Consider the following 57,435-nt stretch of genomic DNA (forward strand, 5'->3'; position numbering starts at 1 on the left):
CTATACCAAGGTGATCAATGTTTTTACTCGAATATTCCATGCCGGTTGATTCTTATTTTGATTATATAAAATCAACGGGCACCATGTGCGGAATGTGGGTGAAAAGGTTGTACTTAAAAAAGCTCCCCTGAACCCTGTGGCCAATCTCGTTGGTCTCGGAAAAGGCATTTTTGGTCCGGGTTTAAGATACCAGCGTAAAATTCGAAGTGAGTGGGAAGAAAAATGAGGATATTTAAGAAGTGATTATTGCTCTGAAAGAATCGACCCTGTAACCTTATCCAAATTTGCTATCGAATAATCTTCCTGGGGCTTCCCATTGATAAAAACGCTGGGAGTACCTGCAATATTATAATCATTCGCCAACCTGAGATTGTAATTAGCTGCATTTTTCATAGCGCCACTTTCAAGTTTCTGGTTAAAATCCGCTCCAAGCCCGATGCTTGCCGCAACAGTTTCAATTGCAATGGTGCTTTCCAATATATCCATTCCCTTATCGAACCTGGCATCAAATAATGCATTTAGCATTTCATCTCCTTTACCCATCTGTTCTGCAATAAGATAGGCTTCAACACTCTTTGTTGACTGCCTGGGAAAATTGATGGGAATGTATGTTATTTCCACTTTATCTCCGTATTTTTGTAGAAGCCGGGGCATATCTTTACGAAGATCATTACAGTGTGTACAGCCGAAATTCAAAAATTCTATGATCTTTACTTTACCCGGCTCAATAGTAGTGTTCAGTTTTTTAAAATTGTCAGCTGGAAGTGTGTCTGAATTATTTCCCCCTGAATTCAGGAAATAAATTGCCAGTGCCGCAATAACAAGTACTGCCAGTATTATATGAATTGTTTGGATACCTGATTTTTTATCAGGTAGTTTTTGCCTCTTTTTTGCCATTGTATTTGTTTTAATATGGTTATTATTCATAAATATTGTGTTTTAAAACTGTAGCTTGCAAACTATATCCTGAAGAAGAAAAAGGTCATTCCGGCGATAAAAAAATCACCGAAAATGCGCTGGTCGGGAATCGAACCCGAGTTTAAGCGTTGGCAACGCCTAGTGATAACCGCTACACTACCAGCGCAATCTGAAAATTTTGCGGGTATCCTCTTAATATTTCAATCCATATTAATAGTTTCTCTAATCCCACTAACTACCTTCTCTAATCTTACTAACTACCCGGATTTCCCTGTTATTTTTAGTAACCTTTAATAGAACCTTTGACGATTGAAAAAGCCTGTATGAGATTAGTGATGAAATTCGGAGGCACATCTGTAGGCGACGGCATCCGCATAAGACATGTCGCAGAACTGGCAAAAAAATACCGTAATGAAGGAAATGAAGTCGTACTTGTGACATCAGCCTTAAGCGGAGTCACGGATGCCCTCCTGAAAAACGCAAAAGATGCCTCAGAGACCGGAAAAACATCAGGTGTAAAAGAATTCATCGCTGACCTCACAAAACAGCACCATAAGGCTGTAAAGGATGCTATTGGCAATCCGGGGATTGAAGAAAAAGTAACGCATCATCTTGACCAGCGCATTGAGGAACTTGAAAAGGCCCTTATTGGAATCTGCTACCTTGGTGAGCTGACCGCAAGGTCTATCGATTACATATCATCGTATGGCGAGAGGCTGGCCGCTCCGATCATCGCGGGATCATTTAATTCCCTCGGTGTAAATTCATGTTCCTTCACCGGCGGCGAGGCAGGAATAATAACAACAGACGAATACGGGAATGCCAAACCCCTTGAGGGATCATATTCATTAATAAAAGAACGGATAGAACCACTTCTTAATGATAGTATCCCGGTAATTTGTGGTTTTATCGCCCAGAATGAGGCAGGTATTATCACAACGCTGGGGCGCGGAGGTTCTGATTTCACAGCATCGATTGTGGGAGCAGCGATAAAAGCCAATGAAATATGGCTCTGGAAAGAAGTGAACGGGATAATGACTACTGACCCCAACATCGTTCCCGAAGCAAGACCTATCCCTGTTATTTCCTATATTGAAGCAATGGAGTTATCATATTTCGGGGCAAAAGTACTGCATCCAAGGGCGATCGAGCCTGCGATCAGGCACGGGATACCTGTGCGCGTAAAGAATACATTCCATCCTGAGGTTCCGGGGACTATCGTAGTCAAAGACCAGAAACTGAGTGCGGATATAGTAAAAGCCGTAACAGTAATTAAAAATGTAGCTCTCTTCAATATTTCAGGCGCAGGAATGGTAGGAACGATCGGTGTAGCAGCACGCGTTTTTACTACACTTGCAAATGCAGGCGTAAATATTGTAATGATAAGCCAGGGTTCTTCCGAGGCCAACATCTCACTTGTGGTTGATGCCTCGCATCTTGATAAGGCTGTAAAGGCGATAAAAACTGAATTCAAGAACGGGATCATTAAAGAGATCACTCCTGACAGGAACATTTCCGTTGTAGCCGTTGTAGGTGCAGGCATGGCAAATACCCCCGGCGTAGCAGGGAGAGTTTTCGGGGCCCTTGGAAAAGCAAAAGTAAATGTGATTATGATAAGCCAGGGTTCATCGCAGCACAATATCTCTTTTGCAGTCAGTGGAGACGGAGCAAAAAAGGCTGTATCAGTACTGCATAAAGAGTTTGGCCTTGATCAGGCAAAATAACATTCATGATTGATTTTAATAGCCTCCCATTATTATCCAAAATAATTCTTATTATTGGTTTCGCTCTGGGCATCACATCATTGATAATATCCCTGCGCTATCCGATAATGCTTATATTGATGAAATATAGCCCGAAGTACCGGGAATTCATAAAGAAAACTCTCGTAACACAAAAACAAGACAAAATAAATTCATATAGAAAATATGGTAGATATGGTAGGAAATTTAAAGAGAAGTAAATGAATCTTTCATTCATGAGAAAAATAATCTTTGTAACAGGCAATTCCCATAAAGTAAGTGAAGCAACCCGGATCATGGCGCCTCTGGGTATAGAAATAGAGCAAAACAATTGCGGATATCCTGAATTACAGGAGGATACGCTGGAAGCCATCGCAGGTTTCGGTGCAAGATGGGCCGCGAATAAATTGAATTGCGAGGTCATGGTGGATGATTCCGGGATATTTATCGATGCGCTTTGCGGATTCCCCGGGCCTTATTCTGCATACGTTGCCAGGACTCTTGGAAATGAGAGAATATTGAAACTTCTTGATGGGGAAACGAACCGGCGCGCTTGCCTCAAATGCGTGATAGGATACTGCCGCCCCCATGATGAACCAGTGGTTTTTGAAGGAGAAGTAGCAGGGGAAATCGCAAAAGATATCCGGGGAAACCTGGGTTTCGGGTACGATCCAATATTCGAAGTCAACGGAGTGACATTCGGTGAAATGGCTGATGAAGAAAAGAACGGGATATCCCACAGGTACAGGGCACTGGTTATGTTTGCGCGATGGTTGAAAAATGAATAATTACGATTGTATTGTCGTGGGTGGGGGCATCAGCGGGTTATTGTCCGCTTTAGTATTATCAAAGGAAGGAAAAAAAGTTCTTGTTCTTGAAAGAAACGATATATTGGGGAACAATTGTAACAGCTATATGGTTGATGGTTACCAGGTGGATACAGGGCCTCATGCCATAACACAATTGCGAAAAGGCGGGCCATTATCTTATCTCATGGAAAAATATTTTGATTATGTTCCTGTTTTTGTGGATTACGGAGAATATTTCATCCGTACAGAAACAGGATTGAAAAAAGTGCCTACAACACTTAATGGTTACCTGACAATGGATATACTACCACGAAAAGACCGGCTTGTGATCGCGCAGGCCCTTACAAAAATGATGATAATGTGCCAGTTCGGGAATGATCTTTCAAAAACCTCTGTTTATCAATGTCTTCCCTGGGAGAATCTCTCGCCAGATACAGCCGATTTTATCAACACATTCTGTTATTTCCTATCCGGAAAATCGATGAAAGAAACCTCGGTCCAGAGAATGTTTGTAGGTAGCGGATTCGTGGAAGAAAATATAAAAAAAGAGATAGGTAATGAAAATCAAATAAACCTGTTCGAGAATATTAAAAAAACATCATATATCAGCCGTTTGTTGAATAACAGGAAAGTAAGCTATAACCAGTTCTACCCGAAAGACGGCTTGAAAGCTATAGTTAATGCGATATTGTATTCTTTGCCCGGATCAGTGGAAATCAAAACCAGTACAGCCGTTAAAGAAATTATTACCATTGATAATGCTGCAAAAGCTGTCCTGGCAAATGAAAATTCCTATTACGCAGGAACTATTATCTATTCAGCTTTCGTGAAAGACCTTCCAATTTATATAAAGGACTTACCAGAAAGATATATTTCCGATCTAAAAAATGTAAGCCAATCCCGGACATTAACGATATGGCTCGGGATAAGCGATGAATTTAATGAATTTAATTACGTGGGTGGTGAAGTATGGTTCAGGAAGAAAGCTTTCTGGGCAATGCCAATAAGCAATTATAATAAGGATTTTGCCCCGGAAGGTAAAAAACTTGTAGGGTTCATGTTCTCTGTTGATAGGACTTCTGAGATCGAATCTGAAAAACGTGAGGCATACGACACCATTGTAAAGGTCTATCCCGGGATAGAAAAATATATTGAGATGGTGCATTACCAGGTAACAACACCGGAAAAAGCTTCTGTAACAATTGATGGTTTTATCGCAGATACGAAAACGCCAATTGAGAACCTTTATGTGGTTGGAACTGATTCAGACGAGAGAAGTATGGGAGTGACAAGGGCTGCTTATTCTGTAGTTAAGCTGATCAACGTATTAAAAAAAGAAGGGATTCTGGCCGATCAGGCTTAGCAGCAACATCCTTTGCTCTCTTTGCGAACCAATGAATCCTAACAGAGTTTCGTAATTATAATATCAAAGGATTTGGGGTCAACAAGCATTATCAAACGGCCAATCCTGTTATTCCCGAATTCAACATTAGTCGCAAGGGCAAACTCAACCTTTCCGGTAATATCTTTCAATACGGATTCTGCGATATGTGTTGATTGACCTGTCTTGAATGATGGGGCTTTTAATGATAAAGGAACTCCAATATATTCGGAAATTGCGCTAACATACTGCCCACCATAAATATTGGCAGTTTCCTTCAATGTGGAAGTAATGTCATCATTGAATTCCTTTATTGAAGTATCCGGGGTATTGCAAAGAAGTTCGTTAGCTACCTCAAGCGCATTCCCGCTTGAAACATACATTTGCATCTCGCCTTTCACATCTCCTTCCGGTCCATTCCCATGAAGTTCGACACTGATCATCACAATATTATCACCAAGGCCGGTTATTTCATCATTCATTTCTTCAATTGGAATCGTACGAAGTTGAGAATGTTTCGACTCTGCTTCTTCTCCTGCTAACTGGGTGACAGTTGAAGCTGCATTCGTCATACCTGACATACCGATATTACTTAAGAGATGGACTGCAGAATCCACATTTCCATCTGGAGTTGATATGCTTGCAGGTTTTGCTTTTACAGCTTCCACAGGCGGCTTTATTTCTGGCTCAGGTATTTTTGGAGGTGCTGCCTGGACAGGTTCCTTAATTGGCTTAACATCAGTTTTTGTCTCTTTGGGTTTTTGTTCTGGTTTTGGCTGCTCAGGTATCTTTGGAGGGGCAGGGAGAGGTTCCTTAATTGGCTTAACTTCAGCTTTAGTCTCTTTGGGTTTTGGTTCTGGTTTTGGCTGTTCGGGTATCCTTGGAGGGGCAGCCTGAAGTGGTTCCTTAATTGGCTTAACATCAGTTTTTGTCTCTTTGGGTTTTGGTTCTGGTTTTGGCTGCTCAGGTATCTTTGGAGGGGCAGGAAGAGGTTCCTTTATTAGTTTAACTTCAGCTTTTGTCTCTATGGGCTTTGGTTCAGGTTTGATTATCTTAGCTTCCGGTTCAGGTTCTGATAATTCAATTTCCTGGTTTTCTTCTTCATACCCATATTCCTGTTCTGGTTCTTTGGGTATTTCCCTTACTGGTCCTTTATTCCTGCGAGAAATAATCTTCCTGGTGATAACCCTCTCTTCCGGGACTTCAATATCAATTTCACAGGTTTCATCAATTTCAGAAATATCTCTCTCGGATTGACCTAATCCTGTTTCGTCAGGTAGATCATATTCAGCTGGCTTTGTCTTTCTTGAATGTTTTATTTTCGTCTTTTTCTTGGTACCTTCGGTTCTCTTAATATATTTTGGTCCCGAATCACTCCTGTCTATTTCCCGTTCAATCTTGATCTTATTATTATCCCCATTTGCCCCTGTCCCTGCACTTGCCATTTGCAGCCATACAGAACTTGACTTTCGTTCACCATTTGTGTTCTCTTTATATTTGAATATAATATCGATAGATACAAGACCATTGGAATCGTCTTTTAACCCCAATACGATCTTTCTTACATCATCTTCTGATAATGGATCACCTGTATCTTTTACCTGGACATTTCTTGAAAACCTGGCCATATTCTCATAATCTGTCTGGGTGTCAGCATCTTCTACTCTTGATATATAATTACACTCCATATCCGGTGGAACTTCAATCTCAATCAGGGGATTGTCCACAATATCAGGAAGGTCAGCATCCTCACAGTTTCGCCACCTGTCACTTTCATTAGATTCTATTCTTGCTATTGCTTCCCGCGCATGTTTTCGGAGTTCTGTTGAACCGTTCTTCCTGGCAGATCTTAATACTGTTAAGGCACGTTTATCACCAATGCGCCCCAGTGACCATGCCGCATTTATCCTGACGTTTTCAATCGGGTCGTTCAAAAGTCCGATCAGGGGAAGAACAGCTTTCACATGTCCTATTTCTCCAAGAGCCCATGCAGCGTTTGTACGGATATGAACATCATCTATCTCAAGAAATCCTATTAGAGGAGATATTGCCTTCCTTGTCCTCAGTTCCCCCAGCATGCGTATCGCTTCACGGCACTCCTTTATATCGCCGGATTCAAGAATATTCAGCAACCCTTCAATATCCCGGCGTTTTTTCATGTCTCTTAAATCAGTATAATCTAAAGGCAATTTAACTCCCTCTCTGGGGTAATAATCGATTATTTATCATCATTGATACATCTGCTTGAGTCTAAAGACATATTTCCCTTCACACAAATATAAATGAGGGTGTGAAGTAGGGTATCAAAAAATAACTATTAAAAAATAAAATATAAATCCAGACCTGACCCCGTATGTCATAATCTGGTTATTTTCACGTTAAAACTAATTTAATGATGAGGTGACTCTTCTTTTTCGGCAATTCGCCTTTTTAACGTGTCTTCACAGGCTTCAAAACAACTTTCACATATTGCTTTGTTTGAATCCCTGTGATAGGGTTCCTGGAATATGGGTATCTCGACTGTCACCTGGAATAAAGGCACATTCCTTGTGCCGCACAGGTCGCATTTTTTTGCCTTTATGGGAACCCGGTTGATGTTTGCCTCATGACACCTGTTAAGACATTCCTCGTTTATGCCTCTCCACGTCCCTTTCGGATAAGCGAGCAGTACACGTTCGTCTTTTACTTTTACCGGGCAAAGGGTTGGTCTTGCTGCACCACATAATTCACAATCTGCCATAATTATCACACTCCTAAAGCTTTAGCCGCATTGATCGCCATCTGTATGAACGGTTCAGGATACAGGCCAATTCCGATCGTACCTATCACCGCAAGAAGGATAGCAATCACATAGGGAGCAGGTTCTTTTATTCTTTCGCCATTTGGCGGCAGCACATACATATATTTTATGACCCTGGCATAATAATATATGGATAGTGCACTGTTTAAAATTGCAATAATCACAACAATTAAGAGCCAGGTGCTTGCCTGGCTTGCTGCTTCTACCATTATTGAATAGAACAGTACGAATTTCCCGATAAATCCTGCTGATGGCGGTATTCCTGCCAGGGCCAGGAAAAATATGAACAGGGACAATGCGGTTATTGGCGCACGTTTTCCAAGCCCTGCAAAATTCCCTAAATCATCTGTGTTCTTTGCATCCTTATTATCTTTCAAAACCATATAGCTGACAACTGCCACAGCAATGAATGCGCCTCCTTTCATGAGGGCATGGCCAAGCGCAAGAAGTACGCCTCCGGCGACTGACATTTGTGTCATCACCACAAAAGCAAGTGAAATATATCCAGCCTGGGCTATGGATGAATATGCAAGCATCCTCTTGATGCTGCGCTGTGAGATTGCTACAACGTTGCCATAAGTCATGGTTATTATTGCAAGTATTGCAAAAGTATACTGGATATCCACTCTGATCGCCACTAATGCCAGGATAAGAACCCTGAATGCTGCAACAAATCCCATCTTTTTTGAACCTGCTGCAAGCAGGGCAGATACTACGCTTGGTGAACCTTCGTATGTATCAGGAGCCCACATATGGAATGGCACAAGCGCCATCTTGAAACCAAATCCTGCAACAAGGAAAATCATCGCCAGTATCCCGAGAGAGCTTTCTGCAATGAGATGAGTCGTATTAAAGAATTCAATTATCGCAGGAATATTGGTTGAACCGGTTATTCCATAAATAAGCGACATGCCGAACAACATCAATGCAGATGATATTGAACCTATTATGAAATATTTCAATGCAGCTTCAAGTGAAGCAGGGTTCTTTTTCTCAAAACCTGCAAGTACGTATGTTGACATGCTTGCAAGTTCAAAACCTACAAATAATGCTATCAGGTCATTTGCCGATGCCACTACCATCATTCCGACCGTAGACAGGAGAAGAAGTGCATAATACTCATCCTGATTGCGATTATTCTTAAAATATTCGATAGAAGCAATGACTGCTATTAATGAAACTACTATGAATATTAATTTGAAAACCTGGGACAAAGGATCAATAACCAGGGAATCATAGAAGAAATTTGTCTTCCCGGTCATCCCGTTACCAAGAACATATACAAGTGAAGCCACAAGTCCTGCTGCGCTCAAGTATCCAAACATATTCTTGGATTTATCGCTTACCAGTAAACCCAGTAGTATAATTACAAAAGCCAGTATGATCAGCAGTATTTCAGGAAGAAGTAAAGTAAAATTCATGTTATCACTCCTTTTATTCCGGTAACAAACTGAAGTAGCGAAGTCGCACTTGTAGTCATCATATCAAGCACAGGGTTCGGATTCAGTCCGAAGTATATGACCAGCAGGACAAGGATGGCCATGGAGGCTATTTCATAGCTCGCCCCATCATGGATATGCCCCAGTTTTTCATTATATGTACCAAATACTGCTCTTTGCATGGCCCAGAGATGATATCCTGCTGTGAAAACGATACCAAAGAGTGCAAGTATCACAAATGTCGGAAGTGTAAAATACGAGTTCACAAGAATGAGGAATTCAGCAACGAACCCGCTCATAGCCGGTAATCCCAGCGAAGCCAGGAACCCTGCCAGCATGACAAATGTCAGTTTTGGCATATATTTAGCTATGCCTCCCAGGTCATGGATTATCCTTGTTCCTGCAGAATGCTGGATCACACCGCATGACATGAACAGGATACCTGTTATGAGACCATGCGAAAACTGCTGGTACATCGCCCCGCTTACGGAAAGTGGAATAAGTGCAGCAGCGCCAAGGGTCACATAACCCATGTGGCTTATACTGGAATAAGCCACCATCTTCTTGAGGTCGCGCTGGGCCAGGGCCAGGAAAGTTCCATATAATATGCTGAGCACTCCGATTATAGCCATGATCGTGATCAATTTTCCTGGTGAGTCAGAATATGGCAGGATTGGAAGTATTACCCTGAAAAGGCCATAACCACCCATCTTGAGCAGCAAAGCAGCAAGTATGACACTGCCCGCTGTCGGGGCTTCAACGTGTGCATCAGGCAGCCATGTATGGAAAGGCACCGCAGGCATTTTGACAAGAAAACCAAACAATAACCCTAAGAATACAGCATCTTTTATAGATAATATGCCTTTCAATAGCCACCCGTCCATAACCTGATAGGATTTCAGGAGTTCAAAGATATCAAAACTCGGTTTTCCGGTTACATTGAGTGCGTTGAAGTAGAGCGTAAATATCGCAAGCAGCATAACCAGGCTCGCCACATGTGTATATATGAAGAACTTAATTGCAGCATAGTCTTTTCTCGGACCCCCCCAGATACTTATCAGGAAGTACATTGGTATGAGGACGATTTCCCAGAATATATAGAACACAAAGAAATCAAGTGAGGTGAAAACTCCCATAACACCTACCAGTTCAAGGAGTATCAAACCATAGAACTTGTTTGCCTGCTGTGTTTCACCCCATGCAAATATGACTGTAAGCGGGATAATTATATTAGATAACAGTACAAGCGGCATACCTATCCCATCAACACCGAACTTTAAGTTCACTCCGATACTTGGTACCCAGGAGTATGTTTCAAGGAACTGTATAGTGGATATTTTACTATCAAATCCCCAGAATAATATCAATGATAAAGCAAATGACGCCAATGATGTTACCAGGGCAACCGTACGTGCCTGCTCACGGTTTTTTGTTAAGAATGTTAAGATCGCTCCAAGCAAGGAGATAACGATCATTAATGAAATTAAAGCTGCCATTATGTCCCTCCATATTTAAGCCTGAGTAAAACCAAAAGCAACGCTACTCCAAGTATTGTGATTGAAGCGTAATTCTGGACTACGCCTGTCTGCAATTTCCGGACTACTTCACCAAGCTTAAACAGTGTATTGCTTATAATATTGTCTATTATAAGCCAGTCAATGATCTTTCGGTCAATGAACTCTCCTGATTGGGCTGCAACATCATGTGTCAATTTGACACCGATCAGATCTGCACCAATCTTTGGCTCATAATACCTGTTATATAACAGTTTATAAAGCGGATTCCCGGATGAAATGATCTTACTCATATCGATCATTCGTTTGTTGTAAATCGCATATGATATCAGGAAACCCAGTACACCCACGATCACGGGCAGCAATACTAAAAATGCTGATGGGTGGAATGCCTCACCTTCATGGACAGCTATGTTTACATCCATCAATTCAAAATTTTTCTCAAGATAACCATAGAAACCAACCTGGGAGAAACCAAACAGCAGGGCAAATATTGCCAGTATCATTAATGGTCCGGTCATCACTCCGGGTGATTCATGGGAATGCCTTTCAGAACGCGGCTTTCCTGTAAAAGTCATAAACCACAGCCTGAATATGTATATTGATGTCAGAAGTGCTGCAACAATGGCAAAGCCGTATGGGATCAGGTCATGTGTTACTTCCCCGTACTCTAATGCCCCTTCTATTATTGCATCCTTACTGAAGAAACCAGCAGTCCCGATATTCATGATTGGCATACCCAGACCTGCAAACGGAAAGCCAATACCTGCCAGTGCAAGTGCTGCTATTAACATGGTTGTGCCTGTGATCTTCATCTTGCTGAATAATCCACCCATTTCACGAATATCGTTGGTGCCAACCGCATGTATCACGCTTCCGGCACAAAGGAAAAGCAGTGCCTTAAAGAATGCGTGGCTCAAGAGATGGAACATGGATATTCCTACGGCTTTTGCTCCAAGGACAGTTCCGGCCGTCCCGAGTGCCAGCATCATGTAACCAAGCTGGCTGACTGTCGAATAAGCAAGCACTCTCTTAATATCATTCATTACAAGTCCCATCGTTGCTGCAAAAATAGCAGTGAAACCACCTACATACGTAACAACCAGAAGCGCATCCGGCACACCCGCAGATATTGTTGACGGGGTTGCGACAAACATCGGGAATGTTCTTGCGACAAGGTAAACACCAGCCGTTACCATTGTTGCTGCATGAATAAGTGCAGATACCGTGGTCGGGCCCTCCATTGCATCAGGCAACCAGCCATGAAGCGGGAACTGGCCGCTCTTACCTACTGCCCCGCCAAAGAAGAGAAGTGTGATATATGTTAATTGTGTCCCATCAATCAACGGAATGGCTTCAAACATTTTCCTGAATTGCAGTATGTAACTTTGCGATTCAAGAACAAGAGTCCCATTATCTACAAGCAGTTTCATATTTACATAGAGCAGTACGATCCCTGCAAGGAAAAGTACATCTCCTACCCTTGTAACAAGGAAAGCCTTCTTAGCTGCTGCCGCTGCCGATGGTTTGTGATACCAGAAACCTATCAGGAGGAACGAACATAAGCCCACAAGTTCCCAGGAAACGAAGAACTGGAGGATATTATCGGATAATATTACGCTTAACATTGCTGCTGTGAACAATGATGTTTCTGCAAAATACCGCGGTCTTGCAGGGTCATGCGCCATGTACCCGACAGCATAAATGTGAATCAGCAGGCTTACAAATGAAACCATCATCAGCATTACTACAGCCAGCGGATCAATCAATATCCCAAGATTCATTCCCGCAAACCATGGCAATGATTGCTGTACCGTTCCATCTGGATATATTTCAAGGAATATCCCGAACGAGATGATGAACGATCCTGCTATAGCCGCTATTGGGAGCAATGCCCCGCCTGAATAGAGCTTCTTTCCGAGGAAAAGAGTAAAAACAAACGCTATAACCGGTAATAATACTATTAGAGCTGCATAATCACCGAACATATTACCACCTCAAGATATTGATATTGTCGAGATTGATAGTGTCCCGCAACCTGAACAATGCAACAAGTATAGCAAATCCGATGGCCGCTTCTGCTGCTGCTATGGCAATTGAGAATATCGCAAACACCTGGCCTGCCGCATTATCATAGTAACTTGAGAATGCAACAAGATTAAGATTTGCTGAGTTCAGAAGCAGTTCTATGCACATCAGGATTTTGATCCCGCTTCTCTGTGTAATTATTCCATATACACCTATGGTAAATATTATTATCGAAATTAAGAGATATGAATATAACGACATTTTATGCCTCCTTTTTTGCGATATACAGGGCACCGATCAATGCTGCCAGCAACAACAGTGAAAGCAATTCAAAGGAAAAAATAAAATCGCTGAAAATCCCGCCCTTGATATCGGGACTTCCTGCAATTTCCTCCATACTTATTGCATTTATTTCTTCATGCTTTGCAAGATCCGTATAACTGTTATCCAGGGCCATGAACAATACAGCAAACAACAGTAATGCTATCAATAAATTGAATGTCTTGTTGATCATTATTCTTCCTCTCCCTTCCTGGTCAACATAATGGTGAATAATATCAGGGTTATAACCGCCCCAACATAGACAAGTACCTGTACCCAGGCAAGGAACTCCGCTTCAAGGAGTATGAAAAGACCGGCGGTTCCAATGAATGTACCTGCAAGATATATTGCACTGTGAACTAATTTGTTTGACCTGACCACCATAATCGTTGATATGATCGTGAGGATTGCAATAACCGGAAATACAATATCTATCATTGTTTCACCTCTTTTTTGAATAATAATCTATCAGGGCCATACACAAGACTCTCACGGGTGTAATCCGCAGTTTCATAATTCCCGGTCATTTTCATAGCGTTCATGGGGCATACATCCACACAGAGGCCGCAAAACATGCACATTCCGATATTGACCTGGGGATACCATCTGGTTTTATACTTGACTATCTGGATAGTCCCATTCGGACAGTTTACTTCACATATCCCGCAGCCTATGCAGGCGTCCTCATCTACTGCATGCAGTCCCCTGAATCTTGGTGATACTTTCATTTTCTGGTAGGGGTACTGAACAGTCACAGTCGGCCTGTTACCGATGCGTAATATATGTTTCATTGTAACAATGAGCCCTTGAATTATCCCGACCATTGTCCAGTTCTTTGTTATCCAGGTCATTGGAACACTCCTACGGTCAAAAGGAAACCGGTGACCAGTAAATTAAGTAAAGCAAGAGGTATCATAATTTTCCATCCCAGGCTGAGGAGTTGATCTATCCTTACCCTTGGTACTGTATCTCTCAACCACATCGCAAAGAATATTACTGCATAGGTTTTAACCAGAAATACTCCAAGCGACACCAGTGGAACCAATGCTGCCGGAAGTAATGAAATGTATGGGAATGACCATCCTCCAAGGAACAGCGTTACAACAATTGCAGATACTGAGAATAAATGAGCATATTCTGCAAGGAAGAACATTGCAAATTTCATTCCGCTGTATTCAGTGAAGAACCCTGCAACAAGTTCCTGTTCAGATTCCTGGAAATCAAAAGGTATGCGCCCCATTTCAGCGATAGAAGCAATAAGGAATAAAACGAAACCCAGAGGCTGCAGGAATATGAACCATTTCGGGATAAAGCCAAACCATGTGCCATTCTGCGCGGTTACAATTTCAACAGTGCTCAGGGAACCTGTAAACAAAACAATAGCAATCGCAGAAATGGCCAGCGGTATTGTATAGCTTATATCCTGGGCTACGGCCCTCATCGCTCCCATCAAAGAATATTTATTATTTGAAGCCCAGCCTGCAAGCAAAATCGCAATTGGTGACACGGCAGATATAGCAATCAGATAGAGAAGCCCCACACTTAGATCTGATATTATCAGTGATTCGCCAAACGGCAGTGGAATAAATATAAGAAGCGCCGGTATGAACACTAGAAAAGGCGCAAGTGTGAAAACCCACCTGTCAGCTTTTGCAGGAATTATATCCTCTTTTCCGATGAGTTTTACACCATCCATGACTGGCTGGAGCAATCCTCTCGGGCCTGTTACCATCGGACCGTATCTTGCCTGCACCATAGCAACAACCTTACGTTCCATCCATGTAAGGAACATGATCGTCAGAAGTGCAAAAACAAATAGGATCGCAATCTCTACGAGTACTATAATGATCCTCAAAACATACTCGATTCCTAATGTCTTGAATGTGTTATTTACAGGTTCATAAATCCCTATATAATTCAAGGTAAACACAATAAGTTCGTAAGCATTTGCAAACATTATATCACCGGTCCACATCGCCAAGAACAACATCAATGGTCCCGAAGGCCGCTATCAGGTCAGGGATCATAAGTCCTTCCACCATTTTAGGTATAGCTGTAAGATTACAGAAAGAGGGTGAACGTATTTTGATCCTGTAGGGTTTTATGGTTCCATCACTTACAATATAAAATCCTAATTCACCTTTAGGCGCCTCGATCCTGCTGTAAACCTCGCCAGGCGGCGGAGTGAATATCCTCGGGAAATACGTGGAAACTGCTGTTGAAGCGCCTGTCATCGGGGCTATCCCATATTTAGCCAAACTTACCGGTTTTGCCTGAGGCATCTGATCTACTGCCTGTCTTAGAATATGCAGGCTTTCTCTCATCTCATCAATTCTTACCATGTATCTGGCGAAGCTGTCCCCTTCATTGCGCACGCATACCTTGAAATCAAGGTCAGGATATACGGAATATGGCTCCAGTTTCCTTATATCGTAATTCACGCCATGACCGCGAAGCGAGGGACCTGTCATACCATAATTGATAGCATCCTGCGTGCTCATTACCCCTATACCTTTCATTCTCCCCATGAAAATCTCATTACCGCTGATAAGCTGCTCGTAATCATCAATGCGCTTTTCCATATCATTTATGAACTCGTTGAGTTTTGGTATGAAGCCCTCAGGCATGTCTTCCCTTACTCCTCCGGGCCTGATATAGTTAAAAGTCATGCGGGCTCCGCATAACATCTCGAATAACTGCAGGGCATTCTCCCTTTCCCTGAATCCGTACATTATCATAGTTGATGCGCCAAGGTCAAGAAGAAGAGAGCCCAGCATTACAAGATGGTTCACTATCCTGTTCAGTTCAAGAGTGATAACACGTATGTACTCTGCTCTCAACGGAACCTCTATTCCTGCAAGTTCCTCCACAGCCTTGGTATAAGCGTAATTATTGGGAAATGCTGAGATATAATCGAGCCTGTCTGTGTAAGGCACGAACTGCATATACGTCTTCATCTCTCCCAGCTTTTCAGTCCCCCGATGAAGATATCCCATGACGATTTCACATTTCCTGATTATCTCCCCGTCCATGGTTAACTTAAACCTCAATACACCGTGTGTACTGGGATGAACAGGACCCATATTAATTAGAAGTTCGTCTGTTTTCATTTTATCTCCTCAACAGGTTCGTCCCATCAGTGCTCACTATATCTTCTCCATCCTCTCCAACAGTAACAAACTGCTCAATATTCATATCATAGTCCTTTCGCAGGGGATGGCCGATCCAGCCATCAGGCAGCAGTATTCTTTTAAGATTGGGGTGGCCTGAAAATTTGATTCCGACAAGGTCATAAGTTTCCCGTTCAAGCCAGTCTGCCCCTTTCCAGATAGATGAAAGCGAAGAGACCTCTGGATTATTATGGTCAAGTATAATCTTCAAAACAAGGTTCTGTTTTTTAGTATAAGAAAAGAAATTGTAAACAACCTCGAACCTGTCCACATAATCAATTCCCGTTATAACAGAGAGATGATCAAATCCCATTTCTTTCACTTTTCCTGCGACCTTTAACAGATCTTCTTTCTTTATGATTGCAAGAGGTTTTTTTATCTGAAGTCCTGCACTTATGACAGAATCCGGAAATAACTGCTTTAACTCTTCAGCCGGGTTCATTTGTTCAGCCCCCATTTTGCTCCATATCCCTGGTTCTTGATTTTTTCCCTCAACTGGATAATCCCATACAACCATGCCTCTGGCCTGGGAGGGCATCCGGGAATATAAACGTCCACCGGTATTATCAGGTCAACGCCTCTTAATACACAATACGATTCATGATAAGGCCCTCCTGTATTTGCACAGCTGCCTACGGAAATGACCCATTTGGGCTCAGCCATCATTTCGTAAAGTTTTTTTACTCTGGGGGCCATGCGTTTTGTAACAGTTCCTGCCACTAACATAAGATCAGCCTGTCTCGGGCTTGCCCTGAATATTTCCATTCCAAAGCGCGATATATCATGATGCGCCATGGCTGTGGCCATCATTTCGATAGCGCAGCAGGCAAGACCGGACGTGACCGGCCAGAGGGAGCTTAAACGAGCCCAGTTAAAAATCTGGTCAATTGTTGAAAATAATATTAATCCTTCCCGTTCCCTGGCTGCAAGGACTGTGCTTATAAGTCCTGTATCATTCAGTTTATCAAGCGCAGTCACAGGCTTCTTCTTTGCCATTCTGATCTTTGTAGTATCAATTGTTAATGGATCCACTCTAAAGCCTCCTTTCTCCAGGCATAAGCCAGGCCTATTATAAGTACTTCAATAAAAATTATCATTTCAAAGAATCCCAGCGGTCCGAGGTTCTTGAATTGCACTGCCCAGGGATACAGGAAAAGAACTTCAACATCAAATACCAGGAAAACAATAACGATCAGGTAATACTGGATGTTAAAATGAACCCTTGCATCTCCTATGGGCGTTTCAGCGCATTCATATGTAGAAAGTTTTACTTTTGTCTTATTGCTTGGTCTTACCATCCTTGACATGAATAGTGAGATCGCCACGAAAACAACACCTACGATCGTAAGAATTACGACAGGCAAATAATTATCTAGAATTTCATTTGTGACCATTGGACCACCGTTTGCATTTATATTCTGCTTAAAAAAGGATTATTGATATAAAAAGCTTATGAAATTGTTTTAGCGTAAAATTCTTTAATGATTCCGACAACTGAAAGACAAATAATTAATCAGGCTAAATCATGACAGAAAAATTATTTGACATCAAAATAGGTTATGCATTATTCAAAAATCCAATTGCAGTTGCTTCAATGGCAGGTATAACAGATAGCAAATTCGCAACTGGTCTTGCAAATGCGGGTTTGATAATTCTTGGCGGATATAATCTCGATAAGCCAACAAATGAAGCGGCCCGTAAAGAAGTTGAGAGGGGCAGGACTGAGTTCGTATCAGATAAGCCCATGGAATTCCTGAAATCAGAACTTGTTGCTGCAAAAGGATACACAACGATCGCAGCCAATGTGCGTGCAGCATCCGTTGAACCGTTTTTAGAAGCGGCTGCACTTGCAAAAGAAAATGGCGCTATTCTTGAATTAAATGCGCATTGCAGGCAGCCTGAAATGGTTGGACTGGGAGCAGGTGAGGCATTATTGAAAGACATACCGCGTCTTTGCGAATATATTAAAGAGATCAAAAAAACAGGTGTCGTGCTCTCGGTCAAAACAAGGGCAAATGTTGTGAATGATGTTGAGCTTGCAAAAGCTATCGAAAAAGCCGGGGCTGATATTATACATATAGACGCCATGCATCCGGAGGGTGTGGATATCGGGATTATCAAAAGGATCAGGAACTCAACGAACCTGTTCATTATAGGCAATAATTCGATCACGGATTTTGAAAGCGCCAGGGAAATGTTCTCACATGGTGCGGACATGGTCTCGGTTGCGCGCGCAGTCCGGAAAAATCCCCGGATCATCGACCAGCTTGTTTTTGAGGTGACATCTTTCCAATCAATGACAGGATGGTATAACGCCCCCAAACATATTTGCGGCGGCGGTGACCTGAGGGCGCTTGCTTTTTGCTGCCTTCCCGTAAAACCCTGCGCACTTCACGGCGCGCTTAAACAGGCAGGCATCAGCGCTGAGGAATTCATGAAGATCAAGACTGACTTTGCACGGAAAACACCTATTGAATACGGAGAAGGAACATGTTTCGGAAGCATGACATGGTGCTGCAAGATCACAAAACCCTGTTTTTTAAGGGATTCTGCGCTTGAATCCAGCGGCCTGTCAGATGTGGAATATATGAGGACCAAGAAGAGATTATCGGAATATATATTGAAGCAAACAAAAAATTAAGATTGATAATTAACATCTTTCTTTTTTTTATGTAACAGTTTTATTATTTCTGCTTCTTCTTCTGTGGGGTTTTTTATCCTTTCAGCCATTATTTCATAAAGCTGGATTGGTTGAAGTTTAGTCCGGTATTCTTCATGTTTATGTTTGTGACATTTATTCGCATGCCATACCTCGAAGATTTTTTCATCGATCTGGCTTGATTTTTTTGGATTTATTAAATCTATATTCAGCTTAGTTAAAATAATAGGAAGGATTATGACGAGTATTGTTGCAAGAATTACAGATGCCAGGATGAAACTGCGATCCGATGATTCTTTTATTGAATCATAAGTAAAAATTACTGTAATAAAAATTATAATAAAAGTTAGAACTATCAATCCTGCTACAATGCATATCAAATCGCTAAGGCTACAAATTTCCCTTGACAGGGATTCCAGATTACTGCATAATTTTCTCCTGGCTTCATTATTTTTATCTGCTTCTTCTCCGGTTGAAACAACTCCGGGAGGATAGACGATTTCCCTTATCCATATAGCATATGCTTCTCTGCTTTGCCCGATAAATTGCCCTAAAAGCATGCCAAATAAACCAAAAAGAATAACTTCAAATACGAGTAACGTCATCATATTTCAATACCACCTGGCCCAGGATTAAAAAGTCAAAATGCAAGCAGAACGAATTTCACAATATTATTTTTAAAATTATTGTAAGAATTATTGATACTATCAAAATAATATACATACGTTGTATATTAACAGCCATCTGAACGACTCTCATTTTTTATCCTCCCATAATCGATAATCCTGATTTTTTGTTTCAACTTTTAGTTTATTTCTACAGTGAAACATTCTGTATCATGTAACGTCCTATTTAAGTATTTCGATTTATATTTAACTATTGTTCATTAATTTCATGTCAAATTTACATGCTCATCATAACTATTATAGCTATTGCGGAATATACTTTATACTATAAAATGTTTTCCTCCCATTATAGAATATAAACTATAGAGTATTAAGGATTCCTGTGTTTAAATATTCCTGATGACAAAATGACATTCTTATCTTGAAACTGGTAAGGAACATTTCCATCTATGTCTGCTGAGCAGGGAGATTTAAATCTTTTATAGAGCGCCGAGGTAGGGATTTGAACCCTAGCTTACCGGAAGGTAAAACAGGTCTCGAGCCTGCCGCGTTAGTCCGCTCTGCCACCTCGGCATGGTGTATGCTTTTAATATAGTTGATTTGCTATTAACCTTTGGAATGAATCTATGAAAAAGGTGTCTCATGAGGCTTGACTCCTATCTAGTGGAAATCGGCAATGTCGGTTCCAGGGGCAGGGCAAAACGCGCAATAACGGAAGGGCATGTCAGAGTAAATGACAGCATCATAACCAGACCTTCATTCGATGTGGCATATTCTGACACAATTGAAATCACAGATGGCCTGGACAAGCCCGCAGGATACTGGAAACTTAAAGATATACAGGAAAAGACTAATATAATCAAGAAAGGCGATACTGTGCTGGACGTTGGCTCAAGCGCAGGAGGTTTCCTGCTGTATGCATCAGAGATTGCCTCTTGCGTTCATGGAATTGAATTCAGCCGCGAGTTCCATTCAGAACTTGGAAAAATCGCACATGAGCATGAGAATATCACAATTGAATTCGCCGATGCATTCATGATGTCTCATGGCAATGAAAAATATGATGTTTTGCTTCTTGACATTACAGTGGAACCACAGGATTCATTAAAAGCCCTTAAGAATCTGCTTCCCGCATTGAAAAGAGGCGGCATGCTGCTCTGGGTCTTAAAATTACCAAAAAAAAATGATATGGAACCCATCATGGAAGAATTATTAGTTATGGGATTTGATATCCTGCAAATCATGGAATCGCAAAAAAAAGAAGCGTATGCAGTAGCAAGGAAATTATGAAGAACCAGTTCGATTTTGATTTGGGGAGAATAATAAATATCATAGAAGAAAATCACTTTAAAACAGTCGGGCTCCAATTTCCCGAAGGTTTTAAAAGACAGGCTTTTTCCATTTCTGAGATGCTTGAAGAACGAACAGGAGCAGGCATTTTAATATCCGGAAATCCCTGTTTTGGTGCATGCGATATCGATACATCCCTTGCAGGAAGAGTCGATGTAATGTTCCATTTCGGGCATTCAAAGATGGGAAATTTCAACAATGTGGTTTTTATTGAAACGCGCTCTAACGTTGATGTCCTGCCATGCGTTAAAACCGCACTCCCGCTTTTAAAAACCACTAAGATCGGCCTCATAACCACTGTCCAGCACATACATAAACTTGATGAGATTTCCAATTTCCTGCTGGAAAATGGAAAGAAAGGGATAACGGGAAAAGGTGATTTAAGAGTAAGTTATCCCGGACAGGTCCTTGGATGCAATTTCACGGCAGCACGTGTTGATTGTGATGAATATCTCTATATTGGCAGCGGTATTTTCCATCCGCTTGGGGTGGCTATAGCCACGGGAAAAAGAGTGGTTGCGGCAGACCCGTATTTAAACAAGGCAGTCGAAGTATCTCCCGATAAGTTCCTGCGAAAGCGAAGCGGGTATATCGCAAATTCAATGGACGCAAAGATCTTCGGCATAATCGTTTCCTCAAAAAGCGGACAGAACAGGAAAGAACTTGCAAAAAAGCTTGCGAAAATTGCATGGGAGCATGGGAAGAAGGCGCAAATTATTATGATGGATCTTGTGACCCCTGAGCAATTGCTGGCTTTTAAAGTAGATGCGTATGTTAATACAGCATGCCCGAGGATCACTATCGATGATGCAGAAAGGTTCCATGTACCAGTCCTTACGCCGCAGGAATTTGAAATTGTCCTGGGGGAAAGACCCTGGGATAGACTGGTAATGGATGAGATATCAGGTGATGAAATGCAGGAACTGCTATAAAAAGCGGTCAAAAAATAAAAATTCTTATTTTCAATTTATTTCAACTTATTTTCCATCTGGAAATATGCTTTTCTTGCACTTTCCAGGTCTTTTGCAAAAATTCTGTACTTGCCTATATGATATGTCATTTTATTTCTCCTGTTCTTTTTTCGAGCTTGTTTCTCAATGAAAAACACCTATCGATATATCCAATAAGCAAATCTTATTTTAAACTATATATAGATATTTTAAAATTTTAATGCTTAGTATAATTCTCATTATTATGTTAATGTAGTATTTCTAAAGCAACGATTGCAAGACACTTTGAACTTATGTAGAAATTAAAAATAGAATGGCAGATTCAATATCCGGTCTCATGTTCCGGGTATATGGTCATCTGTTTTTCATCCGAAAATATCTCTATTCCATCAACTATGGCATGAGCCCTGAAGTAAATGGTACTGCTCGGACCAGCCTTCAATGTCTGATTGAATTCCATAGGGGTTTTCCCGGTCATGGATAGCGTACTCTGGGAATAATCATTAACAGTCGCATTCCCTTTCTTGGAATCCCACAGCAGCTCTGTTTTGGTAATATCTCCTGCTGTTCCGCCTGATACCTGCCATTTAATAGTATAACTTGAGTTTTCAACAGGTCTGCCTGGAATGGATGTTATTGTTATTGTCGCAGGAGCAGATACTGTTACCGGCTGCTGAGTTGGAATCACTGTAGCTGTTTCTACAGGTGTAACTGTTTCTATGGGTGTAGCCGTTGGCATAGCTGCTGGAGTGCCTGTTGGTTCTTGGCTCATACAACCAGATATGATCAATAATGAAAGAATTACAATGAATACAAAAGTTGTTCTTCCCCGAATCATAATTACCTCCAGATAAGGATTATCTGGAATAGTATATAAAACATCTGTTCTCAATTATTCCCAATCAATAAAATACATATTCAACAGGGAAATCCATATTTAACAGAGTAAAAAAACTGCGATATCTATTTATCCGACAAGTTCTAATGTTTATATGGGGAAGAATATGAATTGCGAGATATGTGGGAAATCCACATCAAACAGTAAAATATGCGATAGGTGCACACGGATAATAAATAAAGTCATAAAAGAGGTAGGCCCGGATGTCTTGAATAACATCGATGACTGCAAGTACATATATCCTATGATACAGCGCGTTGCCACAGGAGAGCTCAGGACCCAGGACGTAATCAATTCACTTCTAAAAGGCGAAACAGATTAGAATTCCAATGAATCATTCTCTGTCTTTTTTCCATCGAAAATGAAAATATTTCAAGTATGGAAATATTCCAGATTGACGAAAATCTATATCAGAGATAGACGATGTGGAAAGAGCCAGGATGTTTGATGCTTGCATCGACCTGGAAGGCGGTATAGATCCGAACTCAAGCGATTTTAAAATATATTTAAACTGGGCAATAGAAGATGCCGGATTGCCGGATTTAGATATTTTAAAGCTGGTTGCATCTTTTGGATATGATCTGGCCTATAAAAAGAAGATGAAAGTCCTGGTTCATTGCAAGCAGGGGATAAAACGGGCAAGTTTGATAAACGGTGTAATTTTATGGATGATTTGAAGTAAAATAAAATATTTTAACCAGAAGGGATGTGTTATATATAATGGATTTGGAAAATAACAAGGGCTTGAGTTCCAGCGAAGCTAAAGAAAAACTCTTAAAATCCGGTCCGAACCGGATTTTCAAAGCAACCGAAATCAGTTTCTTTGGCATTGCAAGACATGAAGTAACGGAGCCCATGATCCTTCTTTTGTTAGTCGTTGGCTTTTTCTACAGTATCTGGGGAAAACTCGAAGATGCTATTACCATCTTTATAGTGATCATTTTGTTGGTTTTTGCCGAAGTATATAATGAATTCAGGGCAAAAAAAGCAATAGCCTCTTTAGAAAAAATTGCCGCACCCAGAACAAGGGTGTTAAGGGATGGGAAAGTAACGGAAATCGACTCGGAAAATGTTGTTCCGGACGATATGTTGATTCTTACCCCGGGAACTAAAGTCGCTGCTGATGCAAAAACCAATGCGTCAATCGGCATGAAATTCGATGAATCTGCCTTAACAGGCGAATCTTTTCCCCGGGACAAAGAGATTGGCGATGAGATTTATGCAGGTACAATAGTGCTTTCCGGTGAAGGATCGGCTGTTGTTTTCGCAACTGGCAGGAATACAAGGATTGGTAAAATCGCTGCTGCTTCCAAAATAATCAAACCGCCGAAAACCCGGCTGCAGTTAGCGATGAAATCACTTACGGGCAAATTGGTCTTCGTGGCATTATTCTTTTCAATTATTATCCCTCTTATGGGAATCCTGAGAGGACAGGATTTAAAAACTATGATCCTGACAGGTCTTTCCCTTTCTTTTGCTACTATTCCTGAAGAGCTTCCGATTATTATTACGATGGTCCTGGGCCTCGGAGCTTATACCCTTTCCAAAAATAATTTTTTAGTTAAGAGGATCAAGGCTGCTGAAACTTTAGGCAATGCAACTGTGATTGTTACTGATAAAACAGGAACTATAACCGAAAATAAAATGAAAATCGCCGGCTTTTATCCTGCAGATAAAGGGAAAGAAATCTTAGAAATCGCACTCGCTTCACTGACTGAATATTCTTTATCTCCTCTGGACTATGAGATTAAAAATAAAGCCAGGGAATTAAAAATAGATAAGGCACCGCTAAAAGTGGCCAGGCAGCGAAATTTTGGAAATGGCAGGAAAACAAAAGCAGTTGTAAGAGAAAATGCAGACCATGAATTAATCTTAAGCGGTGCGCCTGAGGAGATATTTGGAGTTTGTTCCAGCATAAGTGATGATATAAAAGCTGCATTAGATAATGAAACTGAAAAAGGGAGACGTGTAATCGCCATTGCTTATAAAAAACTGGCACCTCAAGAAGAGAGACTTGATTTTAATGAAATCGAAAAGGAAATGAATTTTGCAGGACTCATAAGCTTTGAAGACCCGCAGCGGGAAGGAGTCAAAGAAACCATCGCTTTGTCAATGATGGCTGGCATCAGGACAATTATGGTAACAGGGGATCATCCGCAGACAGCAGTTTTCATTGCAAAAGAGGTGGGTATTTCAACCACCAGTAAAGTATTGACAGGCCAGGATCTGGATAAGATTACTGACGATGAATTACAGAATACTGTGAAAGAGTTCTCTGTTTTTGCCAGGACTACTCCGGAACATAAATACAGGATCGTGAAAGCCCTGCAAAAAAACGGTGAAGTAGTAGCTGTAACAGGTGACGGGATCAATGATGCATTGGCGCTAAAAGGTGCTGATATCGGCATCGCAATGGGAATCAGGGGAACAGATGTGGCTAAGGAAGCAGCTGAAGTTGTTTTAGCAGATGATAATTATAACACCATTGCCCGGGGTATTTTTGAGGGCAGGAAGTTTTTTGATAATCTTCAAAAGGGCATCAAATATTATCTTTCTGTCAAGGTTGCTTTAATATTGATTTTCCTCGTACCTGTTATTCTGGCGGCCCCGATGCCTTTTGCCCCAATCCAGATAATCCTCCTGGAATTATTTATGGATCTGGCAGCATCTGCGGGTTTTGTTGCTGAGGCGAAAGAAAAAAATATTTATTCCAGGCCGCCTCGAAACCCCGGAGAAAACATATTCAATGACCAGGTAATTAAAGACTTTTTGACAAAGGGAATAGTGCTTTTCGTGGCAGTTATTTCTGTTTATTTTTATGCACAGAGCCAGGATTTAAGTCTCAGGGAGACACAAACCTATGCTTTTTCAGCATGGATTTTTGGTCATATCTTTCTTGCTTATATTTCCCGTTCAGATAAAGAATCCATTTTCTCTCTTGGAATATTTGCTAATAAGGTTATCAACCTCTGGGCAGTAGCAGCAATCACCTTCCTGATCCTTGGGATTTATATCCCCTTCTTAAATGACAGGTTTAATCTTGTTGCGATCAATTTTACCCGGCTAATTCTTATTGCCCTTGTGATGTTATTCATTATGGGCTTACTGGAGATTAAGAAAATACTCAGCCTCTCTTCTCTTTCAAAAACCAGTCCGGATAATGCTCCTTTGCCCATGCAGCATCAACTTTTCCGTAAATAATACTTTTCAACGATTCGCTGTAATACAGAGCCAGAGTAATGTGCCCTGCAAGAAGGATTATGGACATTATCGCAAGGGAATCGTGAATAATAAAGTTCAATTCAACGAAACTGCGACTGAACATTGATTTCATCCAGACAAGGAAACCCGTCAAAGAAAAGCCGGCAATAAGAAGCAAGACCAGCAGGAAATTCGCTTTCTGCCCCGCGTTGAATTTTCCGGGAATATCGGTTTTATTCATTTTAAATAATCCGATAAACCATTGCAGATCATCCTTCCCCCATTCCATAAGTTCTTTAATATCATTTCGTGTGGATATACTCCCACGAAAATATATTATAAGAGGCAATAAAATAAAAGGAAAGGAGGCATACAGGTGAACCATTTTTATGAAAGGGTCGCCAAGCAAGGATTTTGGAGTGAAAAATAAAATGATTCCTGTTATCATGAGCCAGAAAAAAACCAGTGCATGAGACCAGTGCAATAATCTTGAAGAAACATCGAATCGCAATATTTTCAAGGATAAGACACCCCATCAATACTGTAACCAAATCTTTCCCAGTAGCCTGTTTCCTGTATTCCTGTAAGTGTGATCCTGTTCACCCATTTCACATTCTTATACCCGAACATCCTTGGCATCACAAGACGTAACGGCAAACCCTGTTCTTGAGGCAATGGCTCATCATTCATCATGTAAGCAAGCATGACATCGGGTTCAAGACTTTCTTTTACCGAGAGGCTGTCACTGTATAAGCCGCTTGAAGAATGGAATGTAGCAAAAGCAGCATTGGATTTGAGTCCGGCTTTATCAAATAGCACTTTTAATCGCACACCTTTCCATTTCACATTTTCCACAGACCAGCCTTCAACGCAATGAAAATCAGAAATTTGTTCCTCGCTTTCAAGCCTGAGAAGTTCATTATAACTTATATTGAGCGGAGTATTTACAAGCCCCTCTATTGTGAGTTTCCAGGTATCAGGGTCAAAAGCAGGGTTTTGTTCGATACTTCTTATCCTGAATCTATTAATTGTTTTTATCCCGATCTGCCTAAGATAGGCAAGACCTGCTATTACTGCTGCGAAAAGAATTCCCAGCAGTGTCAAAAACCTTCTGCGGCTAACAGGATCTGGTTCTTTTTCCTGGTTCACATATACTCCCAGTAAATCTTGGTTGATAACGGGTATATACTTATCTGCCTTTCTTAAATAAGGATCATTATGGTCTTACAATCGTAATCAACTCCAGTATCCCAATAATGACTGCCACAGCCAGTAATGGAATTATCGCTATGGAAAGAGATGCACTTAACGATGAGAATATTATATCCAGGTATTGGATTTTGACCCCGAAGTAATTCAATGCATAGAATGCCGTAACAATTACTACCAGACCTGGAAGCATGGTTATGATATCGGTTCTGCTGGGTGCTGCGCCTGCTCCCAGGGTTAGTGCAAAGTAAAGGAAAAGATATGTTTTCCAGCTTAAGTAATCCAGGCCTGTTATGAAAGAATGAGTTCCATCGAGTAAAAATCTTGTTTCAGTCAGGATGTCAAAAGAACCTGGATGAAGGCCAAAATAAACTCCAAAATAGCTGCTCATAAGAAGTAATATTACCGGACATCCGATCAATGGGGCAATCGATATGGCAACATTGCCGATGATGGGTATCTTCGGAGCAGTATATTCTACATGTCCCAGTGTGTCTCCTGACGGGATGACGCTGAATTCTGTGATACGTGAGCCCATGAGCAAAGCGGCTAATGCATGACTGGTTTCATGAGCGATCGTTCCGGGAAGCATAAGAAGAATGTACAGAATTTTAGATATTGACGATAGGGAGCGATGTAAGTATCCTGAGATCAGATAAAGCACAATTGCCTGTAATGGAATGGTATACATATTTGTTCAAGTTAGCAATGATTCTCTCCTGTCAAGAATATAGTTAATAATGCAAATGCATGCACAAGCAAGATATGCTTTTTCCCCGATCGAGACTTTTTTACCATACCTCAGCACGAATTCTTCATCCTTCCTGGGTAATCCCACCTGGTCGCCAAGGACAAAAACAGGGTCGCTCCCAAGGTCAATGGTATTTATGCTTTCTCCGGATTCTTCAAGCACAAATATGCTCCGTTTCTCTTTTACCAGGTGTTGAAGACTGTTTTTCCGAACCGTTATCCCCGGATGTTCCCTTCCTGAGAGGACTTTTCGCATTATATCTTCCCATGTTTTTTCATCGGTCCGGGCATCCCTGAGTGTTTCTCCTTCGACCATGAGTTCAAGCGGTGGATTCGGGGGTCCTCCCAGTAATGCATGGAATGTAACATCTCTTCTAATACCATGTGAACGGAAAAGCGACATCAATATGGACTGGTAAACAACATCAAGTCTCCCGGCTTCTCTCAGGTTCGGGAATCTTGAATCGGTTCGTCCGGTCCGTGAATATAAAATAAATTCGCGCATAGCTTTAGATCTCTTCATCCGGAATAATGGTTGTTAACTTGACATGCTTTACACCGCGAAGTGTCATTATCTTTTCAGTAACAGCTTTAACATTCTGTCCCTCTCCCCGTACCATCAATACTTCCATGCACATATCATGATTGATGTGTATGTGGATTGAGGAACGGATTATATCTGTGAATTCATGCTCTATGTCAAGTAATGAATTGACAAGACCGCGCTGGTTATGGTCGTACACAAGCGAGATGGTCCCCACTCTTTCGCCTTCTACTTCGCTCATCCAGGCATAATAACGAATGTAACCCCTGATAGCATCCCTTATTCCTTCTGATCTTGAAGAATAACCTCTTTTAGTGATTATCTCATCAAATCTCTCAAGTAAATTCTCGGGAAGAGAAACGCCTATTCTTGCTAAATCCTGTTCCATGTATCCTGACTCCTGGATTCAAATATAATTTAAGAGTTGATATATCTTTTCATTATTAACCTTAACCCTATCTTACCCGAACTCCGCTATCGGGTATTAAAACCCAAAAAAAAGGATTACATGTTCGTGATGCAAAGTCCGGATCCCAAAAAGTTGTGATATTTATAAACTTCTGGGTTTGATCTTATCCCCGACAAGTTTCTGTATATCGGGTAATGATATATGATATTCTTTAGATACAACTTTCTCTGCTTTAATGAGGGCTTTATGTTTTGTTATGCCGCTTTTCATCAAGTTAATTCTTCTCTTTGAGACAGCGGATAATACTTCAAATATATCCATTAGTCTAGCCTCCTTAAAATAATATTATAACTCTAAATATTTATAGTTATTTGAAATCAACAATGATTATAATCTACAATAATTATAATCTGTTAAATTCTTCAAATCATACATCCTTTTTCCCGTATGATTTAATTTCATAGATAATCCTTTTATCCACTATCCCGGGTTCTGTCATCTTCATAGCATCAAGAATCTCATCCAGGTATTTCCGTGGGATAATATCCTTCTCAATAAGTACCTGTTTAAGGGATTTATTTTCCAACAGCGCTGTTTTAACGAGTTGAGCCACTTTATCATAGCCTATATATGGATTCAACACTGTCGCAAGCGCATGACTATTTTCAATAAGTTCATTGCATCTTTTCTCATCCACTATCATTCCCGATATGCAATCTTCACGGAACATCTTCATTGTATTCGACAGCAGCCCGATACTCCATAAAAGGTCAAATGCGATAAGCGGTGTCATCACATTAAGCTCAAGCTGGCCTGCTTCTGCTGCCATTGCAACAGCATGATCGTTGCCTGCGACCTGGAAACATACCATGTTCACGGCTTCAGCTATGGAAGGATTGATCTTGCCAGGCATAATGGAAGAGCCGGGTTCAACTTCTGGAAGGACAATTTCCGAAATTCCGGTTCTGGGCCCGGAATTAAGAAGGCGCAGGTCATTTGAGATCTTATTCAATTCAATAGCAAGCATCCTCAGGGCATTGGAAACTTCCACAAAACCGGTCATGCTCCATGATAGCATGATGCTGTTGCCTGAATGGAATTCAAAGCCTGTAAGATTATTTAATTCCGAAATAACCCTTTTCTTGAAATCCGGATGTGTGTTTATGCCGGTCCCGACAGCAGTACCGCCAATACTCAGTTCAAGCATGCTCTTTTCGCCTGTCTTGATTCGTTCCAGGCATTTTTCAAGTGATGCCGCATATCCGTTAAGCACCTGGCTATACCTGATCGGTACGGCATCTTCAAGATGAGTCCTGCCAACTTTGATCACATGGTTGTATTCCTTTGCTTTTAATTTAAATACCGTAATTAATTCTTCCAGTTCCTTTTTCATGGGCAAGAGTGATAGAAGGACGCTTAATCTTATCGTGGTCGGGATAACATCATTTGAAGACTGCGCCATGTTCACATGGTTATTCGGATGGACTTTCGAATATTCTCCCGGATCACCGCCAAGTTTCAATGTCGCAACATTTGCAATAACCTCATTCATGTTCATATTAAAAGGAGTGCCTGCGCCTGCCTGGAACACGTCAAGGATGAACTGGTCCCTGTATTTTCCTTCGATGATCTCATCTGCGGCCTGGATTATCACATCCCCGATGGTTTCATTAAGCATGTCGAGCCTGATGTTGGCTTTTGCGCATGCTTTCTTGATGATGGCGAGTGATTTTATAAAATCAGGATTGGCTTTTATGCCGCTAATCCTGAAATTCCGCAAAGCGCGTGTTGTAAATGCGCCATATAAAACATTATCCGGGACTTCGATTTCCCCGATACTATCTTTCTCTATCCTGCTCATGTTGACTCCTTCACGTTGCACCATATATTATTGTTCGCCATATATTATTTGTTCGTTTAAAATCTTATTGGATTCTCCAAAAAACACACAATCTTTATTGTGTGGCAGCAATAATATAAAATGGCATGGTAAATTCTGTTAAGGCCAGGACAGAGATAATGGCCAGGGAAGACTGGCGCATAAAGAGGTTCAAAAATTTAGCTATGTCTGCAAAGTTTGTTTTCAAAATCCTGGATTATAATGGGCTATTAACTCAGAAAGAAATTGCAGATGAAAGTGGTCTTCCAAACAGAACTGTGAGATATGCCCTGAATATACTGGATAAAGAAGGACTTATAGAAAAACGCATACATAGAGACGCACGCCAGACTTTATATGGGCTAAAAAATCACACAAGCACAGTGGACGAGGTGGCTAACTTTTCATGCATTCCTTTATAGTCAATAATATGTATCCCATCGATTCAAAATAAATCAATGTGCATCACCGCAGTAAGGCAATGGTTGCCGCATGTTTTGCTTCTGTTTCCTATTTAACAACCATTATAGTCTGATATTAACAACAGTGATAATAAGGCATCATAAGCCGAGGTGATTTTATGAAAGATAGGCACATAATGGAAGCATTGGGGAAAACCCGTGTGGTAGTAGAAAATGGAAAGATAGTCGAGGTAGGAGAGCCTGTGACCGAATACTGCCCTATCTGGGATAAGGTAACAGGCGTAAAGAAATTTACACCTCAAATTGTAAAGGAAAACATCGACCTTAGAATGAAAGAGTTCGGCATGTTCACCGCCAACAGGGCAATTGAAATGGAGACCTTCGTTGGCTTTGGCGCAAGCGAGACATTTATGACCGCCCTTAAAAAGGGGATGCTGGATGCATGCGTAACTGCATGCGATGGTGCAGGCACTGTAATTACCTCTAACCCAAAACTCGTACAGGGGATAGGTGCAAAAATTTCAGGATTGGTAGAAACCTCTCCAATACCTGAACTTATAGAGAGAATCGAGCACGCTGGAGGAATCGTGCTCGATAAAGACACTGCTGCTATAGATCAACCAGAAGGCGTGAAAAGGGCAATTGATGCCGGATATAAAAAAATAGGGGTCTCTGTTACAAATATTAAAGACCTAAAGAGGATACGCATGCTTGAGAAATCGAATGGCGCAGATGTGATTGTCTTTGGAGTGCATACAACAGCTATGCCAGAAGATGAGGCAAAGGAGTTTATCGGGCTTATTGATATGACCACAAGCTGCACATCAAAGTGGATAAGAGGACAAATAGAGGGTAAAACAATAGCACAGTTTGGCAATGGTATACCTATATTCGCAATTACGCAGCGGAGTAAAGAGCTGCTCCTGGAAAGAGCAAAAGATGTGAGCGACTCGATTCTTGTGAATACAGCGAAGCTGCCTGAACTGCCAGACGAAAGGCAACCAAAGCCATTAGTTTAAATATTGTGGAGAAACAAATATGTGCGCAAAAGTATCATATCAATGAGTAAACATGTTGTAGAAGCAATGGGAAGAACCCGCATCACCATAGAAGATGGGAAAGTGGTTGATGTCGGCAATCCCCTGACCAGATATTGCCCTATCTGGGACAAAGTAAAAGGTATAAAAAAAATCACTTCCCAGGTTGCAAAGGAAAATATTGAATACAGGATACGGGAATTTGGCATGTTTACTTCCAACAGGAGAATTAATATGGATGTCTTTGTTGGCTTTGGAGCTTCTGAGACCTTCATGACTGCTCTAGAAGCGGGATTGATAGATTCCTGTGTCATTAATTGCGATGGGGCAGGTACTGTCATAACCAATAATCCCAATTTAGTTCAGGGAATAGGCGCCTTGATGCCGGGATTGTTGGAAACGAGTCCTATTCCAATACTTATCAAAAGAGTAGAATGTGCAGGCGGGATCGTGTTGGACCAGATCAGTGCAAAAATGGATTCTGTGGCGGGAGTAAAAAAAGCAATTGAACTCGGTCATAAAAAAATTGGTGTACCCGTGTCTTCTGTAGAAGTAGCAAAAGAATGCAGACAGCTTGAATCAAAACAAGGTGTTGACATTATTACTTTTGCTGTGCATTTAACAGGTATAGGAAAAGAAGAGTCCAGAGAGCTTACCCGTCTTGTTGATATTACTACAGGTTGTATGTCCAGATATATCCGAAACGGTGTGGCAGGCAAGGCAGTTGCACAGTTCGGGGTATCTATACCTATCTTTGCCTTAACAAAACGTGGTAAGAGGTTATTATTGGAAAGGGCAAAAGAAATCGACTCCCAAATGCTTATAAACACAACAGAATTACCAGTTTTACCGGGTGATATGCAATCAAGACCGCTTGTGTGAAGGGGTTCATCTAACTTAACTTTTAGGATAGATTCGATTCAAACTTTTGATTCCACGTTATAAACATTTATTTAGTATCAAGGGAAATATTATATTTGCATTCCATCGCTGAATTTATCAAGTGATTTATAATTGTTAACTTGACAGGCTGTAAGAATATCAATTCTTAAGCAGGATTCAGTTCGAAATAGAGGGAAGGGATAATGGCAAATTCACACATATTAGATGTATCCGAACAAACATCACATGGTTTTCGACAAATGAACCTGTATTCTCATCTACTGGATAAACAAATAATTTTTCTAAGTGGTGATATCGATGTGGAGATGGCTGAAAGTATTATTGCGCAGCTTCTTTATCTGGAAGACAAGGATTTTGAAGGTGACATCCGTATTTATATAAACAGCCCCGGAGGTGTGATCAGCGCAGGTCTTGCTATCTATGATACCATGCAGTGCATGAAGTGCAGTGTTGCAACTATCTGTATCGGTGAAGCTGCGTCGATGGCAGCGATTTTGCTGGCAGCAGGCACAGAAGGGAGGAGAATGGCATTTCCTAATGCACGGGTAATGATACACCAGCCTCTTGGTAGCATGCAGGGACAGGCAACTGAGATAGATATCCAGGCAAAAGAACTGGACAGGGTCAAGAAAGTTCTGGACAATATCCTGGTCTATCATACAGGGCAACCCATAGAAGTCATCGAGAATGATACGAACCGGGATTTTTTCCTTACGGCAGAAAAGGCATTGGAATATGGAATAATAGATAAAATAATAAGGGCTGGAGAAGGAGTATTATAAATAAAAAATTTTTAATATGCATAAGATGTATTCTTCTGAAACGCCGAAGATTAAAACAGCTTAAAAATTGACATAAAAACAGAGAACAAAAAAGACAAAAAAGACAAATGACAGAACTTTTTATTGATGATGCTGCCCTCGAACTCATTAGAACAGAGTTATTTAAAGAAAATGCACCCGCAATGCGTATTTTCATTGGCGGAGGCGGATGCTGCAAGCATTTTGAGATTATCCCTGTCAAAAAAGCGCTTTCCGGAGATATAACTTTCATGCAGGGCGGGATCAGGATACTGGTGGAAAAAGAAATTGCGCAAAATTCTTCAAGTATCCTGATAAAATATGATGAACACAAAGGGTTATTAATTGATTTAACCTAATAAAGTAACCAGGATAGGTTTATATAAAATAGATTCGTTCTTATACGAACATATATTGGAGAAAAAAAATGATAGGCATTTCAAAACTTTATTGCGGGACTGTTGAACCATCAGACGCTCTGCGGTATGGGCGTGATTCAGGTAAACTCCCATCGCATTTATTGCAATTTTCAAAAGACAAAAAACCGGTCGTTGTCTGGAACATGGGCAGGCGCTGCAACCTTAAATGCGTCCATTGTTATGCCCGGTCAAAAGACATTGAATATAAGAACGAACTAACGACCCGGCAGGGTAAGGAGCTTATTGATGATCTTGCACAGTTCGGCGCGCCAGTTATTCTTTTTTCGGGCGGCGAACCCACAATGCGAAAAGACCTTCCTGAACTTGCGCTATATGCAAGGTCAAAAGGGATGCGCGCGGTCATTTCTACGAACGGCACGCTTATCGATAAAAAAATGGCTAAAGTCCTGAAGGACATCGGCCTGTCATATGTCGGGGTTTCACTTGATGGCATGAAAGAAACGAATGATAAGTTCAGGGGCGTAAAAGGAGCGTTCGATGCTGCCCTGAATGGCATGCGGAACTGCCTGGCAGAAGGCGTCAAGGTAGGATTGCGTTTTACGATCAACAAACAAAATGTAAAGGATATACCGGCTATTTTTGATCTTCTTGAAAAAGAAAATATCCCAAGAGTGTGTTTCTATCATCTTGTTTATGCAGGGCGCGGCTCAAAAATGGTTGAGCAGGAACTCTCGCATGAGGAAAGCAGGAAAACCCTTGATATTATAATGGACAGGACCCGGGCGCTCCATGAGAGAGGCTTTCCGATCGAAGTACTGACTGTTGATAATCATTGCGACGGCCCGTATGTTTACTTCCGTCTCCTGAAAGAAGACCCGGAGCGCGCCGCAGAAGTGTTTGAATTATTGCAGATGAACCAGGGCAACTCTACAGGCATCGGTATAGGCTGCGTTTCCTGGGATGGTTCTGTTCATGCAGACCAGTTCTGGAGGCACTACTCATTTGGCAACGTGAAAGAACGGAAATTCAGCGAGATATGGATGGATACCACCAATGAATTAATGGCAGGACTCAAGAACCGCAAGCCTCTTATAAAGGCAAATTCTGACAGGTGCGCCCACTGCAAATGGTTCGATATTTGCAACGGGAACTTCCGCGTGAGGGCTGAAGCGATATATAATAACGTCTGGGCCGATGACCCTGCTTGCTACCTGACAAAAGAAGAGATCGGGTATGATGAAATGAAATAGAAATAGAATAAAAGTAATATTCATGGGTTCTGTCAAGTCTACGTTTGCTCGGATAGTTATTTATCTTTGATACTCTGGAACAATCAAAGCTCAAAAGTGTAAAACATTTTTGAATTTAACCGTTGCTTCTCATTCCTATATCTTTTCAAGCCAGACGGTGCGCTTGTCTTTGAGGATGAGCTTCATTTTTTCATCAGGTCAATAATAATTCTATAGATAACTATACATATATAGAATACTATTATTATTATAATCATAATAGAGGCGAAACAAATGGCTGGAAAATATAAGGATAAATACATAGATGATACTACTTCTTTATCTGAAAAGGAAATTGAAAAAATCGAGAGAGTTTCTGAAGCAATTGAGAAAAGGTATGATGCAGAAGCAAGAAGAGAATCTCAATTGAAAATGAGAGTTCTTTTTCAAAGAACTGCTCCTGAGATGTTGCCTTTTGTAATTTATTGTTTAACATTTGCTCCAATCGCAACATATTCTTTATTTAAAATAATTGATTTAAAAGGGACTCCAGAATTCTACTGGGGGTTAGGGGGATTGTTTGTTATCATGATAGTCCCGATTTTTGTTTTGCCACGACTCCCCTTCAAGAACATGCTTTCTAAACAGGATTTAAGTTTCTCATCCCCATCTAAAGAGGATGATGTTGTATAACTCCCCTCACGACAAAGACGCGTCAATAGTGAATATACACTATTGAGAGTATAGTAAATTTTTAAAATTCTTTCAAATAAACCCGTTTCCAATCTAAAATATCAGGAATATCCCCATATCCTCAATTATCATCAAAAACCAGCAGAAACACAGTAAACTGCCCTTTAATTTCGTGCCCTATAAATTAAAATAAGATGTGTGAATAAAAACAAAAGTGGCTATGTGTGGCTTTTTGGGTTATTATTCAACACCCTTTGATACTGTATATGCAGATCCACACTTTTTTCACACCATGTTTTATATTAAACACATTCAATCATAGGGTATATTAAGACCAATTGCTAATTCAGAATGTGGAAAAAACTATTGTGATTTCTAATACAAGTCCCTTAATTAACTTAGGAATGGCCAATGCGCTAAATTTAATACCATCATTGTTTCCAGAAGAAGGGTTTGAAGTGGTGATCCCCACTGAAGTTATAAACGAAATAAAACCCCCACTAAAGAATAAGGTAAAAGAAATGCAGAATGAAGGACATATAATCATATCTCCTTTTTTTATTTCTTCTGTGATGAATAGCGTGATTCCAATTGCACAAGAAATAGCTATGAATGCAAAAACATGGGAACCGGAACAACATTATACCGAAGCATACGTGATTGTCAAAGGAGAACAAGCTAAATTATCACTTGGAAGCGCTTTCGTTTTGATAGATGAAAAGGATGCAAAAACTATCGCTAAGCAGAAAGGCTTAAGGGTTATGAACCACATTGATATTATAAGAGAATGCGTAAGAAAGGAAATAATAACCCAAGACGATGGGTTGCATCTGCTTGAAACACTAGTTTCAAAAGGTATAAAATATAGGTCAGGGATGTTAGAACATTATAAAAATGAATGGTCGTAAAATTATGTCATGGGATGAAATTGATTGGGAAGATGAAAGTGGTTCTATTGCTTTCAAAGAATGGGAGAAACGAAATGAAATTAGAAATAGAACAAAGGAAGATATAAAGAAAGTAGTGGATTTCACTCCAGATGATTGGGTTTTGGTATTATTACATTTAAATGGTAATTCATTGAAAAAAACACCAATATTTAAACAATTATGTATTTTTGGGGAACGTATAGGTCTTAATGATTCAGGTATTTTTTCATGGTATCCGCATAATTATGGTGCATACTCTAACGTAGTTGAAAATGCATTAAAGGATTTGGTGTCTAAGGGTAAACTTGAGTTACAAATGGGAACAACCCCAGAAGACCATATATTCAAAAACTACATAAATAAGGATAATGAGCAGGCAGCGCAATTATGGGGGGTGTTGCCAGATTCAATTAAGACCGTTCTACTTGAATTAAAAGAAGAATTTAAGGATAAAAGAACTATTGAAATAGTTAATTATGCCCATGATGCATATCCAGAATATGCAACTAAATGTTTGCGATGAATGATTTTATAATGTTACTTGACAAATAGGAAGGTCAGGTTTTTTCATAATCAGAGTTTACTAACTTTGGTGGTTGGTATGCCTATCCAAACCTTATAGAGAGTTCACTGGCATGGTGACAATGAGGATTATGGTATAATTGTGCATGGCTTAGATTCCCAGGTTATAGATTCCATGCTAGGCTATTACTGTGAAGACTCCAAATAAAAAGAAATGTGGCTGTACTTCCTGTTTTGAGTTATTTGAGTTTTGACAACATCTATCAGCAAACATAGACTTGACAGAACCATATTTACGGATGAGTAAATGCGTGCTCTATTTCATATTTTTTCGTCATATATTTCATCATGCTCTTCTGATAAGTCTCTGGATGCCCGGAAAGTTTGCATTTTGAAAAAGGAATCTTCTTTATTAAAGCCAGATTTTTCTCTTACCCGTTCTAACATATCTTCTCTTATTGCTTTCTTGATACGCTCATCAAATGAACTTTCTCATGCTTCTGCGGGCATCTTCAAGCATGGGCAGGTCCTCGACCATTTTAATTTTACTGCCCAGCATTGCAGCAAAAGGTTCCAGTGATACATAGACTTCATCGCGTTTAACCAGAAATTCTTTAGGTTTGATCTTTGCACCTTCAAGAAAACTGACGAACTTATCAGGGAATTTTAAGGTGAATTCTTCCCGCTTTTCAATCTGGAAGTAAAAAACAAATGCAGATCTATGTTCAACCATAATACACATATAAGGATAATATGGCCTTTCCTCTTTTTCTTTTATGGGTGCAGGCACATAAAAAAAGTCAACTTCCCATACCCCTTTTTGCTGGAATTTTACTTTTTTCAATCTCTCCAAAATTGTTTCATCTAAAGCCATTACTGGAAAGTCATTTCTTTCAGGAAATGTGGGTTCTATCCACTCATCCTTCCATAAAATATTCACACCCTGCTGCAAGGGAACACGAACCAGATATTGTTCGCCTGGTGAGTGATTGAGCATATCGGGATCCTTCTGAAAGCGCCGGGAAACTTCAACTGCCTGCTGCAGGGCAAGTGTAAGGAACACGGCCTCTTTTCCTGTCAGAAACCACGGAACAAGACCCGGCGTATAATTCCTGAACATGGGCCATGCGTTATTTCCCCTGAACTTCAAACCAAGAGCTTTTATTTGTTGAAGGTCTTCTTTTTGTAAGTATTTCCTATCCTCAAAGGATGCCATCAGGCATTTCTGAATAAAAAGTGCTTCTCCATCGTAAGGAGAAACATCACCTGAGACGATCCTCATTATTCCTTCAAGTCCCTCTGCGCCTAAATAAACTCCAAGGGCATAATGTTCTCCTGCTGCGCCCATGATGCAGCAGTACCCTATTTCACCGCTTACCGGATCCTGTACCCCGAAAATATCAATATCGTGCATCCAGTCCCAGGGAGCAGCTTTTTTGAATTCAATAGTTGCCTCATAAAGGGCTTTCCATTCCTGATGAGAAGGTGGCTGGTCAGTATTCATGATTTTATTTACTCACTATAAGCGATGATAGTAAGGGGATAAATATCTTTTTCTTTTGCATCAAACATAATCCCCGCGTAACCTATTTCACCCCTGAACACATCTATCACTCAAATCTATGACTACTGAATGTAAAGACTGTAAAGGCACAGGGACTATAATCCTCAGTGAAAGGGAATGTCCTGACTGCAAAGGTACTGGTAAGCCAAAATCCATAAGCCTTGACCGACTTTCTGAAAAAGACCTTGGTGCCCTTATGGGTGGTGGCATAAAGTGCATAAAATGTTTCGGTACAGGCAAATTCTCGGTGACAGAACCCTGTAAAGCGTGCGGAGGGCGGGGGAAATTCATCACATGCAAGGTATGCGGGATAGAAATTACAGGCAGGGGAGAACTGTGTGAAAACTGCGCCAAAAAACAATATGTCCATATCCTCGGTACCGAATGCGACATACGTGAACTTGAGATCGGGAAGATCTACGAAGGAAAAGTGCAGGGTCATGCCAATTTTGGTGTGTTCGTTGACCTGAATCCACAAATGCGGGGGCTTATTCATTCAAGCAATCTGAGTTATACTCCTGAAATCGGGGACAAGATATTCGTCGAAGTAAAAAACATTGCCCAGAACGGCAATATCGAACTGTTGCTCAGGAGTGCGAAAGAATACCAGGTAATTTATGTTGAAAAACAGCTTCCCAGAAGAAAGACCATAGAGCTCACAAAGTTCCTCGGGAAACTCATCCACCTCTCAGGTGAGGTCATCCAGATAAAGCAGACCGGAGGTCCCACGATATTTTCCATTTCAGATGAGGAGGGGACAGTCCAGTGCGCGGCATTTGAAAAAGCAGGAGAACGGGCATATCCGGAGATAAAGGCCGAGATGATTGTTAAAGTCATTGGGGAACCTTCCATGAGAAATGGCGCATTGCAGGTTGAGATCCGCTCCATAAGACAGCTGGGAGGAAAGGATGCCGCAGGAATAAAAGAGCAGATCGAAGCAGCCATAGACAAACGCGTCCAACCCCACGAAATCCAGTTCCTTGTAAAAAGTGATATACTCGATAAGTTAAAACCTAGGATGAAAAACGCTGCCAGGCTTATAATGAAAGCTGTATATAAATCCAGGCCAATAATCATAAGACATCATGCTGATGCAGATGGAATAACATCTGCTATCGCAATTGAGCGTGCCATTTTGCCTCTTATCAGGGAAATCGGGGGATCTGATGCTGACCGGCACTTTTTCAGGCGCTCTCCTTCCAAAGCGCCTTTTTATGAGATAGAGGATGTGACAAAAGATATTACTTTTGCGCTTGAGGACCAGGAGCGTTTTTCCCAGAAGATGCCGCTTGTAGTGTTGATGGATAACGGGGCGACAGAGGAAGATATGCCTTCCATGAAACAGGCTGTTATTTATGGAATTGATATCATGGTCATTGACCACCATCACCCGGACGGGTCTATCGATAGCATGGTTCTTGAACATGTGAACCCTGCTTATGCAGGCGGGGATTATGGATTAACAACAGGGATGATCGGTACTGAAATCGCAAGAATGATAAACCCTGATGTGACAGAAGAAATAAAGCACCTTCCTGCGGTTTCAGCAATGGGCGACAGGTCGTCTGCACCTGAAGCTGATAGTTACAAAGCCCTTGTGGCAGATAAATATAAGATCGAGGATCTGAGGAAAATGGCTCTTGCAATCGATTATGAGGCATTCTGGCAGAGGTTCAACGATGGAAGGGGGATAATGAATGATATCCTTAATCTTAATTCGAATGTAAGACATCAAAAGATCGTGAATTTATTGAACGAGCAGGCAAATGCTGCAATTACCGAACAGCTTGAGGCATCAATGCCTAATGTTAAAACGCAGAAATTGCCTAACGGGACAATAATGAACGTGATCGACGTTGAGAATTTTGCACATAAATTTACGTTCCCGCCTCCTGGAAAGACAAGTGGGGAGATACATGACAGGTTATGTAACCAGCATGCAGGACAGCCTTTAGTCACCATCGGATACGGGCCTGATTTTGCAGTGCTTCGCTCAAAAGGCGTCAGGATGAACATCCCCCAGATGGTGAAAGAACTTCACAGCGAGATAAAAGGCGCTGGCGTAAGCGGTGGAGGGCATCTTGTGGTGGGAAGCATTAAATTCGTGGAAGGGATGAGAAAAGAAGTGCTTGCAAAACTTGCAGAGAAAATAGGAGCGGCAGGGGTTGAATGAAGATAAACGATGATTGCGTGGGATGCGGCCAGTGCGCTGCATATTGTCCATTTGATGCAATTAATGTATTTGGCCGCGCTGCCATGAATGAGAACTGCACAGAATGCGGCAAATGCGTTGATTATTGCCCCCAATGTGCAATTTCGGAGGCGTAATGAAGGTAGTAGTTATTGGCGCGGGTCTTGGCGGGTTGCTTGCCGGAGCAAAACTCACAAAAGCCGGATACGATGTTGAGATTTTTGAGCGCCTTCCTTTTATTGGGGGCAGGTTTACAAATCTTCCTTATAAAGGTTTCAAACTCAGCACTGGCGCTCTTCACATGATACCTCATGGCTCGCGCGGGCCCCTGGCACAGATGTTAAAAGAAGTGGGTGCGGATGTAACCATCATTGATTCTTCGCCGATGGCAGTGATCCAGAAAGAAAACAGAGAAATAATCTCGTTTCATGATTTCCGGAATGAACTTACACTTACAAAGCAGGTGAAACTCGGGACTGTTCTTGCGTATTCCCTGAAATACAAACCAAAAAGCGATATATCATTCAGGGATTGGGTATTGAAATATTTTGATGATGAATTCCTTTTCAAGCTTGCTGATTCTTTTTGCGGCTGGGCATTGAGCCTTGCGGCAAAGGATGTCCCGGCGCGGGAGATGCTTGAAATAATCGATAATATGTATCTCTACAAAGGCTCAGGAATCCCGGTGGGTGGATGCGGCGCTGTAACAGATGCGCTTTCTGGGATAATAAGATCAAATGGGGGAAGGATTTATTCACAATCCGGTGTTGAAAGAATAATCATCGAAAATGAACATGCAAAAGGTGTCATCGTTAATGGAAAAACAATTGATGCTGACATTGTGATCAGTGACACAGGACATTCTGGGACAAGCAAATTGTATGAGTGCAGGGATAAGGAATATTTAGATAAAATATCAAATGTCAAACCTTCAAAAGGAATCAAAATATGTCTTTCCTCGGATGAAGCGTTGATAGGCCATAGCGGTGTGTTTTTTACACCATACGCCAGGAGGATAAATGGCATCAATGAAGTTACAAATGCAGACCCATCTCTTGCACCGCCTGGAAAACATCTTGTGATGTCTCACCAGGCAATTATTACAGATGACCTGAAATCTGAGATCAATCTTGGACTCTTTGACCTGAAGCAGCTTTTCCCTGGTAAGAAATACGAAGTGCTTTTGATCCAATCATATTCCAGCGGATGGCCTGTCAACAGGGCATCATCAGGAACCGATAACGGGAATAAGACTCCTGTCAGGAACCTGTATATCGTAGGCGATGGCGCCAAAGGAAAGGGCGGGATAGAGGTGGAGGGTGTGGCGCTCGGTGTCAGGAATATGATGGGTGAGATCGGGATATGCGAAGGCTCATCCTGATTTGAAAAATGTTATTTACTAACAATCAGGTGCTTGAGATTCATTCCTTTCAAAAGATCTATCATTTCCTCTTTATCCGGGGCCATCAGTTCGGATAATCCTGAAAAAAGATTATCGGACATTTCAGCTCTTCCAACAAGATGCTCTGGTTTTCGTATATTCTTCACTGGCGCTGATTGCAAAGGTTCCTGTTGGACTGCTTCTTTCAGTTTATCCATTGCAAATCCGGCCTCTGAGCGCAAATTACTGTCCGGATGATTAAGGCGCAAATCTTCTAACAGGTCGTATGTATCTGCTACTATTGCCGGATCCTTCTGGGCAAGTTGTTTCGTTAACCTGATAGCATATATTCTCTCATCCACGTTGAGACCGTTTAGAATCCGGATGATCTCTTTTGACCGGTCTTTGAAAAACTCATGATGGGTGGCTGCAAGGATGCTAAGTATGAAATAAGATATCTCCCTGCTTTTTGCATTCGTACTTTCAAGGGTGATAAGTAGTTCAGGGACTGCGGTTTTCATCCGATCCGGGTATTTCGGGGCTATTTTTGAAAGGATTTCAAGGATATTCAACATATTGTTTTCATGCAGGTCATTTCTCCTATCCCTCATGCAGCTTACGATAACATCTACCTGATAATGTGCTACCCCGATATGATTTTGTGCCATTCTGTCATAGGCTGAAATTGCAGAATTTAACGCTTTTACGTTTCCTTTTGTCAATATGTCATTGAGTAACCCTATGGCTTCCGGTACTAAATCCTGGTGGTCATCAAGTAATTCGCAAAGAGATGCCATATTGGACTCGCTTGCGTTTCCTTTTCCTATTTTTTTAAGGATATTTCGGATTTTTTCTTGAAAATTATTAAAAAAAATCATAATATACCTCCGGATATGTATATTCTTCAATGAACATTCATATAGGTTTTATGAACACAAGTTAAATATTATCCTTTTTTCATAATGACATCAGCCATGGCAAAAAGAATCGCCCCACAATATGACATGCTCTTTGGCGAGGGCAAATTCAATGCAACTCTTCTTATAGGTCCTGACCCCCTGGGTGCAAATTTTGACTTTAAAGTTTTTCTTGAAGCCAGGCGAAGACTGGTATCGATCGGCTTCAGATTGACCGATAGCAAACGCGGGTTTGTGGAGTATCAAAAAACATTCGATTACGATAATAAGAAAATAAAGGCAAGAATACATCTTATTCTTGGCCGTAATTTCAGCGGGAACCTGCAGGAAACATGGCGCGAAAGTCTTGCTAACGAGGATCTCATATACCTGAAAACGCACGCGGGATATGGTAAACATCTGAGCCTGAGCGATGATGTGATTTATTTTACTGATGCAATGAAAGAAGGATTTGATCTTTCGGAAAGGAAACCATACCAGTTGTACTATCTTGATTGCTGCAAGAGTGAAATGTATTATAAGGATGCATTCAGGAACTATATCGGGGGCAATGGTGTTGACCTTATTTTGCATAAATGGTTTTGCGACTACATGATAATCGGGCCTGTGGTGATACTGATCAGGGAACTGATGGCTGGTTCTGACTTTGAGACAATTGTTTTGAAAATGAATGAAGAATATGGAATACCGCATTTTGATGTGGAAGATGATCCTGCGGATAAGAGACTGGACAGGAAGATGGTGACATATTCGGTAAGTGATTAATCCAATCCGGGATATGATCGTATTGAAATTTCAAATCGGGAATTTAGTATAGGAGTGAGTGGACAGGTTGGGGAGTGGTGGTATCTTAAAAAGGTTTTTTCCTGTCCACTGCAATTCGTATATATACGAACGATGGTATTTATAGCTTACGATTGGTGTTTGTGAAGTACTTATTCTCTTAAACTCTCACTTTCTCCCCACACTCATTTCTCCTGTAAACCCCGAACTCGCTGTTCTTTAAAACCTCCCCTCCGAACACAGGCCCATCCCTGCATACGCGCAGGCCATCCACGCAGCATGCCCCGCAAATCCCGATTCCGCATTTAATATAGCGGTGGAGGCTGAATTGTGCTTTTCCCGGCTCGACTTTATCAAGCACCTTTTTCATCATAATTTCAGGGCCGCAGCAATATATCCGGTCATAATTTTCCTGTTCCGGTATCAACCCGGTCACATATCCGTGTATTCCAGAAGATCCATCATCTGTCGCGACCATCACCGATCCTGCTGCTTCAAAGCGTTCCATGAATACCAGTTCTTCTTTTGTCTTTGCGCCAAGAAGAGTTGTGACTTTTAGCCCCTGTAAACTTGCTTTTTCAGCAAGAGGCGAAAGAGGCGCAGCCCCTACCCCGCCTGCTATCAGCAAAATATGATCTCCCTTCAGCTGGAACCCGTTTCCGAAAGGTCCGCGGATGCCAATTGAGTCGCCTTCGCCAAGTTTGAACAATTCTGATGTTGCATGCCCTACCTTCTGGACTGTAATCGCATTATCATAGGAGAGAGCCATCGGGATTTCATCAACGCCGCGTATCCACGCCATTACGAACTGGCCAGGCTCAGAATAAAAAGAGGTATCAAAGAAAAAAGTCCTTATTGTTGGTGTTTCCTCAACTACCTTTGTTATTACGGCATTCACAGGTTTCATATTTTATGCGCCATCCCACAAACTTCATCTAATGTCCATTCTTTTTTTGCCAGGAATGTTTCCATACCCTTTGATATATCTTTGAAAACATTGATGTTATTCCCGACAGCAGAGCCAATTTCGACTGCAAGGGCTCCTGCCATTATGAATTCCACCGCATCCTTCCAGTCCGAAATCCCGCCAGCGCCAATTACAGGTATATCAAGAGCATCGTAAAGATCATAAACACATTTTATTGCAACCGGCTTTATTGCACGGCCGGAGAGACCCCCGAACCTGTTTCCCAGTACAGGATAACCACTTTCGATATCTATTGCCATCCCCCTCACAGTGTTTATCGCAACAACTGCATCAGCACCCCCGCGTTGGGCTGCCAATCCAATACTCTTTATATCTGTGACATTGGGCGTTAATTTTACCCAGACCGGCTTATCAGTAGCGGTTTTTACCGCAATCGTAATATCTTCCACAAGATTTGGGTCTGTACCGATTTCTGCGCCAAATCCGTGGGCATGCGGGCAGCTTACGTTCAGCTCAAACGCATCAGCATCCAGGGCTCCTGCGATTTGCGAAAAATCAAGAGCGCATCCCCCGAAAATACTTGCGATCACGGGGATGCCCGAATCCCGCGCAATATCAATTTCCTGCTGGAAATTCTTATAAGAAGGATTCGGAAGACCCATTGCATTCAGGTAACCGCAATCCACTTCAACCATGCTCGGATTAGCATGCCCTGTTTTTGGCTCAATCCCCAGGGATTTTGTGATGACTGCGCCTGCCCCATTATCCGCAATCCGCTTTAGTGAGCCGCCTGTTGTCCCCATGACTCCTGCTGCAAGAAGTAGCGGATTTTTTAGGTTCAGGCCCGTTAAAGTTAGTGAAAGCATTAATACTAACCATGCTTAGACCGTACTTAGCTTTTTTTATCCGGGACTCTGGCTCAAAATTTTAATGCCATGAAATTCATATCCATGTTCAAAAGAACTATAAAATGTGAAAAACAATATCAAATACATAATACTGTTATTCTCATTAACATTTATTATTAACCAGGTATCTGCTGCTGAAGTAAAAATCATTCCCCTGAACCAGACAGTGACTCAGGGTGACATATTTGATTTGAATATAACAATAGACCCACAGGGACCAGAAATTGCAGGTGCGCAGTTGAATGTCGAATTTAACAATTCCATGCTCTCCTTAAATAATGTCATAGAAGGGGAGTTTTTTAAACAAAACGGAGCCAGTACATTATTCAACACGGTTATATTAAATAATCCAGGCGTTACATCAATAAATGTTTACAGCGCTATTCTTGGTCCTTATAATGTATCCTCTCCCGGAACGTTTTTGACCATCAACGTTACTGCCACAGGTTCGCATGAACAGGCCGGGATATATCTTTCCAGTGTACAGATTGTTGATCCTGCCGGGAATTATGTACCGGCTAATGTAATAAACGGGAATGTAAATATTAACAGCTCTTCTGATACATCGATAAGATATATCAATGGTACAGTACTTGATAGCGTCACAAAAGCAGGTATCATCGGTGTGGACATATTCACCAACACCAGCATTTCAACAACGACTGATGCATCAGGGTTCTACTCACTGGCTGTTCCTGATGGTACATATGATATTACGGTTAAATTCGATCCTGAATATTACCCGAATAGTACCACTGTCTCAACAACTTCAAGCGTAGTTGTAATGCAGGATTTTGAACTTGTTAAGAAGCCGACAGGAACTATAACCGGAATTGTTACACACGCCTAACGATTGAACGAAAGCCGGCATTATGTTACCACCCTCGCTCAAGCCTTATTGCTTTTGGTATGCAGTATGCCACGCATGTTGTACATCCGATACAGAAACTTTTATCCACAACTTCTGCAACAGTCTTACCATTTTTCTTAACGAGCCTGTAAATCCTTGGCCCTTTCGGGCAAACCCTTATACATTCCCCGCATCCTGTGCATTTTTCTTCATCAATGAGTATGTCTATCATGGCCAAGCACATATATAAACAATAATACTAAATTAAAGCGCATGTCTGGAAATACTTTTGGTACACTTTTTCGGATAACAACATGGGGCGAGAGCCACGGCCCTGCCGTCGGTGTTGTCGTTGACGGCTGCCCTGCCGGCCTTTTACTTGATGAGTCTGATATCCAGAAAGAATTAAACCGCAGGCGTCCGGGGCAAAGCGATATAACAACCCCGCGCAAGGAAGAGGATAAAGCAGAGATATTATCAGGCATATTCCAGGGAAAGACCACAGGCGCGCCGATATCGATACTTGTGCGAAATAATGATGTTGATTCAAGCAAGTACGAGGCGCTTCGTGACACTCCCCGCCCGGGACATGCGGATATGACTTATGAATTAAAGTATGGATACCGCGATTGGCGGGGGGGAGGGAGATCATCAGCGCGTGAAACGATAGGACGTGTCGCAGCCGGCGCAATTGCTAAGAAAATCCTCGGTATTAATGGCGTTGAAGTGTTAGGTCATGTAGTTGAAATCGGAGGAATTCGCGCAAAGACAACCGATATAGAACATATCCGTGAAAATACGGAGAAAAACCCTGTCAGGTGTGCGGATATGGATGATGCATTGCAAATGGAGGCAATGATCCATGCAGCCAGAAGCGAGGGCGATAGTGTAGGCGGGATCGTTGAAATTATTGGCCTCGGAGTCCCGGCCGGGGTAGGTGAGCCTGTATTTGATAAGCTGGGCGCTGAACTTGCAAAGGGATTAATGAGTATAGGCGCTGTGAAGGGCATAGAGATAGGCATGGGATTTAAGAGTTCAATTATGAGAGGCAGCCAGATGAATGATCCGGTCGGGATGCAGGATGGTAAGCCAAAGCCTCTTACAAACAATGCAGGCGGTATCCTTGGAGGCATCAGCAATGGTGAACCAATAGTTTGCAGGATCGCAGTAAAGCCCACTCCATCGATCTCAAAAGAACAGCACACAGTAGACCTTAAGACTATGAAGGATACCCGGATAAAGATAACAGGCCGCCATGATCCTTCTATCCCGCCGCGCATCGTGCCGGTCGCGGAAGCGATGGTGGCGCTTGTGCTTGTTGATATGATGATGAGAGGCGGGTTCGTAAAAACTTCTGCAATGGGATGATTATGAACGATTTTAAACCGCAAAGTTCGCAAAGAACGCAAAGCATGTCAATCACGGCGATCTTGTATGAAAGAGAGCAGCAGCGACTTAGAACACGGATAACACGGATTGGACGGATTTTCACGGATCCGTGTGCATCCGTGTCATCCGTGCAATCCGTGTTCTATTTTAAATCTGCTTTTATCTGCGTTCATCTGCGGCTAATATTCGTTTCATTGTACTTGCGCGTTAGTCATATATTCGTATTTAATATTGTTAAAAAACGTTCAGGAGATATCTATTCATGAAATTCAATCCCGATGAGATAAAAGAAGCAACAAAGAAAGATTTTGACAAAGCCTGGAATGAAGGCAAAAAATATGTTACAAACCCCGGCATCAATGAAAAATACCCGCGCGTATCCTTGAAATATGGTAAACCGCATCCTGTTTTTGACACAATCCAGCGCCTTCGCGATGCATATATGAGGATGGGTTTTGAAGAATTCATGAACCCCATCATAGTTGAAGACAGGGATATCCATAAACAGTTCGGATACGAAGCTCTTGCAGTTCTTGACCGCTGCTTCTACATAGGCGGCTTGCCAAGACCAAACGTGGGAATATCCGATGATAGAATAATCCAGATAAAAAATATCCTGGGAGACATTGGTGATGAGGGCGTTGAAAAAATAAGGCAGATCCTTCATTCCTATAAGAAAGGTGAGATAGAGGGAGATGATCTTGTCCCTGAAATGGCCGCAGGATTAAAAGTCGCAGATTCCAGAGTGGCAGTAATGATAGACCATGTATTCCCTGAATTCAAGTCACTTGTTCCCGTATCCTCGCAGAATACACTTCGAAGCCACATGACATCAGGCTGGTTCATAAGTCTTGGCGAAATGTGTGAATACCGGAAAGTGCCGCTTCGCCTTTTTTCCGTGGACAGGGTATTCCGGCGCGAGCAGGCCGAAGATGCCACACGGCTTATGGCGTATTATTCAGCATCATGCGTTATAATGGATGAGAACGTAAGCGTAGAGGATGGGAAGGCTGTGGCTGCGGGGCTTCTCTCTCAATTCGGTTTTTCTAATTTCACTTTCAGGCCCGATGAAAAGCGGAGTAAATATTATGTGCCTGATACCCAGACCGAAGTTTTTGCATATCATCCGAAGCTTGTGGGTTCAAAGACAAAATACAAGGACGGCTGGGTCGAAGTTGCAACATTCGGGATTTATTCGCCATCTGCCCTCTCACAGTACAATATACCATATCCTGTGATGAACCTGGGGATGGGTGTTGAGCGCCTCGCAATGATACTGCACGATTCAACGGATGTCCGCGCTCTGACATATCCGCAGTTCCAGTACAGGACCAACTGGGTCATGTCAGATAGCGAAATAGCATCAATGATATTTGTCGAGGATGTGCCTGTTACTGAAACAGGAAAAGAGATACAGGCTGCGATCGTCAGGACCTGTGAGCAGTATGGGAATACAGTAAGCCCATGTGAATTTACAGCATGGGAAGGGGAATTATCAGGAAAGAATATTCGTGTCAGGGTCATTGAGCCCGAGGAAAATACAAAGCTTTGCGGACCTGCTGCGATGAACGAGGTCATTTCTTACAAGAACGACATCCTTGGCCTGCCCAGGACTTCGAGGTGGAATGAGGCATTCAAGAACGGTGTCAGTTCCGGCATAAGATATATTGATGCATTCGCGGCGCGCTGCGCAAAAGAGATAGAGGAAGCTGCAAAGAATGGAAATGGCTGCGAAATCAGGGCCAGGATCATCAAGGTGCCATCTGAGATAAATATCACGATAGACCCCATTGTACAGCGGTATATCACGGGATTACAGAAAAAAATAGATACGAGAGGACCTGTATTTACAACTGTCAGGATGGAGATCGTATCTTGAAATTAAGAGCTGAACCTTATACGCTTGAGTTGCGTCATGATATTAAAGTCTCAGAACAGGATTTGCGGCACAATTTAAATCTTGATTGGTGCGATGCAGTATTATTTAATGTTGTTGCGATGGAGAATAAACAACTAAAAGAATATGATGCCATTCTATGGAACGAGAACGAAAAAGCTATTTTATTCATAGAATATAAAAACACGATTTCAAGTTACAAAGATTTAAGAAAACGGGATGCACAGCAGAAAAAAGCTTATGCTCGCAACATAGCAAGAGCATTCGGTTTTTCAAAATATAATTTTGTCATTACAGTCAATGGTATCGAACCGAACATAGAAAAAGAAAAGGGAGGGGCTGATGTTATTTCGATTAAAAAACTAAAAGAATATATGATTGACCCGGAATCATTCGAATCCACTCTAATCGAACTTGATTATGTAAATAGGCTATTAAATAAATATGATCGCGAAGAAAATATTGTTGATTTAAAGAAAGAACAAGTATTAAATGAATTAAAAGATTTACGTAGCATGATTGAGCAGGTGAATAAATGAAGCAAGCTGGATACGCCTATGCATACGGTGCAGGAACAATAATCAACGCGATTTCCACATGGAAAGGCGCTGCATTTGGTATTGACTTAAAAACACAGGCTGAGGTCATACTTACAGATGATAAAAAAATAATCGGCTACATGGAAGAAGGCGGTGACACAACTCTTATCGAACGCAGTGTTGAACTCACACTTTTACGCTTTGATTCAAAAATCGGTGCCAAAGTGGCAACAAAATCCCAGATACCAATAGCAAGCGGGCTTAAGAGCTCAAGTGCGGCCGCAAATGCAACTGTTCTTGCCACCCTTGATGCGCTTGGCGAAAAACTGGAACCTCTCGAAGTAATCAAGATTGGTGTCCAGGCCGCGCTTGATGCTAAAGTCACGATAACAGGGGCTTTTGACGATGCCTGCGCCTCTATGCTCGGAGGATTCGTGATAACCGATAATAAGAAGAAAGAACTCATCAAAAGGGAGGAGCGGGATTCACAGGTGCTGATATTAGCTCCTGAAAAAAAGGTATTAAGCTCCGGGACAAATGTACTGCGTTCACGGCTTATTGGCAAGTGGGTGGAAATGGCATATAAGGAAGCAGTTGCGGGAAATTATGAGAAGGCCATGACCCTGAACGGTTTCCTGTACTGCGCAGCCCTGGGCTTTAGCACAGATCCCATGATGATGGCACTTGAACTGGGTATCGATGGGGTAAGTTTATCAGGGACAGGGCCTGCCTATACCGCGCTTGGAAGTCCTGAGTTGCTCGATAAGCTTGAACCCGTATGGGAGCGATCCGGCGGAAAAGTGATAAGGACAAAAGTCAATAATAGCGGTGGGAAAGCATGCCTCTGAAAGAAATAAGGGCAAAGATAGAAAGAATCGACATACAGATACTGAATCTTATCGACCAGCGAACTGCCCTTGCAAAGGATGTGCTTGATGCAAAAAAAGCAGAGTGTAAGCCGATCAATGATGTTGATCAAAACAAAGTGGTGCTGGAAAGAGTTGTGAACCTGGCGATTGAGAGGGGATTGGATGGGGAAGAAGTAAAGAAGATATTTGAGATATTGATCCGTATGAATATCGAGCGCCAGCATGGGATGAGCGGGGAAGGGAATCTGCCGTGAGGGTTGTTTGCGGCACTGAATTTCCCTTAATTCCTCATGCTCGTAACAGGGCATGGCATCCTTCCGCCCCTTAAAATAAAATCATGCGAACTGAAAGCGCTCATGTTCATCACATAGGTCTCACCCAGAAGACCGCCAAAATTAACATAATCTCCTGCTCTCTTTCCCGGAACCGGAATTAACCTTACTCCTGTGGTCTTGTTGTTGACAACTCCTATGGCAAGTTCATCTGCAATGATTGCTGATATTGTCTCTGCCTTCGTGTCCCCCGGAATTGCAATCATATCAAGCCCGACCGAGCATACTGCTGTCAGCGCTTCAAGCTTTTCGATTGAAAGCGCGCCAACCCTTACTGCCTCGTTCATGCAGGAATCCTCGCTGACCGGGATGAACGTGCCGCTTAAACCGCCAACATTCCCTGATGCCATAGCCCCGCCTTTTTTCACTGCATCGATAAGAAGGGCAAGTGCAGCAGTGCTTCCTGGCGCTCCCATTTTCTCAATGCCCATCATCTCAACGATCCCGGCGACAGAATCGCCTACCTTTGTGGTTGAGGCAAGTGATATATCCACGATCCCGAAAGGCACCGATAGATTATGTGCAAGCTCTCTCCCGATTAGCTCCCCGGCTCTTGTTATCTTAAATGTTGTGCGCTTTATAACCTCAGAAAGCTCGGTAAGGCCGCAGTCCCTGTTCTTTTCAACAACACTTCGGACAACCCCGGGGCCGCTTATCCCGATGTTTAGCGAAAAATCAGGCTCTCCCACTCCATGGAAAGCCCCTGCCATGAAAGGATTATCCTCAGGCGCGTTCGCAAAAACCACGAATTTGGCGCATCCGATGCCGTTTTCTGTCCTGTCTGCTATCTCTTTCAAGGTTTTTCCGAGCCTTATCACAGCATCCATATTCATACCTGAAACAGTTGAAGCCACGTTCAGGAAAGCACATACCCTTTCCGTACTTGAGAGGACTTCAGGAAGTGAATTTATGAGCCTTTCATCTGCCCGTGTCATACCTTTCTGGACAAGCGCGCCGAAGCCACCGATGAAATCAATACCAACATCCTTTGATGCCTTATCAAGGGCCTTTGCGATCTGGTAAGGAGCATCAGGCTCGGCGCATGCTTCGATGATAAGTGAGACCGGAGTTACAGATATCCTTTTATTGATGATGGGAATGCCGTATTTATCTTCAAGTTTTTGTGCTTCAAGGATAAGTCTTCTTCCATAATCAGATACCCTGCCATATACGTTTTCCTTGAAAATATCAAGGTCTGAATTGATGCAATCCTTAAGGTTTATCCCCAGGGTCACAGTCCTTATATCAAAATTATGATAAAGAGTCATCTGGACAGTTTCCATGACCTCTTCAAGTGAATATTCCATGTGCTACACCCTGTGCATGGTCTTGAAGATATTTTCATGCTGTACCTGTATCTTTAAATCCATCTCACCTTCTATTAATGATAGCTCTTTTTTCAACCGGGTTATGGTTATAGAAGAATCAGTGATATCGGCAAGCAGCGTCATCACAAAATAGCCGCCCATTATTTTCTGGTTTAAATCTTCAATATTGATATTATGAGCAAAGACAGCATTTGAGATCCTTGCGATTATTCCTTTCTGGTCTTTTCCGATCACTGTTATGAATACCTGTTCTTTTGTCATTGGAGCCTCGTTCGGGATTGTTATCCTCTTCACACTTCTGTTTATATTAATGTGAATCCTTATTATTTGACTGGAATGAATACAAAGAACGTAAAACTACCTGATAATTCAAGAGAACTCCAGAATATACAACATCTTGTGGGTGGAACTCACAATATTTTACTGGTGCTAGTCGGTGTGTATTTCGGAAAAGATGATACTACACTGGGTATTGTAATGGCCTTTCTCACATTCCTTGTTTCACGTTTATCATCTGAAATATCATATCAAACATCTATAAAGGTTGTAGAAGAATATGGTAATTCAAGGTATGATCAGGATCTGCAAAACTCCACGAAAGCCCCTGCAAAATCCGTATAAGAAGCTGCATGCAGGTGCGCATAGGCTGCCATTGTATTGTTTACAAGTATCCCATCATAATCACCTTTTATCCCAACCCCGCGGTCAAGCTTAATTGCAAATTCAGTATTATCCGGCAGGTCAATTATCTCAGAATGATGGAATTCATGACCGATAAAAGAAGCTCTGGCTTTTCCGATCACATTATCTTTAATGAAACTGCCGATATTATAACTTACGACCCTTTTATGTCCCATCAATGTCTTTCCGGGAAGCGCGCCTACCATTTTGAAAGTCCCGCCTTTCATTTCTGCCATATTGTAATTCCCGCTTCCGGTAACATTTGTTGTGATCTCCCGGGTCAGGTACATCAGTCCGCCGCATTCTGCATAAATCGGAAGACCTTCATTGGAAACCTGTTTTATGGCCTCACGCATGGAAATATTATTTTCGAGTTCATTTGTGAATAATTCAGGATAACCGCCCCCGATATACAATCCATCCACGTCAGGCAGCGTCCTGTCGTTCACAGGGCTGAAATATACAAGCTGCGCTCCTGCAAGTTCAAGCAATTCAAGGTTATCACGGTAATAAAAATTAAATGCTTCATCAAGCGCCACGCCGATCTTTATCTTGTTTTTTTGATATTGCGCCCTGAATATTTTCTCTGCTGGTTTTTCAAGCGCCCGGGCGGAACGGGCAATCGAAATAAACCTGTCTATATCGATTCCTTCTTTTATGATCTCTTTTATCCTTCCAAGATTTGCATCAAAATCCGCCACTCTTCGCCGTCCTTCCATGGCAGGGATAAGCCCCAGGTGCCTCATAGAGATCTTCATCGAGTCATTGCGGGGTATTATTCCGATGACCGGGGTATCCGTATAAGTTTCAATTGCAACCTTTGCTTTCTCGGCATGCCGCTGGCTTCCGATATTATTCAGGATCACCCCGACTATGTTCACTTCAGGGTCAAATGACTTATAACCCGACACAAGCGCTGCGGTACTTCTGGTAATGCTTCTTGCATTTATCGTAAGAATTACGGGACATTTTAATATTTTGGCGATCTGGGCTGTGCTTCCGATGTCGCTTGTTGCCTCAAGTCCCTCGAAAAGACCACGTACTCCTTCAATAACAGCAATATCAGCCCCCTTTGTTGCATGGGAAAAAACCTCACAAACGGCTTCTTCTGACATTAAATAACCATCAAGGTTCCTTGAATACCTGCCCGTCACTTCCGTATGATAGCTGGGGTCAATGAAATCAAGACCAACCTTATATGGCTGGACATTATAGCCCATATCCTTAAGAACCGACATTATGCCGATCGATATTGTTGTTTTTCCTGCTGATGAGCGATCACCTGCGATAAGAATTCTGGGAATATCAAGATTTTCGGTCATATTTTTCCACTATTTATATCATTGTAATGCAAAAAATCAATTATCAAATACTTAACTATAAGATGAAAATTAAACCGCAGATGAACGCAGATAAACGCAGATTTAAAATAGAACACGGATGACACGGATGCGCACGGATCCGTGAAAATCCGTCCAATCCGTATCATCCGTGTTCTAAGTCGCTGTAGCTGGACATCTACATACAAAGTTGCCATGATTACTGATCTTTGTGAAATTTTCGAACTTTGCGGTTCCATTACTAACTCCAACAATCAAATCCTTGTCAATTCCCGCAACCTGCTATCATCAAGCGGCACAGGGATTTTTCCATCCCTTTTTCCCATAATACTTTTTGCAAGCTTACGGTACACCGCCGCGATCTGTGAATCGGGAGCTTTCTCAATTACAGAATAACCGTCTCTTTCGCAGGTCTGCACCAATACATCTTTTGGAATAAAAGCAAGAAGCTGGCTCCCGACCTCTTTTGCAAACTCGCTGACGATCTTTTCCTCATTCAAAGCGCCGCGCGAATTGCATATTACACCATTTAGCGTCATCTCAAGGCGTGAAAGTCCTTTGCAGATGTTGTTAGCAGCATACAGGGGCATGTATTCCCCGGAAGTAAGCACATACGCCTCATTCACAAGCCCTTTCTTGACTGGAGCAACAAATCCTCCGCATACGATATCCCCGGGCACGTCATAAATAACAAGATCCGTATCCTCGATGGCGCGTGAAATTTTCTTAAGAAGACTGATAGCAACGATAATTCCCCTTCCAGCGCATCCGATGCCAGGTTCGGGGCCTCCGATCTCAATACATTTTACTCCTTTATACCCATTGAAAACGATATCTGCTTCCTTTATATCTATTCCTTCCCTCATAAGGTCCATTATGGTAGGAATGCGCCTTCCCTGCAATAATGTAATGGAGGAATCGCTCTTCGGGTCGCATCCGATTATAGTAACGCGATAGCCCTCATCGGCGCATGCGGCGGCAACATTTGAAGCAGTGCTTGATTTGCCGATCCCGCCTTTTCCGTAAATAGCTATTTGTTTAGGCATCTTTGACCATCTCCCTGAGCGTTGCCCCGAATTCAGATTCCACGATATGGGATACTCCCAGCGTCTTGGGATGAAGATCAATTTCTACCACAACATGAGTATGTCCCATATCTTTCAGGGGAACGACCTGGCGCGGCCCGTTTGTTACAGAGAATAATTCCATATTCTTTATATTATCCATGGGAAGCGCATGAGGAACACCGGATATGACTGCAAAATCATAATCACTATATTTCTCACCGATTATCCGGTCTGCGGTATTTCCTGCCACAGGATACTCATCCAGTCCTCCGATAATATGGTGTATTTCAAATCCTTTTTCTTTAAGATCCTCCTTAATTTCACGGGCATTTCTCCTGTTCTTGGGAAGTCCCACATTATCATCAAGGTTCGCCATGTTCACGATATTTGAGCCAGATCCCAGTTTTTCAGCAACCTGCGCGACTGCAAGGTTAACATCCGCGAACATGAAAGCGGTTTCTTTCTTGGCGTTGAGGATATTCAGTCCTTTTTTACCCTGCTTTAATAATTCAAGCAATCTTCCTGCAACTTTGTATTTAAGATCGCCGCGGTTAGGTTCAAGATATTCCTTGCTGGCAGCGCCATGTCGTTTCTCGACCATTGTGGCTTCCTTAAGAAGCGCTTTTTGCCTCTCAAATTCAGCTTCACTGATAATTCCACTGGCAAGCGCGGATTCAAGAGCCATAACAACTCCTTTTGTGTTATCCCTGTAGCCAGCGTGCACATCAACTTCAATTACAGGAACATCAGGCTGGACCTGGGTCACCGCCTCGTGCAGTTCCTCTCCGATTATCATGCTTGCACATGTGCCAACAATACCTATGCGTCCGGGATTAAAGCGCTCAATTACTTTTTCAAGCACCTCGACAAGGGCATCATGCCCCCCGAAAACAAATCCGGTCTCATCAAGCGATGTTGTTACGACTCTCATTCCGTCCTCTTCAAGAAGCCGGGCATGC

Annotated in this window: 63 protein-coding genes and 2 tRNA genes (1 of these 65 only partly in view); 29 read left to right on the top strand and 36 right to left on the bottom strand. The window is 41.8% G+C overall.

Annotated features, from left to right (window positions below; translation table 11 throughout):
- Positions 1-243: 243 nt before the first annotated feature.
- Complete coding sequence (locus FIB07_05830; protein NJD52373.1) at positions 244-927, bottom strand: hypothetical protein; 684 nt, start codon at positions 925-927, stop codon at positions 244-246.
- A gap of 85 nt (positions 928-1,012) precedes the next feature.
- Positions 1,013-1,084, bottom strand: a tRNA-Gly gene (locus FIB07_05835).
- 157 nt (positions 1,085-1,241) lie between these two features.
- On the opposite strand from FIB07_05835, the gene FIB07_05840 reads away from it, so the two are divergent.
- The 3 genes from FIB07_05840 (at position 1,242) to FIB07_05850 (ending at position 4,832) form a co-directional block, all read left to right on the top strand.
- On the top strand, positions 1,242-2,642 hold the full coding sequence (locus FIB07_05840) for an aspartate kinase (protein NJD52374.1): 1,401 nt from the start codon (positions 1,242-1,244) through the stop codon (positions 2,640-2,642).
- A gap of 254 nt (positions 2,643-2,896) precedes the next feature.
- Positions 2,897-3,448: an XTP/dITP diphosphatase gene (locus tag FIB07_05845; GenBank protein ID NJD52375.1), complete on the top strand. Its 552-nt coding sequence runs from the start codon at positions 2,897-2,899 to the stop codon at positions 3,446-3,448.
- Entirely contained in the window at positions 3,441-4,832 is a 1,392-nt protein-coding gene (locus tag FIB07_05850) for an NAD(P)/FAD-dependent oxidoreductase (protein ID NJD52376.1), read from the top strand. The genes FIB07_05845 and FIB07_05850 overlap by 8 nt, the downstream gene beginning before the upstream one ends.
- A 38-nt stretch (positions 4,833-4,870) precedes the next feature.
- On the opposite strand, the gene FIB07_05855 is transcribed toward FIB07_05850, so the two are convergent.
- The 14 genes from FIB07_05855 to FIB07_05920 all read right to left on the bottom strand — a co-directional run bounded on the left by FIB07_05855 (position 4,871) and on the right by FIB07_05920 (position 17,516).
- Positions 4,871-7,039 carry a hypothetical protein gene (locus FIB07_05855; GenBank protein NJD52377.1) on the bottom strand — a complete coding sequence of 723 codons (2,169 nt, stop codon included), beginning with the start codon at positions 7,037-7,039 and terminating at the stop codon, positions 4,871-4,873.
- Positions 7,040-7,239: 200 nt separating this feature from the next.
- A complete protein-coding gene (locus tag FIB07_05860) occupies positions 7,240-7,590 on the bottom strand; it encodes a hypothetical protein (GenBank protein ID NJD52378.1) in 351 nt (116 codons plus the stop codon).
- Positions 7,591-7,595: 5 nt separating this feature from the next.
- Entirely contained in the window at positions 7,596-9,071 is a 1,476-nt protein-coding gene (locus FIB07_05865) for an NADH-quinone oxidoreductase subunit N (protein ID NJD52379.1), read from the bottom strand.
- Positions 9,068-10,585 carry an NADH-quinone oxidoreductase subunit M gene (locus FIB07_05870; protein ID NJD52380.1) on the bottom strand — a complete coding sequence of 506 codons (1,518 nt, stop codon included), beginning with the start codon at positions 10,583-10,585 and terminating at the stop codon, positions 9,068-9,070. Before FIB07_05870 ends, FIB07_05865 begins: the two co-directional genes overlap by 4 nt.
- Positions 10,585-12,591, bottom strand: coding sequence for an NADH-quinone oxidoreductase subunit L (nuoL, locus tag FIB07_05875; GenBank protein ID NJD52381.1), 2,007 nt, complete (start codon positions 12,589-12,591; stop codon positions 10,585-10,587). The genes FIB07_05870 and nuoL overlap by 1 nt, the downstream gene beginning before the upstream one ends.
- Position 12,592: 1 nt before the next feature.
- On the bottom strand, positions 12,593-12,892 hold the full coding sequence (gene nuoK, locus FIB07_05880) for an NADH-quinone oxidoreductase subunit NuoK (GenBank protein ID NJD52382.1): 300 nt from the start codon (positions 12,890-12,892) through the stop codon (positions 12,593-12,595).
- Between the two features lies 1 nt (position 12,893).
- Positions 12,894-13,145: a hypothetical protein gene (locus tag FIB07_05885; protein NJD52383.1), complete on the bottom strand. Its 252-nt coding sequence runs from the start codon at positions 13,143-13,145 to the stop codon at positions 12,894-12,896.
- On the bottom strand, positions 13,145-13,390 hold the full coding sequence (locus tag FIB07_05890) for a hypothetical protein (GenBank protein ID NJD52384.1): 246 nt from the start codon (positions 13,388-13,390) through the stop codon (positions 13,145-13,147). Before FIB07_05890 ends, FIB07_05885 begins: the two co-directional genes overlap by 1 nt.
- Complete coding sequence (locus FIB07_05895; GenBank protein NJD52385.1) at positions 13,387-13,803, bottom strand: NADH-quinone oxidoreductase subunit I; 417 nt, start codon at positions 13,801-13,803, stop codon at positions 13,387-13,389. Before FIB07_05895 ends, FIB07_05890 begins: the two co-directional genes overlap by 4 nt.
- On the bottom strand, positions 13,800-14,909 hold the full coding sequence (gene nuoH / locus FIB07_05900) for an NADH-quinone oxidoreductase subunit NuoH (GenBank protein NJD52386.1): 1,110 nt from the start codon (positions 14,907-14,909) through the stop codon (positions 13,800-13,802). The genes FIB07_05895 and nuoH overlap by 4 nt, the downstream gene beginning before the upstream one ends.
- 4 nt (positions 14,910-14,913) lie before the next feature.
- Positions 14,914-16,062 (bottom strand): NADH-quinone oxidoreductase subunit D, encoded by a 1,149-nt coding sequence (locus FIB07_05905; protein ID NJD52387.1) that lies wholly within the window; start codon positions 16,060-16,062, stop codon positions 14,914-14,916.
- A 1-nt stretch (position 16,063) separates the two neighbouring features.
- A complete protein-coding gene (locus tag FIB07_05910) occupies positions 16,064-16,639 on the bottom strand; it encodes an NADH-quinone oxidoreductase subunit C (protein NJD52388.1) in 576 nt (191 codons plus the stop codon).
- Positions 16,561-17,118 carry an NADH-quinone oxidoreductase subunit B gene (locus FIB07_05915; protein NJD52389.1) on the bottom strand — a complete coding sequence of 186 codons (558 nt, stop codon included), beginning with the start codon at positions 17,116-17,118 and terminating at the stop codon, positions 16,561-16,563. Before FIB07_05915 ends, FIB07_05910 begins: the two co-directional genes overlap by 79 nt.
- A 23-nt stretch (positions 17,119-17,141) precedes the next feature.
- A complete protein-coding gene (locus tag FIB07_05920; protein ID NJD52390.1) occupies positions 17,142-17,516 on the bottom strand; it encodes an NADH-quinone oxidoreductase subunit A in 375 nt (124 codons plus the stop codon).
- A 131-nt stretch (positions 17,517-17,647) separates the two neighbouring features.
- On the opposite strand from FIB07_05920, the gene FIB07_05925 reads away from it, so the two are divergent.
- Positions 17,648-18,763: a methanogenesis marker 9 domain-containing protein gene (locus tag FIB07_05925; protein ID NJD52391.1), complete on the top strand. Its 1,116-nt coding sequence runs from the start codon at positions 17,648-17,650 to the stop codon at positions 18,761-18,763.
- Here FIB07_05925 and FIB07_05930 read toward each other — a convergent pair.
- A complete protein-coding gene (locus FIB07_05930) occupies positions 18,760-19,389 on the bottom strand; it encodes a hypothetical protein (GenBank protein ID NJD52392.1) in 630 nt (209 codons plus the stop codon). The two genes, FIB07_05925 and FIB07_05930, sit on opposite strands and share 4 nt — an antisense overlap.
- 505 nt (positions 19,390-19,894) lie before the next feature.
- Positions 19,895-19,980, bottom strand: a tRNA-Ser gene (locus FIB07_05935).
- A 69-nt stretch (positions 19,981-20,049) separates the two neighbouring features.
- On the opposite strand from FIB07_05935, the gene FIB07_05940 reads away from it, so the two are divergent.
- Both FIB07_05940 and dph2 read left to right on the top strand, forming a co-directional pair.
- Positions 20,050-20,697 carry a cell division protein FtsJ gene (locus FIB07_05940; GenBank protein ID NJD52393.1) on the top strand — a complete coding sequence of 216 codons (648 nt, stop codon included), beginning with the start codon at positions 20,050-20,052 and terminating at the stop codon, positions 20,695-20,697.
- The gene (dph2, locus tag FIB07_05945; GenBank protein NJD52394.1) at positions 20,694-21,689 is read left to right on the top strand and encodes a diphthamide biosynthesis enzyme Dph2; all 996 of its coding nucleotides are present in this window, start codon (positions 20,694-20,696) and stop codon (positions 21,687-21,689) included. The genes FIB07_05940 and dph2 overlap by 4 nt, the downstream gene beginning before the upstream one ends.
- A gap of 340 nt (positions 21,690-22,029) precedes the next feature.
- Here the strand turns inward: dph2 and FIB07_05950 are convergent, their stop codons facing one another.
- Positions 22,030-22,545: a hypothetical protein gene (locus tag FIB07_05950; protein NJD52395.1), complete on the bottom strand. Its 516-nt coding sequence runs from the start codon at positions 22,543-22,545 to the stop codon at positions 22,030-22,032.
- A gap of 166 nt (positions 22,546-22,711) precedes the next feature.
- On the opposite strand from FIB07_05950, the gene FIB07_05955 reads away from it, so the two are divergent.
- From FIB07_05955 to FIB07_05965, 3 genes are all read left to right on the top strand, one after another.
- Positions 22,712-22,927: a hypothetical protein gene (locus FIB07_05955; GenBank protein NJD52396.1), complete on the top strand. Its 216-nt coding sequence runs from the start codon at positions 22,712-22,714 to the stop codon at positions 22,925-22,927.
- Between the two features lie 103 nt (positions 22,928-23,030).
- Positions 23,031-23,282, top strand: a complete 252-nt coding sequence (locus FIB07_05960; protein ID NJD52397.1) for a dual specificity protein phosphatase family protein — start codon at positions 23,031-23,033, stop codon at positions 23,280-23,282.
- Positions 23,283-23,322: 40 nt separating this feature from the next.
- Positions 23,323-25,806 carry a cation-transporting P-type ATPase gene (locus FIB07_05965; protein ID NJD52398.1) on the top strand — a complete coding sequence of 828 codons (2,484 nt, stop codon included), beginning with the start codon at positions 23,323-23,325 and terminating at the stop codon, positions 25,804-25,806.
- Here FIB07_05965 and FIB07_05970 read toward each other — a convergent pair.
- From FIB07_05970 to FIB07_06000, 7 genes are all read right to left on the bottom strand, one after another.
- Positions 25,730-26,326: a hypothetical protein gene (locus FIB07_05970; protein NJD52399.1), complete on the bottom strand. Its 597-nt coding sequence runs from the start codon at positions 26,324-26,326 to the stop codon at positions 25,730-25,732. The two genes, FIB07_05965 and FIB07_05970, sit on opposite strands and share 77 nt — an antisense overlap.
- The gene (locus tag FIB07_05975; GenBank protein ID NJD52400.1) at positions 26,323-26,991 is read right to left on the bottom strand and encodes a hypothetical protein; all 669 of its coding nucleotides are present in this window, start codon (positions 26,989-26,991) and stop codon (positions 26,323-26,325) included. Before FIB07_05975 ends, FIB07_05970 begins: the two co-directional genes overlap by 4 nt.
- A 31-nt stretch (positions 26,992-27,022) precedes the next feature.
- Positions 27,023-27,706: a hypothetical protein gene (locus tag FIB07_05980; GenBank protein NJD52401.1), complete on the bottom strand. Its 684-nt coding sequence runs from the start codon at positions 27,704-27,706 to the stop codon at positions 27,023-27,025.
- A 6-nt stretch (positions 27,707-27,712) separates the two neighbouring features.
- On the bottom strand, positions 27,713-28,288 hold the full coding sequence (locus FIB07_05985; GenBank protein ID NJD52402.1) for a hypothetical protein: 576 nt from the start codon (positions 28,286-28,288) through the stop codon (positions 27,713-27,715).
- Positions 28,275-28,697 (bottom strand): nickel-responsive transcriptional regulator NikR, encoded by a 423-nt coding sequence (nikR, locus tag FIB07_05990; GenBank protein ID NJD52403.1) that lies wholly within the window; start codon positions 28,695-28,697, stop codon positions 28,275-28,277. Before nikR ends, FIB07_05985 begins: the two co-directional genes overlap by 14 nt.
- A 162-nt stretch (positions 28,698-28,859) precedes the next feature.
- The gene (locus FIB07_05995) at positions 28,860-29,039 is read right to left on the bottom strand and encodes a hypothetical protein (protein ID NJD52404.1); all 180 of its coding nucleotides are present in this window, start codon (positions 29,037-29,039) and stop codon (positions 28,860-28,862) included.
- Positions 29,040-29,145: 106 nt separating this feature from the next.
- Positions 29,146-30,600: an aspartate ammonia-lyase gene (locus FIB07_06000; GenBank protein NJD52405.1), complete on the bottom strand. Its 1,455-nt coding sequence runs from the start codon at positions 30,598-30,600 to the stop codon at positions 29,146-29,148.
- A 137-nt stretch (positions 30,601-30,737) separates the two neighbouring features.
- Here FIB07_06000 and FIB07_06005 point away from each other — a divergent pair, with 137 nt between their 5' ends.
- The 9 genes from FIB07_06005 (at position 30,738) to FIB07_06045 (ending at position 37,513) form a co-directional block, all read left to right on the top strand.
- Positions 30,738-31,019, top strand: coding sequence for a winged helix-turn-helix transcriptional regulator (locus FIB07_06005; GenBank protein ID NJD52406.1), 282 nt, complete (start codon positions 30,738-30,740; stop codon positions 31,017-31,019).
- A 158-nt stretch (positions 31,020-31,177) separates the two neighbouring features.
- Positions 31,178-32,038 (top strand): DUF2099 family protein, encoded by an 861-nt coding sequence (locus FIB07_06010; GenBank protein NJD52407.1) that lies wholly within the window; start codon positions 31,178-31,180, stop codon positions 32,036-32,038.
- A 42-nt stretch (positions 32,039-32,080) separates the two neighbouring features.
- Positions 32,081-32,938 (top strand): DUF2099 family protein, encoded by an 858-nt coding sequence (locus tag FIB07_06015; protein NJD52408.1) that lies wholly within the window; start codon positions 32,081-32,083, stop codon positions 32,936-32,938.
- Positions 32,939-33,141: 203 nt separating this feature from the next.
- On the top strand, positions 33,142-33,741 hold the full coding sequence (locus tag FIB07_06020) for an ATP-dependent Clp protease proteolytic subunit (protein ID NJD52409.1): 600 nt from the start codon (positions 33,142-33,144) through the stop codon (positions 33,739-33,741).
- A 107-nt stretch (positions 33,742-33,848) separates the two neighbouring features.
- Positions 33,849-34,118: a hypothetical protein gene (locus FIB07_06025; protein ID NJD52410.1), complete on the top strand. Its 270-nt coding sequence runs from the start codon at positions 33,849-33,851 to the stop codon at positions 34,116-34,118.
- 68 nt (positions 34,119-34,186) lie between these two features.
- A complete protein-coding gene (ahbC, locus tag FIB07_06030) occupies positions 34,187-35,389 on the top strand; it encodes a 12,18-didecarboxysiroheme deacetylase (GenBank protein ID NJD52411.1) in 1,203 nt (400 codons plus the stop codon).
- Positions 35,390-35,662: 273 nt separating this feature from the next.
- Positions 35,663-36,061, top strand: coding sequence for a hypothetical protein (locus tag FIB07_06035; protein ID NJD52412.1), 399 nt, complete (start codon positions 35,663-35,665; stop codon positions 36,059-36,061).
- A gap of 353 nt (positions 36,062-36,414) precedes the next feature.
- On the top strand, positions 36,415-36,969 hold the full coding sequence (locus FIB07_06040; protein ID NJD52413.1) for a hypothetical protein: 555 nt from the start codon (positions 36,415-36,417) through the stop codon (positions 36,967-36,969).
- Positions 36,970-36,973: 4 nt separating this feature from the next.
- Entirely contained in the window at positions 36,974-37,513 is a 540-nt protein-coding gene (locus tag FIB07_06045) for a hypothetical protein (protein ID NJD52414.1), read from the top strand.
- Positions 37,514-37,990: 477 nt separating this feature from the next.
- On the opposite strand, the gene FIB07_06050 is transcribed toward FIB07_06045, so the two are convergent.
- Positions 37,991-39,016 carry a hypothetical protein gene (locus FIB07_06050; GenBank protein NJD52415.1) on the bottom strand — a complete coding sequence of 342 codons (1,026 nt, stop codon included), beginning with the start codon at positions 39,014-39,016 and terminating at the stop codon, positions 37,991-37,993.
- A gap of 118 nt (positions 39,017-39,134) precedes the next feature.
- On the opposite strand from FIB07_06050, the gene FIB07_06055 reads away from it, so the two are divergent.
- The 3 genes from FIB07_06055 to FIB07_06065 are packed head-to-tail and all read left to right on the top strand — an operon-like array spanning position 39,135 to position 42,648.
- Positions 39,135-41,249, top strand: a complete 2,115-nt coding sequence (locus tag FIB07_06055; protein ID NJD52416.1) for a S1 RNA-binding domain-containing protein — start codon at positions 39,135-39,137, stop codon at positions 41,247-41,249.
- Positions 41,246-41,404 carry a 4Fe-4S dicluster domain-containing protein gene (locus tag FIB07_06060; protein ID NJD52417.1) on the top strand — a complete coding sequence of 53 codons (159 nt, stop codon included), beginning with the start codon at positions 41,246-41,248 and terminating at the stop codon, positions 41,402-41,404. The genes FIB07_06055 and FIB07_06060 overlap by 4 nt, the downstream gene beginning before the upstream one ends.
- Entirely contained in the window at positions 41,404-42,648 is a 1,245-nt protein-coding gene (locus FIB07_06065) for an NAD(P)/FAD-dependent oxidoreductase (GenBank protein ID NJD52418.1), read from the top strand. The genes FIB07_06060 and FIB07_06065 overlap by 1 nt, the downstream gene beginning before the upstream one ends.
- An 11-nt stretch (positions 42,649-42,659) precedes the next feature.
- Here the strand turns inward: FIB07_06065 and FIB07_06070 are convergent, their stop codons facing one another.
- Positions 42,660-43,526 (bottom strand): hypothetical protein, encoded by an 867-nt coding sequence (locus tag FIB07_06070; GenBank protein ID NJD52419.1) that lies wholly within the window; start codon positions 43,524-43,526, stop codon positions 42,660-42,662.
- Between the two features lie 96 nt (positions 43,527-43,622).
- Between FIB07_06070 and FIB07_06075 the strand changes: the two genes are divergently transcribed.
- Positions 43,623-44,330, top strand: coding sequence for a hypothetical protein (locus tag FIB07_06075; protein NJD52420.1), 708 nt, complete (start codon positions 43,623-43,625; stop codon positions 44,328-44,330).
- Between the two features lie 178 nt (positions 44,331-44,508).
- Here the strand turns inward: FIB07_06075 and FIB07_06080 are convergent, their stop codons facing one another.
- A complete protein-coding gene (locus FIB07_06080; GenBank protein ID NJD52421.1) occupies positions 44,509-45,255 on the bottom strand; it encodes a dihydroorotate dehydrogenase electron transfer subunit in 747 nt (248 codons plus the stop codon).
- The gene (locus FIB07_06085; protein NJD52422.1) at positions 45,252-46,142 is read right to left on the bottom strand and encodes a dihydroorotate dehydrogenase; all 891 of its coding nucleotides are present in this window, start codon (positions 46,140-46,142) and stop codon (positions 45,252-45,254) included. Before FIB07_06085 ends, FIB07_06080 begins: the two co-directional genes overlap by 4 nt.
- A gap of 106 nt (positions 46,143-46,248) precedes the next feature.
- Here FIB07_06085 and FIB07_06090 point away from each other — a divergent pair, with 106 nt between their 5' ends.
- Positions 46,249-47,034 (top strand): hypothetical protein, encoded by a 786-nt coding sequence (locus FIB07_06090; protein ID NJD52423.1) that lies wholly within the window; start codon positions 46,249-46,251, stop codon positions 47,032-47,034.
- Positions 47,035-47,059: 25 nt separating this feature from the next.
- Here FIB07_06090 and FIB07_06095 read toward each other — a convergent pair whose 3' ends face one another.
- The gene (locus tag FIB07_06095; protein ID NJD52424.1) at positions 47,060-47,263 is read right to left on the bottom strand and encodes a 4Fe-4S dicluster domain-containing protein; all 204 of its coding nucleotides are present in this window, start codon (positions 47,261-47,263) and stop codon (positions 47,060-47,062) included.
- A gap of 44 nt (positions 47,264-47,307) precedes the next feature.
- On the opposite strand from FIB07_06095, the gene aroC reads away from it, so the two are divergent.
- The 5 genes from aroC to FIB07_06120 all read left to right on the top strand — a co-directional run bounded on the left by aroC (position 47,308) and on the right by FIB07_06120 (position 51,982).
- Complete coding sequence (gene aroC / locus FIB07_06100) at positions 47,308-48,402, top strand: chorismate synthase (GenBank protein NJD52425.1); 1,095 nt, start codon at positions 47,308-47,310, stop codon at positions 48,400-48,402.
- 283 nt (positions 48,403-48,685) lie between these two features.
- Entirely contained in the window at positions 48,686-50,302 is a 1,617-nt protein-coding gene (locus tag FIB07_06105) for an O-phosphoserine--tRNA ligase (GenBank protein NJD52426.1), read from the top strand.
- Complete coding sequence (locus FIB07_06110; protein ID NJD52427.1) at positions 50,299-50,859, top strand: hypothetical protein; 561 nt, start codon at positions 50,299-50,301, stop codon at positions 50,857-50,859. The genes FIB07_06105 and FIB07_06110 overlap by 4 nt, the downstream gene beginning before the upstream one ends.
- Positions 50,856-51,707, top strand: a complete 852-nt coding sequence (locus FIB07_06115) for a shikimate kinase (protein ID NJD52428.1) — start codon at positions 50,856-50,858, stop codon at positions 51,705-51,707. Before FIB07_06110 ends, FIB07_06115 begins: the two co-directional genes overlap by 4 nt.
- A complete protein-coding gene (locus FIB07_06120) occupies positions 51,698-51,982 on the top strand; it encodes a chorismate mutase (GenBank protein NJD52429.1) in 285 nt (94 codons plus the stop codon). The genes FIB07_06115 and FIB07_06120 overlap by 10 nt, the downstream gene beginning before the upstream one ends.
- Positions 51,983-52,008: 26 nt before the next feature.
- On the opposite strand, the gene FIB07_06125 is transcribed toward FIB07_06120, so the two are convergent.
- Both FIB07_06125 and FIB07_06130 read right to left on the bottom strand, forming a co-directional pair.
- Complete coding sequence (locus FIB07_06125; protein NJD52430.1) at positions 52,009-53,367, bottom strand: PFL family protein; 1,359 nt, start codon at positions 53,365-53,367, stop codon at positions 52,009-52,011.
- Between the two features lie 3 nt (positions 53,368-53,370).
- Positions 53,371-53,649 (bottom strand): ACT domain-containing protein, encoded by a 279-nt coding sequence (locus FIB07_06130; protein NJD52431.1) that lies wholly within the window; start codon positions 53,647-53,649, stop codon positions 53,371-53,373.
- A gap of 75 nt (positions 53,650-53,724) precedes the next feature.
- Here FIB07_06130 and FIB07_06135 point away from each other — a divergent pair, with 75 nt between their 5' ends.
- Positions 53,725-54,009 carry a hypothetical protein gene (locus tag FIB07_06135; protein ID NJD52432.1) on the top strand — a complete coding sequence of 95 codons (285 nt, stop codon included), beginning with the start codon at positions 53,725-53,727 and terminating at the stop codon, positions 54,007-54,009.
- Here FIB07_06135 and cfbB read toward each other — a convergent pair.
- From cfbB to FIB07_06150, 3 genes are all read right to left on the bottom strand, one after another.
- The gene (cfbB, locus tag FIB07_06140; protein NJD52433.1) at positions 53,964-55,391 is read right to left on the bottom strand and encodes a Ni-sirohydrochlorin a,c-diamide synthase; all 1,428 of its coding nucleotides are present in this window, start codon (positions 55,389-55,391) and stop codon (positions 53,964-53,966) included. The genes FIB07_06135 and cfbB overlap by 46 nt on opposite strands.
- A gap of 272 nt (positions 55,392-55,663) precedes the next feature.
- Complete coding sequence (gene cfbC / locus FIB07_06145; GenBank protein ID NJD52434.1) at positions 55,664-56,455, bottom strand: Ni-sirohydrochlorin a,c-diamide reductive cyclase ATP-dependent reductase subunit; 792 nt, start codon at positions 56,453-56,455, stop codon at positions 55,664-55,666.
- On the bottom strand, positions 56,448-57,435 hold the 3' portion of the coding sequence (locus FIB07_06150) for a Ni-sirohydrochlorin a,c-diamide reductive cyclase catalytic subunit (protein ID NJD52435.1). It continues 134 nt past the right edge of the window; 988 of the gene's 1,122 nt are visible here — the last part of the coding sequence; its start codon lies off the right edge, out of view; its stop codon occupies positions 56,448-56,450. The genes cfbC and FIB07_06150 overlap by 8 nt, the downstream gene beginning before the upstream one ends.

The organism is Candidatus Methanoperedens sp., from assembly GCA_012026795.1.
In the GTDB taxonomy this organism is placed as follows: domain Archaea; phylum Halobacteriota; class Methanosarcinia; order Methanosarcinales; family Methanoperedenaceae; genus Methanoperedens.

What these genes read in the sequence shown, in the direction of transcription:
- FIB07_06085 (NJD52422.1), bottom strand. Translation starts at nt 46,142, where the DNA reads ATGCTTTCACTAACTTTAACGGGCCTGAACCTAAAAAATCCGCTACTT.
- FIB07_05920 (NJD52390.1), bottom strand. Translation starts at nt 17,516, where the DNA reads ATGGTCACAAATGAAATTCTAGATAATTATTTGCCTGTCGTAATTCTT.
- FIB07_06025 (NJD52410.1), top strand. Translation starts at nt 33,849, where the DNA reads ATGACAGAACTTTTTATTGATGATGCTGCCCTCGAACTCATTAGAACA.
- FIB07_05930 (NJD52392.1), bottom strand. Translation starts at nt 19,389, where the DNA reads ATGATGACGTTACTCGTATTTGAAGTTATTCTTTTTGGTTTATTTGGC.
- cfbB (NJD52433.1), bottom strand. Translation starts at nt 55,391, where the DNA reads ATGACCGAAAATCTTGATATTCCCAGAATTCTTATCGCAGGTGATCGC.
- FIB07_06045 (NJD52414.1), top strand. Translation starts at nt 36,974, where the DNA reads ATGTCATGGGATGAAATTGATTGGGAAGATGAAAGTGGTTCTATTGCT.
- FIB07_05845 (NJD52375.1), top strand. Translation starts at nt 2,897, where the DNA reads ATGAGAAAAATAATCTTTGTAACAGGCAATTCCCATAAAGTAAGTGAA.
- nuoH (NJD52386.1), bottom strand. Translation starts at nt 14,909, where the DNA reads ATGTTTGCAAATGCTTACGAACTTATTGTGTTTACCTTGAATTATATA.
- nuoL (NJD52381.1), bottom strand. Translation starts at nt 12,591, where the DNA reads ATGTTCGGTGATTATGCAGCTCTAATAGTATTATTACCGGTTATAGCG.
- FIB07_06130 (NJD52431.1), bottom strand. Translation starts at nt 53,649, where the DNA reads ATGACAAAAGAACAGGTATTCATAACAGTGATCGGAAAAGACCAGAAA.
- FIB07_05995 (NJD52404.1), bottom strand. Translation starts at nt 29,039, where the DNA reads ATGGATATATTTGAAGTATTATCCGCTGTCTCAAAGAGAAGAATTAAC.
- FIB07_05870 (NJD52380.1), bottom strand. Translation starts at nt 10,585, where the DNA reads ATGGCAGCTTTAATTTCATTAATGATCGTTATCTCCTTGCTTGGAGCG.
- cfbC (NJD52434.1), bottom strand. Translation starts at nt 56,455, where the DNA reads ATGCCTAAACAAATAGCTATTTACGGAAAAGGCGGGATCGGCAAATCA.
- FIB07_06005 (NJD52406.1), top strand. Translation starts at nt 30,738, where the DNA reads ATGGCCAGGGAAGACTGGCGCATAAAGAGGTTCAAAAATTTAGCTATG.
- FIB07_05925 (NJD52391.1), top strand. Translation starts at nt 17,648, where the DNA reads ATGACAGAAAAATTATTTGACATCAAAATAGGTTATGCATTATTCAAA.
- FIB07_06010 (NJD52407.1), top strand. Translation starts at nt 31,178, where the DNA reads ATGAAAGATAGGCACATAATGGAAGCATTGGGGAAAACCCGTGTGGTA.
- FIB07_06020 (NJD52409.1), top strand. Translation starts at nt 33,142, where the DNA reads ATGGCAAATTCACACATATTAGATGTATCCGAACAAACATCACATGGT.
- FIB07_06055 (NJD52416.1), top strand. Translation starts at nt 39,135, where the DNA reads ATGACTACTGAATGTAAAGACTGTAAAGGCACAGGGACTATAATCCTC.
- nikR (NJD52403.1), bottom strand. Translation starts at nt 28,697, where the DNA reads ATGGAACAGGATTTAGCAAGAATAGGCGTTTCTCTTCCCGAGAATTTA.
- FIB07_05910 (NJD52388.1), bottom strand. Translation starts at nt 16,639, where the DNA reads ATGGTTGTATGGGATTATCCAGTTGAGGGAAAAAATCAAGAACCAGGG.
- FIB07_05830 (NJD52373.1), bottom strand. Translation starts at nt 927, where the DNA reads ATGAATAATAACCATATTAAAACAAATACAATGGCAAAAAAGAGGCAA.
- FIB07_06125 (NJD52430.1), bottom strand. Translation starts at nt 53,367, where the DNA reads ATGGAATATTCACTTGAAGAGGTCATGGAAACTGTCCAGATGACTCTT.
- FIB07_05865 (NJD52379.1), bottom strand. Translation starts at nt 9,071, where the DNA reads ATGAATTTTACTTTACTTCTTCCTGAAATACTGCTGATCATACTGGCT.
- FIB07_05955 (NJD52396.1), top strand. Translation starts at nt 22,712, where the DNA reads ATGAATTGCGAGATATGTGGGAAATCCACATCAAACAGTAAAATATGC.
- FIB07_06075 (NJD52420.1), top strand. Translation starts at nt 43,623, where the DNA reads ATGGCAAAAAGAATCGCCCCACAATATGACATGCTCTTTGGCGAGGGC.
- FIB07_06050 (NJD52415.1), bottom strand. Translation starts at nt 39,016, where the DNA reads ATGAATACTGACCAGCCACCTTCTCATCAGGAATGGAAAGCCCTTTAT.
- FIB07_05915 (NJD52389.1), bottom strand. Translation starts at nt 17,118, where the DNA reads ATGGCAAAGAAGAAGCCTGTGACTGCGCTTGATAAACTGAATGATACA.
- FIB07_05905 (NJD52387.1), bottom strand. Translation starts at nt 16,062, where the DNA reads ATGAAAACAGACGAACTTCTAATTAATATGGGTCCTGTTCATCCCAGT.
- FIB07_06120 (NJD52429.1), top strand. Translation starts at nt 51,698, where the DNA reads ATGCCTCTGAAAGAAATAAGGGCAAAGATAGAAAGAATCGACATACAG.
- FIB07_06015 (NJD52408.1), top strand. Translation starts at nt 32,081, where the DNA reads ATGAGTAAACATGTTGTAGAAGCAATGGGAAGAACCCGCATCACCATA.
- nuoK (NJD52382.1), bottom strand. Translation starts at nt 12,892, where the DNA reads ATGTCGTTATATTCATATCTCTTAATTTCGATAATAATATTTACCATA.
- aroC (NJD52425.1), top strand. Translation starts at nt 47,308, where the DNA reads ATGTCTGGAAATACTTTTGGTACACTTTTTCGGATAACAACATGGGGC.
- FIB07_05985 (NJD52402.1), bottom strand. Translation starts at nt 28,288, where the DNA reads ATGAAGAGATCTAAAGCTATGCGCGAATTTATTTTATATTCACGGACC.
- FIB07_06115 (NJD52428.1), top strand. Translation starts at nt 50,856, where the DNA reads ATGAAGCAAGCTGGATACGCCTATGCATACGGTGCAGGAACAATAATC.
- FIB07_05980 (NJD52401.1), bottom strand. Translation starts at nt 27,706, where the DNA reads ATGTATACCATTCCATTACAGGCAATTGTGCTTTATCTGATCTCAGGA.
- FIB07_06060 (NJD52417.1), top strand. Translation starts at nt 41,246, where the DNA reads ATGAAGATAAACGATGATTGCGTGGGATGCGGCCAGTGCGCTGCATAT.
- FIB07_06070 (NJD52419.1), bottom strand. Translation starts at nt 43,526, where the DNA reads ATGATTTTTTTTAATAATTTTCAAGAAAAAATCCGAAATATCCTTAAA.
- FIB07_06080 (NJD52421.1), bottom strand. Translation starts at nt 45,255, where the DNA reads ATGAAACCTGTGAATGCCGTAATAACAAAGGTAGTTGAGGAAACACCA.
- FIB07_05950 (NJD52395.1), bottom strand. Translation starts at nt 22,545, where the DNA reads ATGATTCGGGGAAGAACAACTTTTGTATTCATTGTAATTCTTTCATTA.
- ahbC (NJD52411.1), top strand. Translation starts at nt 34,187, where the DNA reads ATGATAGGCATTTCAAAACTTTATTGCGGGACTGTTGAACCATCAGAC.
- FIB07_06135 (NJD52432.1), top strand. Translation starts at nt 53,725, where the DNA reads ATGAATACAAAGAACGTAAAACTACCTGATAATTCAAGAGAACTCCAG.
- FIB07_06105 (NJD52426.1), top strand. Translation starts at nt 48,686, where the DNA reads ATGAAATTCAATCCCGATGAGATAAAAGAAGCAACAAAGAAAGATTTT.
- FIB07_05940 (NJD52393.1), top strand. Translation starts at nt 20,050, where the DNA reads ATGAGGCTTGACTCCTATCTAGTGGAAATCGGCAATGTCGGTTCCAGG.
- FIB07_05895 (NJD52385.1), bottom strand. Translation starts at nt 13,803, where the DNA reads ATGACCTGGATAACAAAGAACTGGACAATGGTCGGGATAATTCAAGGG.
- FIB07_05885 (NJD52383.1), bottom strand. Translation starts at nt 13,145, where the DNA reads ATGATCAACAAGACATTCAATTTATTGATAGCATTACTGTTGTTTGCT.
- FIB07_05840 (NJD52374.1), top strand. Translation starts at nt 1,242, where the DNA reads ATGAGATTAGTGATGAAATTCGGAGGCACATCTGTAGGCGACGGCATC.
- dph2 (NJD52394.1), top strand. Translation starts at nt 20,694, where the DNA reads ATGAAGAACCAGTTCGATTTTGATTTGGGGAGAATAATAAATATCATA.
- FIB07_05890 (NJD52384.1), bottom strand. Translation starts at nt 13,390, where the DNA reads ATGATAGATATTGTATTTCCGGTTATTGCAATCCTCACGATCATATCA.
- FIB07_06065 (NJD52418.1), top strand. Translation starts at nt 41,404, where the DNA reads ATGAAGGTAGTAGTTATTGGCGCGGGTCTTGGCGGGTTGCTTGCCGGA.
- FIB07_06035 (NJD52412.1), top strand. Translation starts at nt 35,663, where the DNA reads ATGGCTGGAAAATATAAGGATAAATACATAGATGATACTACTTCTTTA.
- FIB07_05860 (NJD52378.1), bottom strand. Translation starts at nt 7,590, where the DNA reads ATGGCAGATTGTGAATTATGTGGTGCAGCAAGACCAACCCTTTGCCCG.
- FIB07_05850 (NJD52376.1), top strand. Translation starts at nt 3,441, where the DNA reads ATGAATAATTACGATTGTATTGTCGTGGGTGGGGGCATCAGCGGGTTA.